This window comes from Acinetobacter kyonggiensis, assembly GCF_900107285.1.
Taxonomy (GTDB): domain Bacteria; phylum Pseudomonadota; class Gammaproteobacteria; order Pseudomonadales; family Moraxellaceae; genus Acinetobacter; species Acinetobacter kyonggiensis.
This window is the reverse complement of record NZ_FNPK01000006.1, coordinates 115343-173013: the sequence shown is the minus strand read 5'-3', so window position 1 is coordinate 173013 and position 57671 is coordinate 115343. Positions and strand designations below refer to the sequence as shown.

The window sequence follows — 57671 nt, the reverse complement described above, 5'->3', positions numbered from 1 at the left end:
AGAAGCTACGACCATCAAGATTCAAATCAATTTCAACACCAGACTGAAGCAAGACTTTCTTTCCTACTTCAACCCATTTAAACCCATCGCGAGTACTTTGCATTTTTTTTAAAGGCACCAACGAGACAACAATTTCACTACCATTTACAGATTTTGCTACTAAATTTTCAATATTATTCAACATTTACACCAAATTTCAAACACATATAGAAATACCACCATTGGCATTTCGAAATAACAACTTTAATTTTGACAATTCAAACGAGATAAGACTTATATATCAATTTTAAAAGATAACATTTTCATGTCATTTTTATTGTTGAGGTAAGTATAACAGAAATACAAATTTAATCACCCATTACTTATCAGTCTTACTAATATTATTTGCATCAAAATATTTCAAACCTACAGATTAAAAGTGACTCTAAGTCACTCATACTTGATGTTGTGTCATTAAGTAATCTGATATCAATCGTGCTGACCATGATTGTGTATTTAAACCTTCATAAAAACCGCAATGACTGCCCTTTTTCGTGGTCACCACCATCATATTGGGCATTTTTTGAATCATTTCTTTATAAGGTTCAAAATTACGAATATCACAAACTGGGTCATCTTCGGCATTTAAAATCATTAGAGGAATTTTAATATTTTCAAAGACAAAAATTGGATTTGTGGCTTGATTATAAGCCTCAAAACTATTATAGCCTGCTAGTTCAAAATAGTGAGATTGAAATTCTTGTAAGCTTTTTGTCGCCAAAACTCGCTCTAATGATACTGTGTATTTCCATGTCTCTGCATAAGGATAAATAAAAGCCTTAAACAATTTCTTAGTCATCACCTTGGTATAAAAAGGATGTACATTTTTAAATCCAAGCTCTGTGTCATAACCTGGACATAATGCAAAAGCAGCTTTAAATGGTGTTTTCTGACCTTCTTCACCCAAATAGCGAACCAATAAACCTGTTCCAGCAGAAGAACCGACTGCATATAAAGTTGAATTTGGAAATTTATTTTGAATATGCGTAATTTGCTCACGCAAATCATCCGTTGAGCCAAAAATAGACATTTTAGGTACAGGCATCGGTAAATTAGCATGCCCACGGCGCAAACATAATGCGATACGCCAACCTGTATATGCATGTAAATCACGCACCAATTCACGCATACTTTCTGGTGAACCCGTTATGGTATGCATTAATACAATGGTGGGTGTGGTATCAGGTAAATGTAAACCATGCCATGCGATTGCGGTGACACCACCGTCAGGCATGTGTAATTGTTCAATTGCATCGTATTTTAAATGAATAGTCTGTTTCTTAATTAAATCAAAATACAGCAAATGCGCATGTTTGTTCGATAACCACGGTGTTGGTCGATACTTTTGTTTCAGTTGAGGTAGCTCATCTAATAACTGTTTAACCTGACCATTTGGATCATAATACAGCGTTGGCACTTCTGCCCCTGTCACTTGATCAAGCCATGTTTGCGTCAATTGATTAATTCTTTTAAGCACCGACCACATTGTTTCTAAACCTTCATTGAGCAAATTAAAATGCTTGCCTGTCATGACTGAATTTAAAACGTAAGTTCAGTTTAAATAACAGCAAGCACTCATTTATAGATAACCACACTTAGGCTTAGGCTATTATGCCTTTGGCATAAAGGCAGCCATACGCTGTCCCATTTGAACTGCAAGTGCGTCTAAACCACTTTTCGGACGAATCATCACTTCAAAATCAACAATTTGACCATTTTCATTAAAACGAATCATATCAATCCCCTTTAGTTTCTTTTCACCCACATTGGCAGAAAACTCAAGGACTACACTTAAACCATCTTCTGTATAAAATTCACGGTGATATGTAAAGTTTTCAAAAACTTGAATTACATTGGTCAAAATAAAGAAAACCACTTGTTTTCCTGGATAAGGATTAAATGCAACGGGTGAACGAAAAACTACATCTTCAGCCAATAATTCATTCAAAATTGACATATCTTTTGTATCTAGCATTTCATGCCAACGCTTTATTGATGCTTGTGTTTGTTGTACTGACATTTTCAAGTCCTTTTCCATTATTTTTACAACATAAAAAATAGAGGAAATATTTCTATTTCCCCCTCTCTACTTCGTTAAATGACCGCGGCTAAATCTGCACCTTGGCGAATAGCACGTTTTGCATCGAGTTCACCGGCTTCTTTAGCGCCACCTATTAAATGAACATTTTTCCCATCGGCTTTAAGTTGATCAAACATCGCCGTAAATGGCTCTTGTCCTGCACAAATCACCACATGATCAACTTCAAGCACTGTAGGCTGACCATTCACTAAAATATGTAAACCTTGATCATCAATTTTTTCATAACTCGCGCCTGAAACCATTTTCACATCACGATGTTTTAAACCTGTACGGTGAATCCAACCTGTCGTTTTACCCAAGCCCGCACCAACAGAACTTGCTTTACGCTGTAGCAAGTAAATCTCACGATTCGACTTTTCTAATTCTGCTGATTTTAGACCACCGACATTTTCATAGCTGGTATCAATGCCCCATTCATTATAAAACTTCTCAGGATTCAGACTCGCACTCTCACCTTCATGACTAAGATACTCAGCTGTATCAAAACCAATACCGCCAGCACCAATAATGGCAACACGTTGACCAACAGGCTTACGTTCTTTGAGTACTTCGATATAAGTCAGTACTTTCGGATGATCAATGCCATCTATGTCTAAATCACGCGGTGTAACACCCGTTGCAACCACAATGTCATCAAAATCAGACTGACTTAATGCTTCATATGTCGCTTTATGATTGAGTACTAATTTAATATTCGGTTGTAATTCAATTTTACGTTGGAAATAACGTAAGGTTTCATAAAATTCTTCTTTACCTGGAATGGTTTTAGCAATATTGAACTGCCCACCAATTTGATTGGAAGCTTCATAAAGCGTGACATTATGTCCACGATCTGCTGCATACGTTGCAAAGCTTAGACCTGCTGGGCCTGCGCCAATCACGGCGATATTTTTAGCCACAGCAGATTCTTTAAAAATGAGTTCTGTTTCATAACAAGCACGTGGATTGACTAAACAGGTTGCAATTTTCATTGAGAAAATATGATCTAAACACGCTTGGTTACAACCAATACAGGTATTAATTTCATCACTACGCCCTTGTTCAGCTTTTTGAACAAAGAATGCATCCGCAAGCATTGGACGTGCCATAGAAATCATATCAGCATGACCAGAAGCCAATACATGCTCTGCCATTTCAGGCGTATTAATTCGATTTGATGTAATCAGTGGCACGTTAACCAAACCTTTAAGTTTTTCGGTTACCCAGGTAAACGCAGCACGCGGTACTTTAGTGGCAATGGTCGGAATTCGTGCTTCATGCCAACCTACACCTGTGTTGATAATGGTTGCACCCGCTTTTTCAATTTCTTTAGCAAGTTGTACCACTTCATCTAAAGTTGAACCGCCTTCAACCAAATCCAGCATAGATAAACGATAAATAATAATGAAGTTTTCGCCTACTTCTTCACGAGTACGTTTCACAATTTCAATCGGGAAACGAATCCTGTTTTCATAGCTACCGCCCCACTCATCATCACGATGGTTGGTACGGGCTGCAATAAATTCATTAATAAGATAGCCTTCTGAACCCATAATTTCCACGCCATCGTAACCTGCGTATTGAGCCAATTTGGCACAGTTCGCAAAGTCTACAATGGTTTGATTAACTTCGGCTGATGTTAAAGCATGTGGTTTACTCGGATTAATAGGCGCTTGAATAGCAGAAGGTGCAACCAATTCAGGCTGATAAGAATAACGCCCAGTATGTAAAATTTGTAATGCAATCTTACCGCCAGCAGCATGTACTGCCTGAGTAATCACTTGGTGTTTATCAGCTTCTTCACGGCTGTCTAATTTAGCCCCGCCTGCAAATGTCAGACCTGCATCATTCGGTGCAATTCCCCCAGTGACAATAAGCCCCACACCACCTTGAGCACGTTCAGCATAAAAAGCAGCCATTCGATCATAACCACCCGGTGCTTCTTCTAATCCCACGTGCATAGATCCCATCAATACACGGTTTTTGAGTGTGGTAAAGCCTAAATCTAAAGGTGCTAACAGATGAGGGTAATTAGACATATGATCTCCTTGGCGTGCTTTGTAAGCTAGCTAATAATGTATTTAATGCAACTTGTTGCATAAGTTATATTCTAGATTTGATTTTTATGCAACATGTTGCATAATGATCTGGTAATTTTTTACTGACTGAGTCGTTTATGTCTTTAGCCCATGTTTTATTAACGAGCTTAATTGAAAAACCAAGTACTGGAATTGATTTAGCACGTCGCTTTGACCGTTCTATGGGTTTCTTTTGGAATGCAACACATCAGCAAATTTACCGTGAACTCAATGGTATGCAACAAAAAAACTGGATTTCAACCATTGAAGAACACAATACAAATAGTCGTAAAAAAACTTATCAGGTTGAACAATTAGGACGTGCTGAATTGGCCGATTGGATGGTCAAACAGAGTCCTCCAGCGCAATTACGTGAAGAGTTAATGGTGCGTCTACGTGCTGAAGCACAATTGGGAGGCAATAGTGTCCTTCCTGAATTAGAACGCCATCTAATTTTGCACCGAGAAAACCTAAAAATTTACCAAACTATTTTTGCAAAAGATTTTGCCAATCGTCATGATCAAGATCGAACCCAGTTTATTCATAAAATGATTCTACAACTTGGAATTGATTTAGAAATGGGTTGGATTAGCTGGTTGGAAACCATCATTCCCCAGTTAAAAGTATTTGATGAAAAATAACAAAATAAGGACATAACCATGCCACATTATCGCATGCCTGATGGTGAACAACTTTTTGTTCGTGAATTTGGTCAAGGCAAGCCTGTTTTAGTTTTATCGGGTTTAGGCATGCAAAGCTGGCAATGGCTGCCTTTCCTCTATCCCCAAGCAAGAAACAATAAATTCATTATTCCAGATTGGCGTGGTTTTGGTGGCTCTCACCATTGTGCTATTCCGGAACTAGATGCTATTTCCAGCCATTGGCGTGACATCAACAGTTTAACGGAACAACTTCAGTTCGATAAATTTTCCGTGATTGCTTATTCTATGGGCGCAACCACGGCAATGCATGGTATGCAATACGGTCATTTAAATGAACAATTAAACCGCTATTTACATATCGATCAAACACCGAAAATTTCTGTTGATGCCACGTGGCAGTATGGCTTATTGAGCCGCCAACAACCTGAATTTAAAAAGCTACTGACTGAAATATCAGACTTACTTGCATTTAATGCACCTGCACGTCTACTATCCGAGCTAAATCCAGCAGCTCGACAACACTTATTAGAACTTTGGCTGGTATTTATTCAGCTCCAATCCAGCAATAAGGTTACCCCTTTACTGTTTCAACTGGCCTTGAAGCAAGCTAAATTGCAGCCCCTTATTTTACCTATTCAGCGTTTGGATTATTTGGCATGGTATGTAAATAATTATTTACATCATAATGAAGACTATCGTCATGCCATTACACAGCTCTCTTGCCCGAGCACTTTTTTCATTGGAGAAAAATCGAGGCTTTACCCATCAACAGGGCAAAAAATCATTGCCAATAGTGTGAAAAACTCAAAACAAGTGATCTTTAAAAAGTCTGGGCATACACCACTCATCAGTGAACCGATCAAATTTGCTCATGAAATTGCTCAGTTTCTCAAAAATTCGGCATAAAGTTTTAATGTAAATTAGATCATTAAACGGATAGTTTTCACCCCTTCTAAAACAATCCAAGTTGCTTTTTTAGCTTTAACAAAGCCAGTTGAGTCCCATCAACTGCTATTCAATTTTTTAAATCTAAGCGGTATGCTGAAAAATAAGCTTTATTGTCTGAATAGTGATACAAATTTTTTAACATCTAATACAGGCTGTACGGATTGCAAAAATAAAATATATACGCATGTTTAAACAATAAAATTTATTGATTATAAACAGTACAAACCTGAAAAATTAAACAAATATAAAATTGACAAAGTGCAACGATAAACCTTTAATCTTCAATATTGTTGCATAAATGGAATTTTTAAATGCTGTCTGATCTTGATGATTTTTATTGCTTTGCATTGGTGGTTGAACATGGAGGATTTAGTGCGGCTGAACGCGCAACAGATATTCCAAAATCAAAATTAAGTCGTCGAGTTTATAATCTTGAAGAGCATTTGGGCGTTCGATTAATTCAGCGCAGTTCACGCCATTTTGCCGTGACTGAAATTGGCATGAATATTTATCGCCACGCGCAAGTGATGATGAATGCCGCTCAAGCTGCGCATGATTTAGTGGATCATTTAAGTACCCAACCTCGTGGCGTGATTAAAGTCAGTTTACCTGTATCTATCGCACAAAATGAAATTGCGAAAATTTTACCTCAATTTCTAAAAACATATCCTGAAATTAGAATCCAACTTATTGTCAGCAATCGCCGTGTCGATATCATCAATGAAGGCATTGATGTTGCCTTACGTGTACGTTCAAATTTAGATGATGACCCAAGTTTAATATTGCGCAAATTTGAAAACATTGAACAACATTTATTTGCTAGCCAAGCTTATCTGAATGAATTTGGTGATTTGAAACAACCTGAAGATTTGAGCCAACATCAAATTCTGAGTATGGCTGATGAACATTTAGATCAGCACATTGTGGTACACGATGAAAATAATCATCAGAAAAAAATCAAGGTTAACCCAATTGTCATGGGCTCTGACTTAATGATGCTCGCCCAATTGGCCAGACAAAATTGTGGGATTGCGCTACTACCTGATACCATCGTACAAGACTACGTACAAAGTGGTGAGTTAGTCCGCGTACTGCCAAATTGGAAAGCTCCGCATGGCATTTTACATGCTGTTTATCCATCACGTCGTGGACTACTCCCTGCTGTTCGTGTCTTTATTGACTACCTCGTTGCACAACTCAGTAAACAATAAATGACTAAATAAAAACCGTAATGGCTCAAGATTTGAAATGATAGATCAACTTTAGCCATTACACTTCAAACCACAACACCCCACTCATTAGATACACAAAGAAAAGAAATCAGTAAAAATTAACAAAAAAAAGCTTACCCGATGTGGGTAAGCTTATAAACTAAAAACAAGAAACTACAGCTAGAATCTCTGTGCGCATAATACAAATAAAATACAATCAAAACTAATAGTTAAAAAATATTAAACTTCTATTAAAAATAAAAAATACCTAAACAAAACAATATTTTATATTGAAAACTAATCGTTTAAATAACTTTATAAGTGTATAAAGTAGACAATACTATACTAAAGTATAAAAAAATTAATTTCTTACTTCCCATGCTAAAGCACTGGATTTTAAATTTCTGGATATGAACCTGTACCTTCTGGCCAAGGGGATAAAAGTTCAAAACCAGTATCGGTAACAACAACCATATGTTCCCATTGTGCAGTTAAAGAACGATCTGCTGTCACAACAGTCCAGCCATCTTTTAATTCTTTAACATTGGGTTTCCCTGCATTAATCATGGGTTCAATGGTAAAGACCATGCCTTTTTTAAGCTTCAGACCTTGACTGGCTTGACCATAATGCAAAACATTGGGTTGCTCATGATAAACCTGACCAATACCGTGACCACAATATTCACGGACAATGCTATACCCTTCACGATGCGCCACAGATTGAATAGCAAAACCAATGTCACCTAAAGTTGCATCTGGTTTAACCGCATGGATTCCTGCAACCATGGCTTCATACGTTGTTTCAACTAATTTTTTGGCCTCTGGTTTAACTGTACCTACGTAATACATACGACTGGTATCACCAAAATAACCATCTTTAATAATTGCAACATCAATATTAATAATATCGCCATCTTGTAAAATAGTTGTTGCAGATGGAATACCATGACAAACAACTTCATTCGGAGAAATGCAGGTGGTTTTGGTATAGCCATAATAACCAACGTTTGCTGGAATCACTTTGAGTGTATTCACAATAAAATCATTACAAATATCATCTAGGTATTCTGTACTTACACCGGGCTTGACATACTCCCCTATCATTTCCAAAACCTGAGCTGCTAAACGCCCGGAAATACGGAGTTTTTCGATATCTTGCTCAGTTTTAATGGTAATAGCGGAAGCCTTCATTGTCTCATCCTCATATATAAGGCTTTTGATTATAGACCTTTTCGTATTTTTTTGTTTAATCCCTGTATATAAAGCACTTAAACTTAGATTTTTCAGCTTTTTAATGCCTAATTTACAAACATTTAAAATGCTGTTGCAAAGAAAATAAAGCGCGGTAATTTCTTAAAAACAAAGAATATTTTTATTTTTTTATTCAATAATCAACATGATAAATCAACCTAAATTTAGCCATTTGTTCAGCTACATTAATTTTCATATAAATAAAATTCATACCTAGCATAAAATAAATTACCAAAAAACTTTCGTATCCTCTAAAATCACCCCTTTTAGTCAATCCATCTCCTTTTCATGACAAATCTCCGTACAAGAGATATTATTGCCTTAGGTTTTATGACCTTTGCACTTTTTATTGGTGCAGGCAATATTATCTTTCCACCTATTGTGGCTCAACAAGCCGGTGAACATGTATGGTTGGCCGCATTTGGTTTTTTAATCACTGCTGTTGGTCTACCTGTTATCACCATTATGGCGCTATCACGAGTAGAAGGATCTATTCAAAACTTAAGTTCTCCTTTAGGTAAAATCGCAAGTCTGGTTTTAACGATCTCGTGTTACTTAGCCGTTGGTCCTTTATTTGCGACTCCACGTACAGCAACGGTTTCATATGAAATCGGTTTTTCTTCTTATTTTGGTACATCAAGTAGCAGCTTGCTCATTTACAGTGCAATTTATTTTGCAATTGTGACTGTTGTATCTTTATATCCAAATAAACTGTTAGATACCGTGGGTCATTTCCTTGCACCGTTAAAGATTATTTCTTTAGCTGTATTAGGTATAGCCGCATTTGCAATTCCTGCTGGATTCATTCCACCAGCAATTAACAACTATGTGACGGCTCCTGTTTCTGAAGGCTTTGTGAATGGTTATTTAACCATGGACACTTTAGGCGCATTGGTCTTTGGTATTGTCATTATTCACGCGATTCATTCACGTGGCGTAACAGATAAAAAACTGGTGACCAAATATGCAGTGATCGCAAGTTTAATTTCAGGTGTCGGTTTAACCTTAGTTTATTTAAGTCTGTTCAAACTCGGTTTAGGAAGCCATGAAGTCGCTCCAAATGCAGCAAATGGTGCAGTGATCCTGCATGCATATGTACAACATGCTTTTGGCGATGTCGGTTCTCTTTTCTTAACCGGTATGATTTTCCTTGCCTGTATGGTAACAGCCATTGGTTTAACCTGTGCCTGTGCAGAATACTTCTCAGAACTCACTAAAATTCCTTATAAAATTTTAGTTTTTGTTTTAATTGGCTTCTCTTTCATTATTTCAAACTTGGGTTTAACCAAACTTATAGCCGTGTCTGTACCTGTGTTAAGTGCAATTTACCCACCAGCAATTGTGGTTATTTTACTAAGTTTCTTTTGGAAATTTTTCAATCGACCAACTCATGTTGTTGCACCAGTCACAGCAATTGCATTTTTATTCGGTATTCTTGATGGCATTAAGGTCGCAGGTTTCGAAGCTTATTTACCTGAATTTGTTCAGCATTTACCTTTAAATGCACAAAATTTAGCATGGCTGATTCCATCCTCTATTGTGCTGATTATTGCTATCGTGATTGATAAAGTTAAAAAATAACCAAAACCAATGTCATTAAAATCAAGTTTTACCCAAACCTGATTTTAGTCGTGATCAATAAAACACCATGTTTTACCCAAACAGCGTTTTATTGTTTACATTCTCAGACATTTTTTGGTTAAACCACTCTATTTCGTATGCTATACACATATGACTGTCTTAAAAGACCTATCTTTTCTCCTCAACACAGATACACATTCATATCTATCTGTAGTCACGCTCAAATCAAATTATTCTATTTGTTGGCATCAATATTGCCTATTTATTCTTCGACTATTGTTGAATATTGCCAGTAATCCAACGCTTGCTACACTAAAAGAGTAGACCTATATTTATTCAATAAATACTTGGTATTTACATTTTTAATAAAATTAGCATATGATTTTACCTGCATAGCATAGTTTTATTACAAAATAATGACATTTGCTATTGAAATAGTTGTAAATAACAAGTAAAACAATAGAAACCAATCTGACTAAAACAATAGGGTTTATGTCAAAATGACAGGAGGGGTGGAGATGTTATCATTACATTTCAATAAGGAAGTCTTCATTAACGCTCTAAAAGCAAATAAGAATATGGTCACCTATTTGAGTACCACCGTTGCTCTAATGCTGACACTCATTATGCATGGTTTAATTCAAGGCAATTTAAAACCTGAATTCTTTATGTATGCTTTTATTGTCTCAATTGCCTTTTATATTTGGGCTGTAGCCGATCAGAAGTATCGTCAGCAGAAACAAAATAATTCTAAAGAATAGAGGATGGGTGAACTTTCACCCATCTTAAAAAAGAAAAATAATCATTGATACATTTATAACTAAAATTAAAATACACTCAAACCCAAGATTGCCCCAAGTAACAACCCTGCTGTCGCGCCCAACTCCCCTACAACCAAAGCAATCATCGCACTGGTAAGCATCCATTTGGGTAACTGCCAACGTCCCATTTGATGCGGAACTTTAAATTGATTACTGGTATCCTTCAACCAACCATGCAACACATAACTTAAAATTGAAAAACTAAAAAAGAAAAGATTGATCAACACAAAAATTAAATTAACCCCTTCAGACCATACTGAAAAATAGGCTAAAACCGCAATAATCAAACTGGCTGGTGCATAAAGTAAGCTACTTCTATGTGCAATATCGACATAATAATGTGCACGAGCTTGTTCGGAGTGACGTATTTGATAATATTTCCACACCCCAGTGAGCATCCCCACCCAAAGAAAAACACCGCTAAATATAATTGCGAGCGAAACAGATTGAGTTAAATTTTCCATATTTATTGCTTTATATCCTTATTTTTAGAACGCTATTCTGACTTTAAAGTCATTCTTTATGCAAGTTTCTTTTTAGAACTTCGCTACAGTAGTCCTAAGTTAAATTTAACGTATGTTCTAAATATGAGTACATTTGAAACATTAGAAATCAGCTGTAAAGATGGATATTCCCTCAGTGGTCGGTTTTATGCAAAGCAAACTTCTCATAAAAAAAATCACCCCATTTTAGTTTGTCCTGCAACTGGAATCACGCAGCATTTCTATCAAGCTTTTGCGGAGTGGCTAAGCACACAAGGCTATGATGTTTTGAGCTTTGACTTCCGTGGTATTGGTCGCTCCCTACATGGTCCTTTAAACAAGTCTGAAGCCAGTATTGTTAATTGGGGGCAGCTTGATATTCCTGCCGCAATAGATAGTTTGTTATGTAAAACCCAAACCGATCAGGTTATTTTACTGGGTCATAGTGCGGGCGGTCAGCTTTTAGGTATTGTTCCAAATTATCAAAAAGTTGCTAAAGTTATTGCTGTTTCTGGCTCCACAGGACATGTGAAAGGCTTAAAAGGCAAAACCAAGCTTTTAGCCCCGCTTATGTTTAATGTTATTTTCCCATTAGCACGCATAACCAAAGGCTATGGGCCAACTCAAGCGATTGGCATGGGTGAAAACCTACCCAAAGATGTGGCTAAGCAGTGGGCTCAATTTTGCAGCAAACCCGGTTATGTCATAAATGCAATTGGCAAAACAGTATTTGAAGATTATCACGCTAAAATTGATTGCCCGATTACCGTGCTTTGGTCTTCAGATGATGAAATTGCAACTGCTACAAACGTGAAAGATTTACTACGTTTGTACCCAAATGCAAATACACAAATGATCGAGTTAAAGCCTAAAAGCTACGACCATAAAGCAATTGGTCATATGCTGATGTTTAAAAAATCACATCAGAACTTATGGTCAACCATCGAAAAGCAACTGCATATTTAGTCTAAACAGCTCCAACAAAAGCCACCTTTCTTTGGAAGATGGCTTTTTTATTACAACTATCCGCATTTTTTTCAGCATAAAAGCCCCAATTCATAAATTTAATTTTGTTAATTGATAAATATTTATTATATTAGTCAACTATTTTCAGCCCCGCTGTTTTTTCACTCCCCTATACCACATAAATGGATCATTTATGTCTTCGCACAAACAAAGCCAACTCAAGCATGGTTTAAGTAATCGTCACATTCAATTGATTGCTCTTGGCGGTTCAATTGGAACCGGTCTTTTCCTCGGAATTTCCCAAACCATTCAACTTGCAGGTCCAGCAGTCATTCTTGGTTATGCTATTGCAGGTTTAATCGCATTTTTTATGATGCGCCAACTCGGTGAAATGGTGGTAGAGGAACCTGTCAGTGGATCATTCAGTTTTTTTGCTTATAAATACTGGAATCCATTTGCAGGCTTTATGTCGGGCTGGAATTATTGGGTACTCAATGTTTTAGTTTGTATGGCTGAACTGAGTGCTATTGGCTTGTACGTGCAATATTGGTGGCCTGAAATTCCGACTTGGGTCTCTGCACTGGGCTTTTTTATTTTAATTAATATGATTAATTTAATGCATGTCAAAGTTTTTGGTGAAATGGAATTTCTATTTTCCATGATTAAAATTTTAGCCATTATTGGCATGATTGGCTTTGGTGCATACTTATTGGCAAGTGGTCATGCAGGTGAAACCGCATCTGTATCTAATCTTTGGGCACTCGGTGGCTTTTTCCCGCATGGAATTTCTGGTTTAGTCATGGCCATGGCAATTATTATGTTTTCCTTTGGTGGCATTGAATTGGTCGGCATTACCGCAGCTGAAGCCAAATATCCAACCAAAACAATCCCTAAAGCAGTCAACCAAATCGTATATCGGGTTTTATTATTTTATATCTGTACCATTTTTATTTTATTGTCTTTATATCCTTGGAACCAAATTGCAGAAGGTGGTAGTCCTTTTGTTTTAATTTTCGATTCTTTAGGCAGCCAATCTGTCGCAACTATTCTTAATTTTGTGGTTTTAACCGCAGCAATTTCAGTTTATAACGGCACCAGTTATGGTACGAGCCGTATGTTGTTGGGTTTATCTGAACAAGGCAATGCACCGAAATTTTTAAGCAAAATTAATCAACGTGGTATTCCCTACACTGCTATTTTAACCTCTGCTTTGGTCACTTTAATTTGTGTCATTTTAAACTACATGTTCCCTGAAAAAGCCTTTAAGTTACTCATGAGCCTAGTTGTTTCAGCTATTGTGATTAATTGGATGGTACTCTCACTAACGCATCTTAAATTTAAGCAGCGTATGCTTCAGCTTAAAAAAGTGAGTATATTTCCCAGTATTGCTTACCCGCTGACTAATTATATTTGTGTGATTTTCATGCTATGTATTTTAGTGATTATGTGGATGACACCAGATATGCGTATTGCAGTAATGCTAATTCCTGTTTGGATTACATGTTTAAGTCTGGCGTATTGGTTGAAAATAAAGAAAAAGTAAATGCTGCGGATTTGATATTAATTGAAGATGTTTAGAATTGTTTGCTGAAAAAAATCTGAATTTGTGTTTTAATACACTCAGTTTGAGATGAGCCTCTTACAGTATATAAGCTTGACTTATATACGACTAACCCCTAACCATGGGGTTTTTTATTGTCTGCTTTTTTACAACAGACATGAAAAAAATAGGTTCACGACAACGCCAACCCTTTTCTAGATGCAATGATCTTAAATGAATAATTAACTCAAAAATGCGATGGTCATTTGAATTCCAATCGCATTAATAATAGTTTTTAAAAATATATTTACTCAATAAAAAACTGCATCTATTCGATATCATAGACCCAATTTTTAGCTTGTTTGTCTGTCGTTGTTTCACAAACATAGTAATAATCATCCCACAAATCTGGATGAAAAATTTCAAGTTTTCGATAAGTCACTGTTTTAGACTTCTCAACACACTCAAAACTATCACCTTGGTCTTTAATAGCTGTACCGTTTAGAAATCCACCGATACATAAAAATCGTCTTTGCTTTGCCATTTCGTTACGTCAACTTTTAAATCATTTTTTAATGTGTGGATTAAACGATTAATTTAGATAAGTGTAAAGTAAAGCTATTTACTTTACACTTATACTAAAAACTTAATAGCATTGATTACACTATATAAAGGCCTTTACCTTATAAAAAATTGATTTATTAGGTTAATTTTCAAGATAAAACTATTCATATCTATAAAACTAGCAACTTACAGAATATTTATGCAACAAAACCAACATCAACTAAAAAATAATCAACCAATTGATTATAAATTAATTTTTACTGAAACTCTCTTTTCTATATCTTTCAAAATGGCATTAGGCGCAATATCAAATAATAACATTTCCAACAAATATGGCTGACTTCCTACTCCATATACCTCAATTGAAAGCATCTTCATCAAATCACAATATTCATGATATGCATTTTTGTGACTGCGAAAAATATGTTTCTTACCACTTAGCCTAAAAATAGTCTGCATGTCATATTTAACTAACTCACTATTACGACCTTGTGGCTGCACAAATAAATCTACCTGAGGCGCATAATTAAACAGAAGCCAGTTCAACGCGTAAATAACTCTTGAATCATAAATAACGTAATCATTTGGATTCAAAAAAGAAGCAACTTTAGAAAATGACGAAATACGCTCAAAAGAAACTTTAGTTAGGGTCTTTTTTTCAAGTTCCGTCAAAAATTTTATAATTTTGGCATCATTCACATCGTTTTTTTTAAATGACCCGATACCTCCCCACTGCTGAATAATCCAATAAAAATGATCAAGAGTGTCCGTTAGCATTAAAACATTTTTCAAATTTTCTTTTAAATAGATATTTTGTTCAAAATTAGAATCATCCAAAGTTGGAATTTCTATTGGACAATTGCTAGGAACTCCCCATTCATAACTTTCGAGACTGAATTCTTCTGATAATTTTTTTAAAACTGTAATTAATTTCTGCATTTTAGATAAAAAATAAGGGCTGATTAATCAGCCCTCATCTTATACCGCTTATTACTTAATTTTCAATCAATTAAGTTAACTGAGCAGCAGCAATTTTCTTCGTATCAACATCTTTAGCAGCGTCAGTATAGTCGCCCATTTTGTCGAAGCTTAAGTATTGATAGATGTCAGAAGACATGCTGTCAATTTGAGCTGCATATTGTTGGTATTCTTCTGGCGTTGGTAGTTTACCAAGTACAGCAGCAACAGATGCAAGTTCAGCAGAAGCTAAGTAAACGTTAGCACCTTGACCTAGACGGTTCGGGAAGTTACGCGTAGAAGTCGAAACACAAGTTGTGTTCGGAGCTACACGTGCTTGGTTACCCATACATAATGAACAACCTGGCATTTCAGTACGCGCGCCAGCTTTACCATAAATGTTATAGAAACCTTCTTCCATTAATTGACGTTCGTCCATACGCGTCGGTGGAGCAATCCACAAACGAGTTGACAATACACCGCCTGGAACTTTTTCTAACAATTTACCAGTCGCACGGAAGTGACCGATATTTGTCATACAAGAACCAACGAATACTTCGTCAATTTTAACGCCTTGAACGTCAGAAAGAAGTTTAGCGTCATCTGGATCGTTCGGGCAGCAAAGAACTGGTTCTTTAATGTCAGCAAGATCAATTTCATACACTTTAGTGTATTCAGCATCAGCATCAGCTTTAAGAAGTGATGGATTTGCTAACCATTTTTCCATGTTCTCTACACGACGTGCCATAGTACGCGCATCGCCATAACCTTCAGAGATCATCCACTTAAGCATCGTGATGTTCGAACGAAGGTATTCAGCAACTTTCTCTTCAGAAAGTGTGATAGAACAACCCGCAGCAGAACGCTCAGCAGAAGCATCAGAAAGTTCGAATGCTTGCTCAACAGTTAAGTCAGTTTCCATTTCTGTTAAGTCGATCTCAAGGATACGACCAGAGAAGATGTTTTTCTTACCTTTCTTCTCTACAGTTAAGTCACCCGCTTGAATCGCGTAGTAAGGAATTGCATGTACAAGGTCACGTAGAGTGATACCAGGCTGCATTTTACCTTTGAACTTAACAAGTACAGATTCAGGCATATCTAATGGCATAACACCAGTAGCTGCAGCGAATGCTACAAGACCAGAACCCGCTGGGAAAGAAATACCAATTGGGAAACGTGTATGTGAGTCACCGCCAGTACCAACGGTATCAGGCATTAACATACGGTTTAACCAAGAGTGAATAATACCATCACCTGGACGTAAAGATACACCACCACGGTTCATGATGAAATCAGGAAGCGTGTGTTGCATTTGAACGTCAATTGGTTTTGGATAAGCAGCTGTATGACAGAAAGATTGCATAACGAGGTCAGCAGAGAAACCTAGGCAAGCCAAGTCTTTCAATTCGTCACGAGTCATAGGACCTGTTGTATCTTGCGAACCAACAGTGGTCATCTTAGGTTCACAGTAAGTACCTGGAAGTACGCCTTGCCCCTCAGGAAGACCACAAGCGCGACCAACCATTTTCTGTGCTTGAGTAAAGCCTTTGCCAGTAGCAGCAGGTTGTACAGGAACACGGAACAATGTAGACACTGGAAGACCTAAAGCTTCACGTGCTTTAGTGGTTAAGCCACGACCAACGATTAAGTTGATACGACCACCCGCACGAACTTCGTCAAGAAGAACAGGCGTTTTCAATTCAGATTCAGCGATTTGTTCGCCAGCTTTGAATGCAGTTACTTTTGCAGCAGCATGATCAATCTTAAGAACGATTTCATCGCCCATGTTCATGTTAGCAACATCAATCTCAATCGGTAACGCACCAGCATCTTCCATAGTGTTGAAGAAAATTGGAGCGATTTTAGAACCTAAGCAGTAACCACCGTCTTTTTTGTTCGGGATGTGAGCAATGTCATCACCAAAGAACCAAAGTACAGAGTTTGTTGCAGATTTACGGCTTGAACCCGTACCAACAACATCACCTACGTAAGCAACTTGGTTGCCTTTCGCGATAAGTTCTTTAATTTGGTTGAGTGGACCAACTTCACCAGGAACTTCTGGGTTAATCCCATCACGTACGTTTTTCAACATTGCATTTGCATGCAACGGGATGTCTGGACGGCTCCAAGCGTCTTGAGCAGGAGACAAATCATCCGTATTCGTTTCGCCAGTAACTTTGAATACAGTCAGTTTAATTTCTTCTGGAACGTCTGCGCGGTTTGTGAACCATTCAGCATCAGCCCAAGATTGCATAACTGCCTGAGCATTTACATTGCCCGCTTTAGCTTTATCTGCTACGTCATGGAACGCATCAAATACTAAAAGTGTTTTTTTCAACGCTTCAGCAGCTAATTCAGAAAGTTCAGCATCATCAAGTAATGTAACTAAAGGTGCTACGTTATAACCACCAAGCATAGTACCTAGTAAGTAAACCGCACGTTCTTTAGAAATTAAAGGAGAAGTTGCGTCACCTTTTGCCAAAGCAGCCAAGAAAGCAGCTTTAACATAAGCAGCTTGGTCAACACCTGCAGGAACACGATTTTCTAGCAAATCAACTAAAAACGCCTCTTCACCAGCTGGTGGATTTTTTAATAGTTCAACCAAGTCAGCTGTTTGAGCATCATCAAGTGGCTTCGGTGGGACTCCGAGTGCGGCACGTTCTTCAACGTGTTGGCGGTAAGCTTCTAGCACGGTGTTATTCCTCTTTTTTAAAAAATTACTTATGAATTCCAGCTTCTTTCGAGCGTCACAAGTAATATGGACAACTAAATTTTACTAAAAATCTAGTTAAAAGTTAATGCAGTAGCGGTGTTTCTTCGTGATGCTCATTATTTTGTAGCTAAATGATGCCTTTTTTGATTAATTCACGACCGATTTAACTCTAATTTACACCTTTAATAGGGCAGCAATTAACTTTTGACTAGAATTTATACAGAAAAAAGGCAACCTAATGTTGCCCTTTTTCTAAAAAGAAAAACATTCAACCTTAGTGTACTGTCGTTGCGTGAATATATTCACGCAAACTCTCACGACAACCTTCAAATTTAATCTGAATTTCATCTTCATGCAGCATAGCATGCTCTGTACTGGCAAATGAAATATGAACTTGATAAAGCTTCGTTTCTTGATCAATTATATGTTGAATATAAACTTTATCGCCTAAACTAAGCACATAGTGATTTCCGCTAATAATGGCAACGCCTTGTTCATCTTCTAAGAGCAAGTCTGCATGATGTAGATACCCCACAACGTCCATTGATTACTCCTTATTTTTCGTTATTTATTTTATTATTCACTATTCAGATATGCTTTTCTATATTTATGATTAATTGAAATGTGACAATTTATTCTTAATTTACTTAGGCTATTTTAAGCCACTCAATGCTAATCAGATAAAAAAAACCGTTCTTTAGAACGGCTTGTAATTAGGTAGTTTGTCATGCGGTGTCGCAATACATTTTTCTGTAATTTTTTGCTTAAATTGATTGCGGCTTTCTTCTGGATTCTTATCAATTTCAGCAAGTGGAAATGCATAAACTTGTTCAATAATATCTAAGATAAATGTTTTTGTAGTTGCATCTTCAATTTTATCCGCATGTTCTAATGCAGCTTTCTTTTCAATTGCATTTTGACGGTCAAACATAATTGTATTTGCAGCATTACCAACACTCGTACAATACCCTTTCCACTGCTCTTCAAGTGTTAATGGCTTTTTTTCAGCACATCCAACCAAAGCAACCAATACAATTAAAGTGAATAATTTATTCATGAACATTCTCCTATTCTTCATATCATAATCAAAGTTCATAAAAATACGAAATCACTCAGCCTTTATATAAGAAAAAACGCCAGTTTAAGCTTAAAATATAGGCATAAAAAAAGCCTAATCTGTGTAGATTAGGCTATAAACTTGATATTCTTTCGTTGGTAGCGGGAGCTGGATTTGAACCAACGACCTTCGGGTTATGAGCCCGACGAGCTACCAGACTGCTCCATCCCGCATCAACGAAGTGCCTTTATACGCCCTAAACATTAACAAAGCAAACTTTATTCAACTTTAATTGAAATTTAAACTGTATTTCTAACTCACGACCCATTTCTTAATCTGTTGACTTCAACTCACCGACCTTCTACTTCAGTTAAGACAATGAGAACACCAAAATAAATTATTGATTTTTAATATTTAAATAATAAATTTAAAATATTAAGCATAAAAAACAAAAAAAGTTATAAATTAAGTTGCATATTCTTATTTATAGGTATATTATGCTCGTCAACTAGAAAAAAGTTTGTTCTGGTAAATCTTCTCTTATTTCGCAGTTTTAGTCATAATCCTTCGTTTTTTTCAGATTTAAAGTTCCATTCTTATTTTCAAGTTAACATCGGTTTTTTAGTAAACCAAAAAATATTAAAGTTTATAGGATTGTATTATGTCTAATACTGTTAAAGGTACTGTTAAGTGGTTCAACGAAACTAAAGGTTTCGGTTTTATTCAACAAGAAAACGGCCCTGACGTTTTTGCTCATTTCAGCGAAATCGCTAACTCTGGCTTCAAAACTTTGACTGAAGGTCAACAAGTTGAATTCAGCATCACTCAAGGTCAAAAAGGCCCGAATGCTGTAAACATCGTAGCACTATAATTTTAAAGCTATTCTTACATCAGTAAGGTAGTTTAAGATTAAAAAACGAGAGCTTAGCTCTCGTTTTTGCACATCTGGGTTTTATATTACAATCAACATCAATCACTCAACCAATTGACGCTTCCATCTTCTTAGATGACCTCTGCATTGACTTTTTTATATGCCCCACCTTTAAACTCATTCAAACCTACCCAATAGTTAGATACATTTGCTGAGCTAAAATATAACCTATAGCTAAATCACTCTTTTTTATTTAGCATCGCCCCAAGAAGACCATTTACAGATCCCCTTAAACTATTTTCCGCTAATATTTTCCAATATCCAAACATCAGGCTTATTCGAACCCGAAATATCGTAAACCAATAAATGCTGCTTGATTAAAAAATTCCAAATCTAATCCAATACTCTTTCCCGCTGGGTAAAAGCAATAACAATCAACGCTAAAATAATTAAACAGACATTGAGAATCACGATTCCATCCCAACCTTGTTTTTGCCAAATCAACCCACTCATTGAACCAACAATACTTGAACCTAAATAATAAAAAAGCAAATACAGCGATGCAGCATGACCTTTATTTTCACGCGCCAACTCTCCAACATTGCTGCTGGCAATAGAGTGTGAAATAAAAAAACCAGTTGTCACAATTGCTATTCCTAAAACAATATAAAATAGTGACTTACTTAGGGTAAAACAAACACCGACAAGCATTAAAATAAAGCCAAAATACAAAATTGGCTTACGACCAATCCTGTCAGCAAGGTTTCCCGCAATTGAAGATGAAACTATTCCAAAGCTGTAAGAGAGAAAAATTAAACTGATTTGAGTTTGGCTTAAATGATATGGAGCTGATGAAAAGCGAAATGTCACATAATTAAATAATGTCACGAACACACTTGTCATCAAAAAGCCAATACTGTAAATCCGGACCAATTGAATATTTTTTAGATGTTCCAGCCAAGCATTTAAATGAAAAGATAAACTCATGGCTTTGCGCTGCGTAAAATTTTTTGAATCAGGCAGTAGTTTAATAAAACCCAATGCGCAAAATAGACATATCAAACCGAGCACCGCCATAGAAACTCGCCAAGAAAAAATTTCTGTAAGTAATCCCATTCCTACACGCCCCATCATCCCGCCAAATGCTGTGCCGGCAATATACAATCCCATCGTCCTACTCAGGTCCTTAGGATTTATTTCTTCTGCAATCCATGCCATAGCCACCGCTGGCACACCACCCAACACAAAACCTTCTATGCTTCTTGAAAAGATCAGCATCTGCCAGTTAGGCGAAATTGCGCAGATAATATTTAAAAGCCCAGCTAAAAACATTGAACAGAACATCAACCCTCTTCTGCCCAACACTTGGGAAAATGCACTGGATAGCATTATCGAAAATGCCAAAAATCCCGTTGTCATTGACAAAGCAAGCGCGCTGGCACTTGGCGCAATATGAAAACTCGAGGTAAATTCTGGCAATAATGGCTGTACACAATATATTAGAGAAAAACTTGCAAACCCCAATAAAAAAAGCGCAAAGCCAGCTTTTTTGAATTCACTCATTCCAGAATTTATAGCTAAGACAGCATGCACTTTCATGACAGTATTTAAAACTTCTTTGTAGGAATGCCTAATTTTAAATACTGCTCGACTATATGTATAATATATATCAATCAATAGTGGTATATATAAAACATATGGACATACGTCATATTCAATATTTTATAGCTGTCGCGGAAGAGCAAAATTTTTCGAAAGCTGCTTTACGATTAGGTATTAGCCAACCTCCTTTAAGTATGCAAATTAAAAAGTTAGAAGAAGAAATAGGTGTAGAGTTATTTCATCGCTATTCTCAAGGGGCTACGCTTACTCCTGCTGGGCAAACATTCCTAAAAGCAGTATCCCCTATCCAAAATCAACTTAAAAATGCTGTGAGGTTAACAAGAAATACTGCCAATGGTGAAACTGGAGAATTGCGTCTTGGGTTTACAGGTACATCTATTTTAAATCCTTTAATTCCCACTGCGATTCAGACTTTTCAGCATACTTACCCAGATGTTAAGCTGATCCTTAAAGAAGCTAACTCACTGATTTTAATTGAAAGCATATTAAACAATGAATTAGATATAGCAATCATAAGACCACCAGAGAACTATCCTAAAACAATCACAATTAAGAATTTCATTAATGAAAAATTAATTGCTGCTTTACCCATTGATTATCCAAATAATGAAGATAGCATTGATTTAGATCAATTTAAGAATGAGAGTTTTATTGTTTCCCCGCAAAATATAAGTGCTGGACTATATTCAGCAATCATTAATGCCTGCCAACAGCACGGGTTTACTCCTAAGATAGGTCAACAGGCTCCGCAGATTATCTCCATCTTGTCTCTTGTTGCCGCTAATTTAGGAATTTCATTGGTTCCTGAATCGACTAAACAGTTAAAAATTGAAGGTATTAAATATAAATATTTAAACAATCAAACCTCAACCATTGGTCTTGGAATTGCTTTTAAGACTGACTTTGATTGTCAACCTGCGATTAATTTTTCAAGTATTATTAACAGTTTGCTTAGAGATAAATACTGATTTATGACCTAAGCACATGAATTTTTTCCAGACAGAATTATTTTACGACTATAGCGAATAGTGAGTTCTAGGCTTGAAATCACTCAACAGTCCATACCTCCAAATTCAACACAGATAAATACAGTTAAAATGTATTTTAAAACAACATATTAACTATATTTATATTTTTGTATGACTAAAAGCGCCAGTTATAGAAAACGTCAATTGCACGTTCCACAGATTGACTCGCCTCTAAATATAAACGTTTATTCATTTGATAACGTAAGGTCAATTTATTGACTGGGGTAAATACACCTACACCGTAGCGGATAAAGAGATCTGGCGTAAGATAACCCGTCACACTAACCTGTGTATCATCGCCTGTTCCCTGTGCATCAAGTGCTAAACCACTCAAGCCAAAAGTACGACCAATTTGATTGGTTAAGGCACGCGTCCCCCCCAACCCCATACTAATCCCAGCAGCAGCAATCGTATTATTTACATCGGATTTAAAACCCTCTGTTTGACTAATACCGCTGGTGCCTTCATTAATACGCCCCGTAATTAAAGCATTTAAAGCTTCTTGCTCAGATAAACCCGCATCGTTATAGACCTGAATATTCGGACTTGTTGCAGTTCCTGTAACACGAACACCAACTGTACTGCCTTGCACACTCTTATTGGCATCAATATCTAAAGTTGGGTTGTACAAAGGTCCATTGAAACGTGCAATCGCTCGGTTCAAATCTAAGCTTTGTCCATACGCCTCAATTTTCACCCGCTGGCTTACACCAATGGCCCCATTAGCACGCATCGCAGTTTCAAATCCACGTTGCGATAAATACAAACGTCCAATTAATGGAATCCGGCTATCAAAACCTTGGAAAATGACTTGATTACCTAAATTAACCATAAGATCTGCACGAATATCCCATGGTCGAGCCGACTTCAATATCGCAAGCTGGTCTTGTCCTTCATGAACAATACGTACATCTGATGAAACATTGACTACAGGAGCTGAAGCTTCAGGCATTGAAATTAAGGCACGCGGAACTTCAACCTTACCATTTAAGGTTAATTTTTTACTCAATGGTAAGACATCTAACGTTAAATCAGGTGTAACAACTGCCGTGATCAATGGTGCTTGACGAAGAAGTAAGTTCTGACCTTTTAAGTGCAATTGAATACGTGGATCATTTTTCCAATCCACATTCCCTGTTAACAAGCCGACACCTCGACCGCTATTAAATGCTCCATTAATACTGGCATGATCTTCTCGAATCGAAGAATACACTTGAATATTACTTAGGTTCACAGGCAATGAAATCATGCTGATTGCACCATCTTTAAGGCGCATTTCACCATTGAATAACGGCTGAGTTAAGGTGCCTGAAATTTTTCCTGCAAAAGATAAAACTCCAGCAAGTGAGCGGATATCTTGAATAAAGGGTTTAAAAACTTTGAGTTGTACTTGATCGAAGGCAACTTCACCGCGCATTGGTTTGCTGTCTTTATAAGGGTCGATAATAACATTGGCATAACCTGTCCCAATTTCAGGTGTTTTAACATCTAAACGAAGCTGCAAACCATCTGATACACTTTTCGCAATTAAAGCAATTTCGTTATAACTTAGTGTAGAACCAATATCTTGCGGGTCTTCTGCTGCCAAGCCAATAACGCCATTTCGTGTCACCAATCTTGCATCAATTTTTGGTTTAGCACCTTGAGTCCATGCTGCTTTTGCATAACCATTCACTTTGCCTGTAATGGCCAAACCTTCTGGCATAAATGCAGCAAAATCATTTAAATCGACATTTTGGGTAATAAAAGACACATTACCTTTGGTTTTATCAACACGAATCGGTTGATCGAAACACAACTGGCTTTGCTGGCTTGACCAACAATGCGCACCGACAAACAATTCTGCTTTCGATGAGTTGTAAACCACTGAAGCATTTTGACGCTGCACTAACCGTGCACGGAACGAGTCAAAATCACCTTTTTGAACTTGTCCCAGCCAATCATTTTGCGCATTAAAACCACCAGCCAATTGCACATAAAATTTAGAAATTCTATTTTCTGCTTGAACTTTTAATATATGCGCTTTGCGTGTACCTGCAAGTGAAATTTCACCTTGTTGAATTTCACGTGAACCACTACGTAAACTTTCCATTCTTGCAGTCAGTAACGTAGGGGTGAGTTCTGAAGTCGGTAATTGACCTTGTATGCGTAATTTTTTAATACTGACTAAATTATTAAAACCAAAATTATCTACAGCGAAATTGGCACTGGCTTGTAATTTTGGTTGTGATTGCACATTTAAATAACCATATGCACGACCACGAAGTCCGCTATACAGTTCATACAAAGCTGGCGCATTGACTTTTACTCTTAAATTTTGTGCATTACCTGTCGCTTGAATTTGATTTTTTGCATAAGCCAAATACAAATTATTCGCTTCAAATTGTTGCGGCAAGAAACCCTTCTGGTTGGAATTTAACACAACCGCCAAATTTCCTGTGCCGCGAACAGGTTTATTATTAATCATACCTGCTAAATTTAATTTTTCGATATTAATCCGCTTTAATGTGTCTGACCAAACACCTTGCGTTTTGACATTACCAGATAATTCACCGCGCACAGATGACACAAAATAATGTGGTTTAAAACGCACCAAGGATGCATTTACATTCCAACCAATGCCATTTTTAAGATTGACCAAACCACTGGCAAAAATTTTCCCTGCAACACCTGAATGCTGTAATTCAGCAATTTTAATCAACTCTGGAGTGCCAGAAACTTTTAATTTCAGCACACCCTGACTGACTGGAATATGACTGGCATTGAGTGCACCATCATAATTCACAGCAAAGCTTTTAAAAGCCTCCCCTGATTTTTGATCATGAAATAAAATCGCGGCGGTACTACGTCCAGTTAAACGAACCGTTTCACTCTTATTTTGCTGTGCTAAACGACCGGTTAAATTAATTGAATTTAACTGAATAATCTGTTGATTTGGCTTGGCAAAACCATTGGCTTTGATTTGTCCATTAATTAAGTTTACAGGTGCAGCATCCACCACTATTTGTGGGTTAAAATCTTTTGCATTTAAAATGGCATTCCACTTCAATTGACGCTTGTCCGAAGGCAACTCTACTTTTGCACTTCCATTTAAACTGCCTTTACCTGCGACATAACTAAAACTGGGGACATTTAAATTATTATTTTTAAGGTTTAACTGTGCTTTATATGAACCTTCAGGCAATACACCTTTATCATGTTTAGCAATCGACGTTGTTATTTGAATATCTTGTTTGCCATCATTCAAAGCCAATTTAACATCGCCTGATTTACTGCTTAACCAACCAACATAAGGTACGGCGCGATCAATATTTTTCCAAGCAACATCCAAGAGCATTGGATTTGGCTTTTTGCCTTTTTGCTCAGCTTGATCCAGTTTTAAATTCCATGTTTCATAACGATCAAAATCAACCAAGGCAGTTAAATGCATACCTTTTTCTAAACGACCTTTAGACGCGATTTTTGCATCCAGACTTGGCGGTAGAAAATCTTGAATCAGCAGCGGAATCAGTTTGTCCTTTGGATTAATCTTGTCCAGACGACCTGTCATATCCCAAGTGACATGGTCTTTCCAGCTGACTACTCCAGCAACATTCGCAGCACCTTTCATCAATTGACCGTTTAAATGCGTAATATCCAATTGATGCACTAAATCGGTATGCATAGATGCATTGTATTGACCTTGTGGAATATTTTTACCACTTAAGTCCGTTACAATATCTAAATTTAAACGCTGAATATCGCCATTAAATTTAGCTACTCCATCTTTACTAAACAGCTTTTGCTCAGTCATTAACGGCCAATGATATTTTTTAAACTGCAACTCACCAAACATGGGAACATGTTTACGTACAGGATGCACCACCGCCCAGCCTGTTAATAAATCAGGCGTATTTGTCGCAACACCCGCCTGTATGGTATCTAAAGTCCCCTTAGCGACAACGCTAATATCATGAATATTGAGCGTCTTATTCAATGACGGAATATTCAAATCAGCAACAGCATTTAAAGGATATTTTCCTTCAAACTTCATCTCTCCTGTTGCATTTTTAACTGCCAAATATCCCATATCCATACGGGAATTTTCAAACTTAAGTTCTGTACCTGACCAAAGTGCATTATTTAAATGAATATCATTAAATTTCACGCTGGCAGATGACATTTTAATCAGTAGATGATCAACATCAGCAGTATCTAAGCGCAAAACAAAAGGTAAACGGATTTCACTAAATTTAAAGGGTTCATCACTCGGTGGATTTTTGGTGATAATTTGTAGATTACGCACATCGGCACGATTTAGATGAATTTCTTTTTTTAAAATCGCGCGCCAACCTAAGCTCACATCGGCACGATCAATTTTAACGTCAACAGGTTTTAATGTGACTAAGATATTTTTGAGAATAATACCGTGTAAAAGATTACCGCCCTCATATTCATAATGAATAATTTTTTGGCTTTGTAAAACACGATCAAGTAAAAATTTACTGCCTTTATCGGTCGTGAACATGACAGCGAAGGAAGCAACAAGCAAAACCAACACTATGAGCAATGTGAATAGCACACTTCTCAGAATACGACGTTTTTTAGGTCGAGGTAATTCTATTTCTGGTTGCTGTTCTACTTCAGCCATAATGCTCTCTAAAACCTAAAATCTATAGTTGTGGACCAATAAAGAAATGGATACGTATTGGGTGACTATCATCGGAAATACCTGAAGCCACATCAATACGAATTGGGCCAATTGACGATGCCCAACGAACCCCTAAACCAACACTATATGCTGTTGGCGTACTAAAATCTTGATCATAGGCATTTCCCACATCACTAAATATAGCTGCGCGCCAACCTTCTTTGAATTGATAGTTATATTCCAAAGATCCGACAGCTAAAGCTTGTCCACCAATTTTAAATCCATCTTGCTCAGCGGCTAAACTTTTATAATCAAAACCACGAATACTTTGATCACCACCCGCAAAATAACGCAAATTGTAAGGAACTTTACTAAAGTCTTGTGCAAAGATATAACCTAAATCACCGCGCCCTACAAACTGATGGTTATCATTTTCACCCAATGAATAGATAAAACGCCAACCCGCATTTACAATGGCCATATCAGCATCGGACAGTAACGTTTCACTGCCAATTTCTGCTTTATAGGTTTGCTTAAAGCCTTTACTTGGATTAACCCGTTTATCACTGGTGGTACGTGACACTTCATAACCAAACAATAATGATTGTTGTTGTTCATTTTTATTCACCAAAAATGCTTCTGGAATTTTATCAAAATCAACCAAACCATTTTGAGTAATACGGTCTAAACGATAACGCAGACCAAAGGCTTGTTGCCAACTTCCACGTGGGTTTTTAATCACCCGATCCACACCCGCAACGGCAGACTCAATCATCAAGCCCATGCCTTGTGCAACACCTTCACGCTCTTCACGTTCATACCCACCGACTAAACTAATATAGTCATCTAAAGGATGGTTATATGGAATATTATAACGACCATCCAGAGACTGACGAATTTGGGATAATTCCAAGTTGGCATCAAATGAATGACCACGGCGATTCACAATAGATCGGCGATACTGACCACGCAAACGCACCCCTGTATCTGAGCCATAACCCGCACCCATTTCGGCACTATTTAGACGATCAGCATTCAATGTCACAATGACAGGAACTTTCTTTTCTTCACGTGCTTGGGCTTTTAAGCGATCTTCTTCAGTTTCTTTGTTTTCTTGTTCTACACGTAATTGACGTAAATTCTGTTCGTTTTGAGCATCGGTCGTGCCTGCAAAGTCACGTTCATTCACCACAGACTGAGTAACTTCTTGGGACGAAGCAACCTTCTTTTTATCCTGAATACTGGCATCACTTTCTGATATTTTTTGCTGATCGACCAAAGCTTGAATATCAGGTGCTAATTCTAACGGTTTTTCGATTGGATCAGGTCGTACTGCATCGACCAAGGTGTAATTAAAATAACGTGAGTTGGTTAAATTATTTGCCAAACCATTGACACGCCAAAAAGCATAATCTGCACCATCTTGCCAAGACACCATACTTTGCAAGACATCTAAATCAATTGGAAAGGGTTTCGATGGATCACTCATACGAAATTCAACCGCGCCTAATTTATAGCGCTCACCCGTTTCATAACGTAAATTGATCTCTGCAGTATCTTGCGGTTGAGCAATTTTTACATCGTGTAATCGCCAATAACTATCAAAGAAACCGTTATTGCTTGCTGCATCTGTAATACGTGTTTTGGTCTGTTCATATAAACCATGGTTAAAAACATCACCCACTTCTTGATCGGGTAAAACACGAATGACTTGGAACTGTGATTGATTTTCACCCGCGCCACTAAATTCCACATTCTGTTGTTTAATTTGCACGGGTGCATTCGGCGTTACTCTAACTCGAACACGATTTTCACTGAGTTTTTCAAATTTAAATGTCGCATTATAAAAGCCAACAGCCTGTGCTGCTTGATTGGACAATGTTCGAAGCTGTGGCAATGCTGAAGGAAAATCACTAAATGATTCTTGGGTAAAACTGGAAAGCTTACCCTTCATATTGGCTTTTAAATTCTCTACAGCTTGAGTATAGGCTTGATTTGAAACATCACTATTATTTTCTGTCGAGCTAATAACAATATCCGCACTAATACGCTGCACTTTTGTCGCACTTAATTGACTTGATGGTCGTATTTTATAGAACCAGCGCTTGAAAAAATTGGACTCTTCTGTTTCATCAGTATCAGTTGCGGCTAATTCAGGTAACGTTGTTCCAGATTCATTGGCTTCAACAACAATTTGGCTGTCTGCTTGAATACTTGTTATTAATTGATCAACATTCACAGGAGCATGATTAATTTCAACTAACTCTTGTTGAGTTGCATCAGAAACCACGACCTCAGAAACTTGCCCTGCGCGATACTTTTGTGCTTCATTTTTAGCACTCTCTGCTACACGAAAAATTTCATCTGCCATCGTTTGATTAACAGGTTCTATCGGTAGCTCTTCTAGCGCTTCAAATTCAATCGGTTTAAATTCATCCAAAGGCTGTACGGCTTGCTCTTGTTGTTGCAGCATTTGTAAGCTATCAGGCTCAGACTTTTTTGCTTGAAAATTTTCAATTTTTTCTATTTCTTCGGTACTATTCAGACCTTGTTTAACAGCTTCACTCTTGAGTTGTTGTTGAAATTCTGCTTGAGTGCTTATTGCATTTGGCTGTGTTACTTGTGCAAAGCTTTGCTGCGCAAGTAAGCTTAAAAAGAGACTTAAACAGAGTCGTGTATGTTGATCATTCCACTGTATGATGGAATGGACACTTCGTGTAAGAGTCGACTGTTTAAAATCCAGTTTTGAAAGCATAAAAAACTCTAAACTCGTATAATATTTATAATGAAAATGCCCAATGAAAGCCTGCTAACAAGCTCAAATCTATTGGAATTTTCACTAAAGTATAGGTTAAAAACATCATACATGATTTTTATCGCGTTTTACCAAATGCTCACATTTCTTAATAAAACTTAATGAAGTCCAGAAACCATGGAAAAAAATGAACATCTTTTAGGCACGCGTCGATTTTTACCGATGTTTGTTACTCAATTTTTCGGTGCACTCAATGACAATGTCTATAAACAAGCGCTGTTATTGGTCATTACCTATGGTTGGATTAATCAACAAAGCGCGGATGTCAGTACACTCAATAATCTCGCAGCCTTATTGTTTATTTTACCCTATTTTATTTTCTCTGCGACAGCTGGACAAATTGCAGATAAGTACGAACGTTCACAACTTGTACGCGGTATTAAAATTCTTGAAATTGTGATCATGTTGATTGGTTCCGCTGGCTTTATTTTAGGTCATTTATGGCTATTATTATTGGCTTTATTTTTAATGGGGACGCACTCTACCTTCTTTGGGCCAATTAAATATGCCATTTTGCCTGAAATTTTAAAACCGAATGAATTGATGTCTGGAAATGCATTATTTCAATCGGGTACATCCATGGCAATTTTAATCGGGATGATCTTAGGTGGTGCAGTGATTTCCATGTCACAAGGCAATCTAATTTGGATTAGTTTAACTGTAGTGACCATTGCCATTTTGGGTTATTTGTCGAGTCGCTTTGTATTAAAGCAAAATGTCACATCACCTGATCTCAAAATCGACTGGAATTTTTTTAGAACCAGTTTTCAAACCTTGAAATATGCCAAAAGCTTGCCGATTGTCTTTCTAATTTTACTGGGCAATTCTTGGTATTGGTTTTATGGTGCAACGTATCTAACCCAAATTCCACAACTGACACAGCAAAATTTACATGCCTCTGAAAATGTTGTCAGTTTACTTTTAACCTTTTTCTCTGTCGGCATTGGTGTTGGTTCATTATTGTGTCGCAGAATTGGCGGTTCAGAAGTGAATTTGAAGATGGTGCCTCTTGGTGCAACTGGTCTAACTGTTTTTGCTTTTTATTTGGCGGCAAGTTTGGCTTTTGTTCCCGAACGTACAGGTGAAATGCGGGGTTTAAAAGATATCTTTACCCAAGGCTTAAGTTATTACCATGTCATGCTTGCTGTGACATTACTGGGAATTAGTGGTGGTTTTTATATCGTACCGCTATACGCCATGATGCAAGCCTTTTCTCCACGTTCACATCGTGCGCGAGTGGTGGCGGCAAATAACATCTTAAATGCGGTATTCATGGTATCCTCTGCTGTATTTTCCATTATCATCTTAAGTATATTCAAGATTGATATTAAAATACTTTTTAGTATTACCGCTATTTTAAGTGCCATTTTCACAACATGGCTTTTGTTTAAACTCAAGCCTATGCTTGCTGCACATCACCAAAATGCTTTAGAGGATTAATTTTATGCGTCAATATACTGGTATCGACAAATTTATTCATTCATTTGACCAAGCGCTACGCAGCCTCGTTCCAGGAACAACCACTGCTCATCGTGAAAATCCAAGCAGTGATGTTGAAACAAAACTCGCAGTGAGTGAAGCACGTCATGTTGCGGGCTTAATGCGCGTCAATCATAGCGGTGAAGTATGCGCACAAGCACTTTATCATGGTCAGGCACTGACTGCGAAATTGCCCAATGTACGCCATGAAATGGAACAAGCTGCCGTTGAAGAACAAGATCATTTGGCTTGGTGTGAAGACCGCTTAAAAGAACTCGATAGCCATACCAGCTTATTCAATCCTGTTTGGTATGGACTTTCATTTGGTATGGGCGCACTTGCAGGCATTGCAGGTGATAAATACAGCTTAGGTTTTGTGGCTGAAACTGAACGTCAAGTGAGTTTGCATTTAGAAGACCATATTAAACAGCTACCTGCGCAAGATGATCGTTCACGTAAAATTCTAGTGCAAATGAATGCAGATGAATTACAGCATCGAGATACCGCGCTGAATGCTGGCGGTGTAGATTTACCCGCGCCTGTACGTATTACCATGACTGCAATTTCTAAGCTAATGACCAAGACCAGTTATTATATTTAAGTGTTTTTTGCATGATAAAAGCCCATATGATTGTGTAATGCCAGTCAGTTAAGAAATTGACTGGCATTTTATTTTTTAAGTTCATGATGTTATTCGATACACGGAAACGTCATCCGCAACTGTTCGAGGCAAGACTACTTTGAAAAAGTAAGGTTTCTGCGATGAATTGATCAATAAAAGGGATTTGACGAGTTTTGCGGATAACAGATGCTTTTGGTTCTTTTGGCTAAACAAAAGAACAAACGAGCTCCAAAAATTTGATTTAAAACGATAAGACTCCGTCGTGAATAACTAAAAAGCTAAGGAGTTAATTGTAACCCCCTTAACTGATCAGTATTACTTATTTTATTTTAGTGGGCTTTTTAATGAATCATAAAAATAAGATTTACAGCCTATTTTGGCGTTTAAAACGTTCTAATTTACGATCAGCTTCATAATAATTAAATTCAACTCTGTCTTGTTTAATTCTTAATTCTTGAATTAATTTACGATATTTGTCCCGATTTTCGGGGCTAGTTTTATCATCAAGTAGCGCTGTACGATAACGCTCTAAATTATCCAACAAATCATCTTGCTGTTTTTTAGCATCATAAAAATCATGTGCCACATCATAATACGACTTTAATTGACTACGTTTTTCTAAAGGACACACACTGTACGACCCTGAGCCTTTTAATGCCTGATCAAATATATTTTCTGCCGTACAATAATAACTTAAACCACGTTGATAGCCCTGCTGATAAAGCTGTTGATTAGGTTGAATTCCCGCTTTTTGACAGGCCTTAAAATATCGATCAATACGGCTCACTTGACCTGAACTGCCGTCAATTTCGCCAACAGAAAACCATTGTGCCGTATGACATTGTTCTACACTCATACTGCTACACCCTGTCAAAAACATGACCATGATGCCTAAAAGTTTTATCTTTGCCATCTTGCTGTTCTTTATATCCATAAGTACACTTTTTTAAATAACTTAAAAACAAAAAACAACCAACAGATTGCGCCATTTTTGCATTTATCTCAATAAAATCACGCTATATAGAAATGTGATTTGACTGATTCAGAAAACTAAAAATCAAAGCCTATAGTCAAGCAAAGCAGTTTGCGCCACTACGAACTAAGATTAAATTGAGTTAAATGCACAATCGGATAATCAATAGCAGTATCGTATATAAATATCACATGCTTCCACACATCTTGCATTGGAATTTTTACGTCTAAAGCCAAGGGGAATTTTTTCGGATTAAATTGCATGTGTTTTAAATCCATGCCCCAAGCAATCAAATCTACATCTAAGGAAATAAAATGGGAAGGACGTACACGACCTGAATCCGCTTCCATTTTTTTCAGCAAATGAAGAATTTCATCAACATGCAAATGAGACTTAAGCAAACAAGCAGCGTTCCAATAGTCTGCCCCAATCGCATCGCGGCATGGAATTAAATAAATTTCAGAGAATTGAACCTGCCCCATTTCAGCAATCTGGGAAAATGCCTGCTTAAAATGTTGTTCAGGATTGCAATTACTCGCCAGAGCTAAGGCGAATATCGTTTCGGTGGCGTTCAAGACGAATTCCTACAGAATTTGCTTGCGCGATAATGGCAGGCTTCCTGATCGTAATCATAATAGATTCGACTGCGGGAAAGGTAGTAAAAAGTGCATTTAGCACCAGTTTTGCTGCGTGTTCGATCAATTCTGGCTGTGCTTTTTGAATCACGGTGGCTGAAATTTCGCAAATTTCCGCATAATTGAGCGTATCTTCCAATTTATCCGAATTTGATGCTTGCTCTAAATTGGTCTGAATAGTCATATCCAGCATTAAAGGTTGAATAATTTGACGTTCCCAATTGAAACAACCAACCACTGTTTCAACTTTCAAACCTTCAATGATAATTGCGTCCACATTTTTACCCTTAACAAATTTTGACTTTTTTAATCCCTCCCAACCTCCCTTTAAAAAAGGGAGGAGCTTTTAAGTCCCTCTTTGAAAAAGGGGGATTTAGGGGGATTTTCTTAAAACAACTTAGTTTTTTAACAACACATTCGGGTCAAGCGTTTGCACCATTTGCAAACGTTGGTCTGCATAAATATCGGTATACGGTGCCAGAATGCGCATAAAGCGATCAAAATACAACATTTGCTTAAATAACAAGGCAAAATCACGTGGGAAGCGAATACCATGACGCTCACCTACACCCACCATATCCATCATAATATCGTTTAAATCGGCAGGATTTGAACTTAATATTTGCTGAGGATCTGCCATTAATACGCCGCTAAATAACCGCTCTAAATCAGCTGCTAAAACTTGAGTATCAATTTTTTTGTCAGTCATGCCCATTTTCAGCATGTTTTCTGCCATCAAGTTGTAATCCGTTCTTTGCAGTGCATCCATAAATGCAATCGATGCCGTCCACACTGTTGGATTTAACTGCCCAACGATACCGAAATCGATAAAACCGACACGACCATCTTCAAGTAACATCAGATTTCCTGCATGTAAATCAGCATGGAAACTATTACACATCATCAGGCTACCAAACCATGTATTCATGGCTGTAATTAAAACCTGAGATGGATCTTTAGAGACTCTTTTGACCACATCAAAATCAGTCAAAGGTACACCATACAAACGCTGCATCGTCAGCACACGGCGCGTTGAATATTGATGATAGACTTTTGGTGCAGTTGCTTTATTGTTTTGAGTGACATTCAAATAATTGACAAAATCATCTAAATTTTGTGCTTCTTCAATAAAATCAACTTCACGCACCATACGGGTTTTAATTTCATCGACAATATCTGCAAGTGATGCAAATTTTACTTTCGGTACAGCTTTTTCTAAGACTTTGGTTGCCCAATGCAAGACATTTAAGTCGGTATAGAGAATAGTTTCTACGCCCGGCTTTTGCACTTTAATCACGACATCTTCACCAGTGACTAATTTAGCTGCGTGAACTTGTGCAATCGATGCTGAAGCTAAAGGTTTTTCTTCAATCGAAGCAAAAATTTCATCTAAATTTCTGCCTGCAAATTCAGAGGCTAAAACACCTTGTACATAACTAAATGGTAATGATGGTGTTTGATCTAAACAACCTTGAAATTCTTCCACATATTCACGTGGGAATAACGATGGTGTACTGGCAATAAACTGCCCAAGTTTAATATAGGTTGAACCTAAAGATTCAAAAGTTTCGCGCATCAATTTTGCGTTACTTGGCTTTTCAGTGGCGTATTTAATGCCTGCTTTGGCTGCAATGACAGCTGTTTCCCCAACTCGGGCAACTGAACGCAGTCCATCTAACCAGATATTGTTTTTCATAATGTCTAAGTAGAATTAAATTGTAGTGAGTGTAGCAAAAAATATTCTTTTGCAGGACTATCTTGCCTGACAAACTGAACAATCTGGATCTTTTTCAAAAGCCAGTAAGCGTTGTTTCATGCTTAAGCCGTCCCAAAGCAACAGTTTTTGCTTCAATGGGGTTTGAGCTAAACCTAAATAAAGCAAGGCATGATGTGCTTGTAAACTTGCCATGACATTCGGTGTTGTTGCAAGTACGCCTGAATCTGCACAACGCAAACTTTCGTTTGCATGTTCTTCTTTTGGAAATAAACATTCATAGCAAGCAGAATCGCCTTCTACCATAAACAATTGACCTTGAAAACCAATGGCTGATGCACTAATTAAAGCGACATTTAATTGTGTACACATTTGATTAACCAGATAGCGAGTAGTGAAATTATCGCAGCCATCCAAAACTAAGTCTTGAGTAGAAATGAGTTGTTCTGCATTGTTTTGATCAAGTTTAGAGGTATAACTTTCTATGCGAATATGTGGATTAATTTGCTTTAAGCGTTTTGCGAGTATTTCCGATTTGTAAAAGCCAATATTTTCTTCTACATAGGCTATTTGACGTTGTAAATTGCTTATTTCAATGGTGTCGGCATCAATCAAGGTGATTTTCCCCACACCTGCGCGTGCTAATAGTTCCGCACTTGTACAGCCTATGCCACCACAACCCACTATAAGGACATTGGCAAGTTTGAGTTTTTCTTGTGCTTCTATATCCCAACCATCAAGAAGAATTTGGCGTGAATAAAGGTGCATTTCATCATCATTTAACTCTAAGTCCATGTCGAGTAGATTAGTCACTAAGTTGTCCCACTTGCATTTGCTGATTTATAACCTGCGTAGATTATAAAGGATATCCTCTTTCTGTTCTGTAGAAGTCTTTGACAAGAACTCATTTTTACCCCAATATTTCAAGCACTCTTTAATAGCCCTATAAAATCAATAAGTTACAATTCTTTAAAAAACTTTGGGTATTTTGCATTTTTTAGCATTAACTCCTTGTTATTTTAAAGCTTTGTCCTTTATATTTACGGTTCACTGCCATATAGGCAGCTTAGAAATCGGAAAGTTGTACTTCCTAACTTATCGACGAGTTCACTGCCATATAGGCAGCTTAGAAAAGTGCAAGTTCTCCATTTAGGCTTAAAGCTTCGTTCACTGCCATATAGGCAGCTTAGAAACTTGGATGCGCTCTACTACGGTAATAACTACAGTTCACTGCCATATAGGCAGCTTAGAAATATATAAGTTTTACCAATAATACAAGAAATGAGTTCACTGCCATATAGGCAGCTTAGAAATTTCGTTGTAGCTTAGATATACATTTCTAGTCGTTCACTGCCATATAGGCAGCTTAGAAATACATTTGTCTCTTGTAAATTTTACAATAACCGTTCACTGCCATATAGGCAGCTTAGAAAATCTGGATTAGGTTTACAAACTTGAGTTGGTGGTTCACTGCCATATAGGCAGCTTAGAAAATCTGCAAATGTCAGATCGTATTGCAAAGATTGTTCACTGCCATATAGGCAGCTTAGAAAATATAAACATTTTTCACAAATGATCATGTTGAGTTCACTGCCATATAGGCAGCTTAGAAAGTTGCAGTTTGAGAATTAGCTTCAAGTTGATTAGTTCACTGCCATATAGGCAGCTTAGAAAATCTACAGTCACACCAAATATTTCATCAGGCTGTTCACTGCCATATAGGCAGCTTAGAAATGACAAACAGTAGGTGCCCATCCGCAAAATACGTTCACTGCCATATAGGCAGCTTAGAAATTGCTAATTCAAGATTGATCATGAGTTGGCTGTTCACTGCCATATAGGCAGCTTAGAAAAATAATGAGGTTTCAATTGATTTCATTGAAGTGTTCACTGCCATATAGGCAGCTTAGAAATATTCGGAATTGTGGCACTGGCGCATAACGTGGTTCACTGCCATATAGGCAGCTTAGAAATTATCGCATAAGGAGATACGGCCCAAAAACATGTTCACTGCCATATAGGCAGCTTAGAAAGTAGTGAACCAATACCTATTGGATCAATGCTCGTTCACTGCCATATAGGCAGCTTAGAAAGCTACAACATCGAAAGATTCCTCCACGGTTAGGTTCACTGCCATATAGGCAGCTTAGAAAAATACCCCATTTAATCGCCCATTGCTCTAGTGGTTCACTGCCATATAGGCAGCTTAGAAATTGCGCGATATCGTCGATAAATACTGTTTCGATGTTCACTGCCATATAGGCAGCTTAGAAATTATACACATCTTTCTGCATGCAAGTATTAAAGTTCACTGCCATATAGGCAGCTTAGAAAGCGAGAAAACATGCGCTCTTTATCGTACTCGAGTTCACTGCCATATAGGCAGCTTAGAAAAAATTCGCAATACCGGAAGCAAGTTTGACGTCGTTCACTGCCATATAGGCAGCTTAGAAATCCTGTTTTAATCACAGTTGCTGTATCGGAGGGTTCACTGCCATATAGGCAGCTTAGAAATTCTTGAAAAAGAAATCGTCGGTGAGTGGCATGTTCACTGCCATATAGGCAGCTTAGAAAATCCGAAGTGCCGCCGTTTGTGGCCTTTTCTTGTTCACTGCCATATAGGCAGCTTAGAAATATTACCATTAACTCCCCTTTTTTTGTAATACGTTCACTGCCATATAGGCAGCTTAGAAATCCAGTAGTTACGGCAGATGTTGTTGGGGGTTGTTCACTGCCATATAGGCAGCTTAGAAAGCCTTGCTGATTATTCTTATACGCCTCACTGTGTTCACTGCCATATAGGCAGCTTAGAAAGATACTTTCAGCGGAATTTCTGACGCGGTCATGTTCACTGCCATATAGGCAGCTTAGAAAGCAACAGGTGATGCAACAAAACCGAATACTGCGTTCACTGCCATATAGGCAGCTTAGAAAGATGATAAATCCAGTCGCAACTTATCAGCAGTGTTCACTGCCATATAGGCAGCTTAGAAAAGCATAAATAGTTGATGAAACAAAAAGTGATGGTTCACTGCCATATAGGCAGCTTAGAAAATACACGGGATCAACAATATATTCATCTATAGGTTCACTGCCATATAGGCAGCTTAGAAAATCACGAATATGCATGGACGGAACAAAGACTAGTTCACTGCCATATAGGCAGCTTAGAAAAACCTGTTCAATGAATTGGGCAGTTTTGGTTTGTTCACTGCCATATAGGCAGCTTAGAAATAGAAGAACAGCAAGACATGTTCGCAGGTGTTGTTCACTGCCATATAGGCAGCTTAGAAAAAACCTCACATATGAGGTTTGGGAATAAAGCAGTTCACTGCCATATAGGCAGCTTAGAAAAAACCTCACATATGAGGTTTGGGAATAAAGCAGTTCACTGCCATATAGGCAGCTTAGAAACAAAATGAAAATGGCTGGACGCACAGCACGTAAGTTCACTGCCATATAGGCAGCTTAGAAAAGACAGTCTCAAAAAATTATCTGAAATTAGATGTTCACTGCCATATAGGCAGCTTAGAAATTTTGATATGTATGTGGTGGATTATGATTATGGTTCACTGCCATATAGGCAGCTTAGAAAACAATTTCCCTTTAAAAAACCGCCCTAAAGAACGGTTTTTAATTTAACAATAATAAAATGCTCTTAAAAAAGGCAAAATCTAATTAACCGACTTTTTGAATCCCTTGTATTTTGGCAATTTCCTGTTGTTTAAGTAAATTTCGCTGAATTTTTCCACTTGAGGTTTTAGGCAAACTTTCTACAAATTCAATCTCTTTTGGATAAGCATGCTTAGATAAACGCGAACGTACATATTCTTGCAATTTATGACTTAACGCATCCGAAGCTGAAAATTGAGGTTTTAAAACCACAAACGCTTTAACGACTTCAGTCCGTTCTGGATCTGGCTTACCAATCACAGCAGATTCAAGCACTTCACTACATTCCAATAATGTACTTTCTACATCAAAAGGACCTACACGATAGCCTGACGTTGTAATGACATCGTCAGCACGACCAATAAAATCAACACCACCTAATTCATTCAATCTAACTGTGTCACCCGTTAAATAATAATGACCCACAAAGGATTTACGGTTATTTCCATCATAGCCTTTAAACCAAACCAATGGTGATTGTGAAAAATCAATTGCTAGTGTGCCTACGCCACCTTTCTCCACTTCTTCATTATTCTGATTTAAAACACAAAAGCGATGTCCTGGATTTGCAAATCCTGCTGACCCAATTTTAATTTCATGTGCTAAGGCATGATGATTGCCAATCACCATCCCTAATTCAGTCTGTCCATATTGATCATAAATATTCACATTTAAGTCATGATTAAACCAATGAATCACTTCAGGCGTTAATGGCTCACCTGCGCTACTCACCACACGCAAATGCGCTTTAATAGATGGATCAAATTTTTCTTTAAAGCCAAAGAACATACGAAATGCTGTAGGTGAACCTGTTAAATTGCTCACTCTGTATTTTTTTATAATCTGTACAGCATGATCTACACTAAAAGCACGTTCATCCATAATAATGCTATGGCCTAAACTTAACGGCCCTGTAATACCGTAATATAGTCCATATGCCCAACCTGGATCGGCTAAATTCCAAAAAGAATCCTCAGGACGCAAATCTACGGCATAAGCCATATAACCTTTAAATGCCAATACGGCCTTTAATGGGACTGGTACAGATTTAGCCAGACCCGTTGTTCCCGAGGTAAACATCATTAAAAAATCATCGGCAAATGTTTGCATGACAGGTTCAAATGCTGAAGATTGCTTAGTAAGTTCTGTCCAAAAATCACCATCTTGCTGACTTAAGGTATCAAGTTGATACACTGTTAAAATATGAGGTACATCAACACTATTAAGTTTTTGACGTTGTTCTTCATTGGTTACAATCAATCGAGTTTTAGCGGTATTAATACGATGTTCTATCGCTTTAGACTCAAATGCAGTAAACAAAGGTTGATATATTGCCCCCATTCGCCAAGTTGCTAAAATGGTAATGAGCAATTCAGGTGTACGTGGTAATAAACCCGCAATACAATCACCTGCTTTTAAGCCCAGCGAAGTAAAATAATGGGCTAATTTCCCTGATGCATCTGCCAGTTGCTCAAATGTCCACTCAGCCGATTCACCATTTTTACCTTCCCAAATTAAGGCGGTTTTATTTGAACCAAGATGGCGCTCACAACATTCAACATAGGCGTTGATTGCTTGAGGTGTACCCACCAATTGCTCGGCAAGAAATTGATCAAAATTAAACTCTTGATATGCTTGTTCTAGCGTCTTCATAGCGACAACCTCTTATCCATTTTTATAACAAAATAATTACTTTGTGCAGTTACTTTGTTTGTCCATTTTCATTGTTGTTTTCATTTTCAAATGCCAAAATAAATTCAGCATTTTAACCATTTTTACTTCACTCATGACTTAGATAAACATGATTGGCGAAATCCTACAATTTCCGAATCCATCAAAAAACATGCAGGATTTGAACACCTACTAAAGTCTTAAATTTGGCCTATTTAGAGCTTAGTCACTTCACGTGCAATCACTAGACGCTGAATGTCCGATGCACCTTCATAAATTTGGCTCACGCGCACATCGCGGTAAATTCGTTCGACTGGAAAATCAGAAACATAGCCATAACCACCATGGATTTGAATCGCATCTGAGCAAACTCTTTCCGCCATTTCAGATGCAAATAATTTCGCCATTGAGGCTTCTTTTAAACACGCGAAGCCTGCATCTTTTAAAGTGGCCGCATGAAAAATCAATTGACGTGCCGCTTCAATTTGGGTTGCCATGTCGGCAAGGCGAAATGCCACTGCCTGATGCTGAACAATTTCCACCCCAAAAGCTGTACGTTGATTGGCATATTCCACTGCCGCATCCAATGCCGCACGTGCCATTCCAACAGATTGAGCTGCAATGCCAATACGACCAGATTCCAAGTTAGATAACGCAATTTTGTAGCCTTCACCTTCCTGACCCAATAAATTTTCGGCAGGAATTCGGCAATGATCAAAAATGATGGTTGCCGTATCTGAACAATGTTGTCCCATTTTTTCTTCAAGACGAGAAACAATATAGCCTTCAGTTTCGGTTGGAACTAAAAAACAGGAAATACCTTTTTTCCCTGCGGCTTTGTCTGTCACCGCAAATACAATTGCAACTTGAGCATGTTTACCTGTGGTAATAAATTGCTTCGTACCATTTAATACCCAAAAGTCGCCATCACGTTCGGCCTTGCATTCAAGTGCACCTGCATCTGATCCAGCCTGAGGCTCTGTTAAACAAAAACAACCCAACCATTCACCTGTTGCTAATTTGGTTAAATATTTTTGTTTCTGATCTTCTGTACCATAACGCTGAGTAATGCCACATGGAAGTGAGTTTTGAACGCTAACAATAGTGGAAATAGCGCCATCACCTGCGGCAATTTCTTCTAGTGCCACAACAAGGGAAATATAGTCTAGTCCCGCACCACCCCATTGTTCAGACACAGTCATGCCTAAAGCACCCAACTCACCCAGTTCTTTTAGCTCTTGTGCGGGAAATTTTGCGGTTTTATCGCGTTCTGCCGCAGTTGGTTTGAGTTTAGCTTGCGAATAATTTCGCAGCATGTCCTGAACCATTTTTTGTTCTTCATTTAAAAGCATTGAATATCCCTTTTATGTTCAGGTCTTTATTTACTTTGCAAAGTCACATAAAAATCTGAATATCTATTTTTTAGCGGCCATTTTTTAAAAATTTGATACGCGAAAAAGTCATTTGCAACTGTCCGAGACAGGACTACATCATTCTGTAATGTTTCTGCGAGTTATTGATCACAAGACGCAATTCAACGAGTTTTGCAAATGACAATGGTTTTCTTGCGTACCTTCGGCACTCATTTTGCCGAAACAAAAGTAACTAAATGAGCTACTGCAAAAGAATTTATAAGGGTAAGACTCCGTAGTGGAAATACCCAAAAATCATTTTGGTTGCATACGAATCGCACCATCTAAGCGAATCACTTCACCATTCAAATAACTATTTTCAAAAATATGACCCACCAAATGTGCAAACTCTTCTGGTTTTGCTAAACGTGGTGGAAATGGCACCATTTGCCCCAAAGCATCCTGCACATTTTGCGGCATTGCTTTCAGCATTGGTGTTTCCATAATCCCCGGTGCAATCGTCATCACACGAATAGCTTCACGTGCAAACTCACGTGCTAAAGGCAAAGTCATGGCAACCACGGCACCCTTAGAAGCAGCATAAGCAGTTTGCCCAATTTGACCATCAAATGCGGCCACTGAAGCCGTATTTACAATCACACCGCGTTCTTCTTCACCGACTTTCAACTCATATTTAGCCATCAAATTTGCAGCGAAACGAATCATATTAAAAGTTCCACTGACATTAATATTCAGTACTTTTTGGAACATAGCAAAATCATGCATGCCATCGCGACCCAGCACTTTGGCTGATGGTGCAATCCCTGCGCAGTTGACCAAACCATTCAATTGCCCATATTGCTGCTCAACATTTTCAAAGAATATTTTTACCGCATGTTCATCGATCACATCCAATTTCACAAAAACAGAGTGCTCGCCTAAACGCTGTTGCATTTCCATACCCAGTTCATCATTCATATCCACCATGATGACTTTAGCTCCCTGCCCGACCAAATGTGTGGCAGTTGCAGCACCTAAACCCGATGCACCGCCCGTGACTACAAATACCTTCCCTTGAATTTTCATTTTATTTTCCTATCAATTCTTTGAATAAACACTCGACTTAAGATGCAGAGTAAATGTAGTCAGGCTTGAGTACAATTTCCAAATATTGCATCATCTATGATGGATTTGGACAATTCAAACTATCGGACAAATGAACTAAACATGGATATCAGCACATGAATGAACAAGATTTAAACTATAGCAAAGGTACAATCTCGATCAATCTTGTGCATGAAGCATTATGTTCTGCGCAGCATCAAGGCTTAAACACACAAAGCATCTTACTCAAATCGGGCATTCCTCTTGAGTTAATGCAGTCCAGTAAAGCCCGTGTTTCAGTTTCTCAATACGCACAACTCTGGATTGAACTTGCGGATGCCATGAACGATGAATTTTTTGGTATGGACAGCCATCCAATGCGTCGTGGAAGTTTTAAACTGTTATCACAATCCGTTATGTATGCTGAAACACTGAAACATGCAGTTCAACATATTTTGCAATTTTTAAATCTGGTCTTAGATGATTTTATCAGTCAATTATTTGTACAAGAAAACTATGCTTACATTGTGATTTATGAACAAAAACAAACTAAAAGAATGTTCAGTTACGCCACTTATTTAATGCTCATTCATGGTTTGATGTGTTGGTTAAGCGGGCAACGGGTTTTACTGAACCAGATTCAACTTAAATGTGATTCACCCTTAGATGATCAAGACTATAAAGTTCGTTTTTGTGAAAATATTCAATACAATAGCAATGAAAATTACATTCAATTTGACGCCAATTATTTAAACATTCAGATCAAGCAAGACCAACAATCGTGGGCTCAATTCATTCAACAAACGCCACAAAACCTCTTGGTTCGCTTTAAAAACCCACATGCAATCAGCTCTCAAATACGTAAACATTTAATGCAAGTTCCACCAGCGCAATGGTTAGAACTCAATGAAATTGCGCATCGTTTAAATATGTCGGATGCAACCATCCAACGACGCTTAAAAAGTGAAGGCGTGAGTTACCAACAGCTCAAAAATGATATCCGACGTGACACAGCCATTGAATTTCTGACTAAAACAGACAAAACCCTACAAGATATTAGTGATGAATTAAGCTTTCATGACCCAAGCGCATTTCATCGCGCCTTTAAAAAATGGACAGGTGTCAGTCCAGGTGCTTATCGTCAAAATAAGGAACAGTAATCTGTTTCTATTGATATGAACCAAAATTAAGGTCTATTGATATTTTTCGTGCAAAAAATAGCGAGTAATAAAATTCAACCGCCAAAGTGACACTATAAAAGTTCTATTGCTCTAGCTGGTAGCTTTATCTAGTTGCCATGATGAAATGTCAACAGCCCCTTAAATTTAAATCATTTTTTTGACCTTCATTCGTCGGAAAGTCATTGTGCTGTCGTACATTGTCACTGACTTGAAAAAATTTCGTGCCATAGTAATCCCGTCATATTGTTTACAAAATATTTAATAAAAACATCATGGAGGGGACTAATGAGCACCCAATTTAATAAAAATCTAATGACAAATATTGCATGGCTATCATTGTTACTATGCAGTCAGCAAGCGATTGCCGACACATACATTTATGTGACTAATACTACTCCTGAAACGGTATCCGTCAATATTAATCATCACGGTACACGCACCTTAGTTCAAGGGAGCGAATGGGCACAAGAAGCCACCCAAATTACCCCTTACGAGACCAAACGTGTCCTGCGTTATAATCGTTATACGGGGGTAAAGTCGGGTCAAACTTACAATTTTGATACCGTGATTACTGGCGGTGGCTCAAGTGTAACGCTGAAACAATCGATGACAGGTACGTGGTCTGGCAGTGATATTAAACATTCGGCTTCTGGCAGTGATTTTTCTGCACCGTGGTTCAACAATCGTAATATTCAGCGCTTCAACACCAACTATGCAGGTAAAGCAGCCCAGACTGCATTTAAAGCTGAACTCACGGGCGGCTATGATGACTTCCACTACACCATTCATCAAAACACGATGCCAGAACCTATTGTAGCCAGTGCCAATGAATTTAAAGTTTTAACCTATAATATTTATGCACTTCCTGTGGTTGCGAGTAAAATTGATGAGCGTTTAGATCAACTGCCACAAAACTTAAAAGGCTACGATGCAATTTTATTTCAAGAAGCTTTTGCTTCTGGGCGTACCGCAATGTTGGCCAAATTAGCACAGGAATATCCTTATCAAACTTATATTCCAGTGGGCTCAGGCTTTAATATTTATGACAGCGGCATACTGGTTGCGAGTCGCTATCCTATCGTGAAGACAGATCACTTAATTTATCCTAACTGTACAGGCACTGACTGTTTTGCAGATAAAGGGGTGGTCTATGCTGAAATTCTGAAAAATGGTAAGGCTTACCATGTGACATCAACGCATACAGCATCGTTCGATACCGCTGCGGCACGTGACTTACGCCAACAACAATTTAAACAAATCCGTGCTTTGGTCGATAAACAAAATATTCCATCATTTGATGCGGTATTGATGGGAGGTGACTTTAACGTCAACAAACTACTGTGGCCACAAGATTATGCCCAGATGTTGAATAACCTGAATGGGACTGCTCCAGTCAGCACAGGATATACAGAATCAACATTTGATCCACGTGTGAATAAACTATCGGGTGCTGGCCTAAGCGGTGGTTCTACAGTGGAATACTTAGACTATGTGGTGTCATCGAATAATCATCGTCAGCCCATGCAAGCACGCAACGATGTACGCATTATTCGCTCAGCTGCCGACCCATTATTTATGACTTGGGATTTATCTGACCACTTCCCTGTCATGGGTCAATTCCAATACAACCCATAAGGAATATCAATGAAGCACTTTGGGCTTATCGCTTTGGTGCTGAGTTTATTGGTGATTGGTGTTGGTATATGGTTGGGCATTGGCCCATCATATGCCACATCGGATCAAACTCAGACTTCATCATCGTCCCTCACAAAAACGGGTCAACCAATGGGTTCGCAAGATAAGTTTGCAGCTGCAAACAATGACGAGTCAAAAATGCAGCAACAGCAGCAACAAGAATCAATCAAACAAATGATTCAATTTTTTCAAAAAAATCCGGGCAATATCACACAATTATTGACCCAGTTACAGCAAAACTGCCCTGATGCAAACTGTCAGGCATTATTAAAACAGGTATTAGCCGAATATCCTGATCAACAATTTGCCCAGACTTTAGAGCAACTAATTGAACGCCTACCGCTCTATGAAAAAGAAATGCAAGCTAAAATAATGTCCACACAAATGACACCACAGCAGCGTTATCAGGAAATTTGGAAATTACGTGAGCAGACTTTAGGTCAAAAAGAAGCACAGCTCGGCTTTGGTGAAGAAAAAGAATTTGCCAGCTATCAGTTTGCCTATGGCGAACTCCTGAATCGAGCACCGCAGATGACGCAACAGCAACGTCTGAGTGAACTTGCACAACTGCAACAACAATATAAAAATTCAAGCAAAAATATTGATGGTCAAAATGGCAGTTATGATAAAGCACTTAAATTGGCTTTAATTGGTATCACCGACCCTGTACAACAACAAAAGATTACCCAACAGTTGCTTAGCAGTTACTTCTCACCTAAAGAAGCCGCACAATTGGCTGCACGTGAACAACAAGTCGCTCAACAACAGCAACAAGTGGCAAGTTATCAATCGGAGCTTGCGACTTTAAACCAAGAAATGAACCAACGAAAACAAAGCTTGCCTGAAAGTACCTGGCAGCAGCAATATCAACTACGGCTGGCAGCAGCAATATCAACTACGGCTGGAACAACTACGACAAAAGCACTTTAATTAGTGGCTTAAGCATTCATCATTTCAACCCAAAAAAAAGCACAGCTAAAGCAAAGTTATGGAAATAATGTTGCTTTAGCTTGTCATCACGCCTTGCAATTTCACGATATTTTCTAGTTTGAATCAGCTATGGCCAAATAAAAACCATGCCGCCAAATTATTAAAATAAGTATATTTATTTCATATCTTTAGAGTTAATTTAAAGGTAGCTTAAAACCAAAATCTAGCTATATTCTCAACTAAGTACTTAATTTTATATAAGCACCAATCCATGTACATACCTCATCTAATTACCCTGATGAAGTATCAACAGACCCTATTATTAAATAATTTCAAGGTTTTCATACGCTTAAAAACTCAATTTTTCATTCATCGGAAGATGTTTGCATAAAGCCCCAAAATAGGTTGTTTTTCACTCAATTTAAAAGCATATTTTATGCTTAACCTGCTGTTCTTCTCCTGTAAAACCACCTTAAATCAAAGGTTCTGTCATGCTTAAAATGATTGATGTTCTCGATCAACGTCTCGTGCAAAACTTCACCCAAGCTTTGCAGTCTCCTACTCCACAATTTGAAGAGCAACTGAATCAAGGCATTCTAAATGCATCAGACCTTGACTTAAATCATGCTGTAACTGCATTTTTTAATGAAGTCGATGCCATTGAAGTAGTACAAGCACTTGATATTAGTGCTGACCATATTCAAGCCTTTCAGTTAGGTGCATCCTTTAAAGATGAACAATATTTAGCTGATCTGAAGAAAATTGTGACGCTTTGCCTTGCACTCGAAACAGATGCTTTAGAGCAAGTTGAAGTATCCGATTGCCTACAAGATTATCCAATGTAATGTTGTAAATGGCTTTAAAAAGCGACTCTTTTGAGTCGCTTTTTTATGGGTAAATCATTATTGAATAAGTTATTTTGATCGAAATTTATAGTAAAGCTCTTTATGCTCTATATTGTACGCTAGGCGATTTATGCTGATCACTTTACTTAAACTAATGCTGATTGCAATAACTTATTCTTTGTCTTACCTGAAGATAATTGCAAACACTTAAAACACACAACGTAATTACAAAAAAATTACATTTAAAAGAAAGTTCGGCTACTCCTTTTTTAATCAAAAATCGAAAATCGATGATTAAACTCTGAATAAATAAGCAAAAAAAAAGCGCATAATGCGCTTTTTTAAATCTCTTTCTTTGTCAGCTATTTTGAACAACCGATTGTTACGCGATTATTACCGCTGTAATCTTTAATGGTTTGAATATCTTTATAACCATATTTCTTAAACAGTTGATAGACCACACCACCTTGATTATAACCATGCTCAAGCGCAATCCAACCGTTAGCAGTCAACCATTTTTTACCATTTTGAATGATAAATTCAATATCAGCTAGACCATTATTCGCTGCGACTAAAGCTCGTTTTGGCTCAGTTGCTAAATCCTTCATGTGCTTATCATTCGGATCAATATAAGGCGGATTCGATACAATTACATCAAAGAATTGATTACGCTCTAAAGCTTTAAACCAACTGCCTAAAGCAAATTTAACTTGAGGTAAATCATGTTTATCTGCATTAAACTGCGCAACGTCTAACGTTGGCTGATAAATATCAGTTGCTGTGATAGCCCAATCTGGACGTTCACTGGCAAGCGATAAAGCAATTGCACCTGTACCTGTGCCTAAATCTACAATTCGAGCATCTTCAGGTAAGTCTAAATGCAAAACTGTTTCCACCAAAACTTCAGTGTCTGGTCTTGGCACCAAAGTATCTTTGGTTACTTTTAAATCTAAAGTCCAAAATGGTTGTGAACCCGTCACATAAGCCAAAGGTTCGCCAGCTTCAATTCGTGCCAATGCCGCAACATAGGCTTGCTCTTGCTCTGCCGTTAATGCTTGGGCTTTTTTCATAACCAAATCAAAAGAATCGATTTTGGTAATGTGTTCAAGCAACCATGCATTTTCTTGGCGTTCGTAACTTTCCGATTCACCACGTAAGGCTAATGCCTGTGCAATATTCATTAACCACCATTCTGCTGTGCAAGCATTGCTAACTGATCTGCTTGATATTCACGATGTAAACTATCCAATAACTCTGTTAAATCACCTTCCATCACCGCATCTAACTTATATAAAGTTAAATTAATACGGTGATCAGTCATGCGACCTTGCGGATAGTTATAAGTACGAATACGTTCTGAGCGGTCGCCTGAACCTACTAAATCACGGCGCATTTCAGACGTTGCCGCATCAGCTGCCGCACGTTTAGCATTTTCTAAACGTGACACCAAAAGTGCCATCGCTTTGGCTTTGTTCTTATGCTGCGAACGCTCATCCTGACATTCTACTACCGTACCCGTTGGTAAGTGAGTAATACGAACAGCAGAGTCGGTTTTGTTAATATGCTGACCACCCGCACCCGAAGCACGGTAAGTATCAATACGTAATTCAGATGAATTGATTTCCACCGAAGTATCGACATCAACTTCAGGTAAAATTGCCACGGTACATGCAGAAGTATGAACACGTCCTTGCGATTCAGTCGCAGGTACACGCTGTACACGATGTGCACCACTTTCAAATTTCAAACGACCGTAAACACCATCGCCATTAATCAGGCAAATGACTTCTTTATAGCCGCCATGCTCACCTTCATTTTCAGACAGTACTTCAAGACGCCAACCTTGAGTTTCAGCGTATTTACTGTACATACGATACAAATCGCCAGAGAAGATCGCTGCTTCATCACCACCGGTTCCAGCACGAATCTCTAAATAAGCAGAATTCGCATCATTTGGATCTTTTGGAATCATTAAGATGTTTAAATCGGCTTCAAGCTGAGCAATAATGGCTTTATTGTCCTTAATCTCTTCTTGCGCCATTTCTTTGAAATCAGGATCAGAGAGCATCGCTTCAGCAGTTTCAATATCTTTTTCTGCTTGGGTATACTTTTTCCAAACTTCGGTGATTTCTGTTAAGTCATTATGCTCACGCGAAAGTTGACGAAAACGCTTGTTGTCAGAAATGACTTCTATATCCGCAAGCAATGCGTTTAATTCTTCATGACGGTCAGAAAGTTGATCTAATCGTAAACGTAACGACTCTTTCATTGTGTAAAATATCTCAAGACAATGGCTATCTCTATGCCTTACATGACATAAATCAGCTCAAAAAAATTGTGCTTAGTGTAACGATTCTAGGGTGTAAATGACATAGATATTGTTGCGACAAATCCTCTTATTAAAAAAGAACATTTTTGAAAATGTGATTTAAATCACTCCTAGGTTTATTCATATTTCAATTGCAAATGTATCTTTGGCGGGCTTTTCTACACATTTTTAATAAAACTAATACAAAGCAGACACTAAACCACATAACTCTGCTTCGTCATCTCCATATTTCACCAAATATTTTTGTTACATTTACCGCCATCGAAAGCAATTACAATGGTCCGCTTTTTGGACATGGAGTTAACTATGAAACTTAATGCATTATTATTAAGCGCAACATTAGCAGCAACCTCAATAATGGCAGTGAATGCTCATGCTGATAATACAACTCGCGTAGCAGCAACGTCTGCATTAGGTAGTGTAGCAGGTACGGCTATTGGTAAAAGCATGGGTGGCAACACTGGCGCGATGATTGGTTCTGCTATTGGTGGTGCGGGTGGTGCTGCTGTATCAGCAAACAAACGCGACCGTACTGGCGCTGCTATCGGTGGTGGTTTAGGTGGTGTGGGCGGTTATACTGTCGGTAAAAGCGTAGGTGGTACAACTGGTGGCTATGTGGGTTCAGCTTTAGGTGCTGCGGGTGGCTCTGTACTCGGTAAAAAAGTATCACAAGACCGTCATGCTGACCAACGCTCTTATAAAAAGAAATCTAAAAAATACCGTCGTAACCATCACTAAGTTATCATTAGCTAACTGAATAATAAAATTCCTTATTTAAAAAATGCCAGTCAGTTAAAAAACTGACTGGCATTTTTTTAACTGCTATTCAATGTGTTTTCACCAAACTTTCACCCATCACAACTCTCCATAAAATTACTTGGAAAAATAAAATTTCTGCCACTAAAACTGCAATAAAAATCTTTTGATAAATTCTGTGCTGGATACGATACCCCCTTTCGGCTAAAGCAAAGAATCTAACCCGTTCCAAATCTTGATTTAAAAGTCATCTGCGGTCATAAATCAAAAAAGTGAATATATTTGTTTTTACCCCCCAATTTCCCCGCACGACCTTGAATTGATGTTTTTTACAGCATAAACAGCCTATTCCCCTCTATCTCGCCCCAATCATGAATGAATTGAGTAGATAAAGAATACAAACGATTAACACGCTATTCATCTTCATTTCCAAATCTTTGACTACATTAGACTCAAGATATAACGAAAGCTTCAAAAAGGAGTTTGCCATGAAATTTAATTCAATAATTCTTGCCGCTGTAGTTGCAACATCAGCAGTAACAGCAACAACAACCTATGCTGATAGTTCTACACGTGTAGCAGCGACGTCTGCTTTAGGCAGTGTGGTCGGTACTGCGCTTGGTAAACAAATGGGTGGCAACACTGGGGCAATGATTGGTTCTGCAATTGGTGGGGCTGGTGGCGCTGCGATCTCAAGTGATCGTCGTAACCGTACGGGTGCTGCAATCGGTGGTGGTTTAGGTGGTGTGGGTGGTTATACTGTCGGTAAAAATGTTGCTGGTACAACTGGCGGCTATGTTGGTTCAGCGCTAGGTGCTGCGGGTGGTTCTGTACTGGGTAAAAAAGTCAGTGAAGACCGCCGCTATGATGAAGATCGTAATGACCGCGACCGTTATAACAACAATGGCTATCGCAACAACAAATACAGCTACAATGATCGTAATTACAGACACGATAATGGTCGCCATCGCGGACACTATAAAAACCATCGTTAATGGCTAAAGATTCAATTTAAAGCACCTTCGGGTGCTTTTTTTATAGCTGCTAAAAAACCATCTATAAAGCAGATCAAGATACAGAATATATTGAAAAAACATATATCGAAAAAAAACGATATACAAGTTCAATCAGGCATCGTATGCTCTACTCAGATTCCATATTTGAGAAAACAGATGCGCTCATTAAAAGACACCCCTTTTTCAATCCTTGAACTTGCTCCCGTTCGTGATGATAAAAGCATTCAGTTTTCACTTCATCATGCTTTGGCACTTGCACAAAAAGCGGAAGAATTAGGCTACAAACGCCTATGGCTTGCAGAACATCATAATATGGATGGTATTGCCAGCTCTGCAACTGCCGTTTTATTGGGTTACATCTTAGCGAATACTCAAACTTTAAAAGTGGGTTCAGGCGGCATTATGTTGCCGAATCATGCACCACTGGTTGTTGCAGAACAATTTGGTACTTTAGCAACCCTCTACCCTGACCGTGTTGAACTAGGTCTTGGACGTGCACCCGGAACAGACCAAGTGACCATGCGTGCCTTACGTCGTGGTCGTCAAAAAACTGAAGATCAATTTCCACAAGATATTTTGGAAATACTACAATATTTTAAAGCACCTGCTCCACAGCAACGTATTATTGCCACACCGGGACAAAATACTCATGTGCCAGTTTGGTTATTAGGTTCAAGCTTATTTAGTGCCCAATTGGCGGCAAAACTAGGACTGCCCTATTCGTTTGCTTCACACTTTGCACCACGCATGTTGGATCAAGCCATCAAACTATATAGAGAAAACTTTGAACCTTCTGAATATTTAGACAAACCCTATATTTCTATGGGCGTTCCAACGGTAGTCGCCCAAACAGATGCAGAAGCTGAATATTTAGCCACTAGCGCATACCAACGTGTACTTGGCTTAATGCGTGGACAAAGTTTAAAACTTAAAGCCCCTGTTGCAACGATGGATGGACTATGGTCATCCGCAGAAAAAATGTCTGTCGATAATTTCTATGCCATGGCTCAAGTTGGTTCACCCGACACGGTCAAAGCTGGTTTAGAAATGCTGTTAGAAAAATACGATGTCGATGAGTTTATTTTCACTTGTGATATTTATGACACAGACAAGCGCATTGAAAACTTTGAATTATTAATGAATATCAAAAACGCTTAATCACTTTAATACGGCCAAAATAGCACCTATCTAAGATAATGCCAGTCAGTTAAGAAATTGACTGGCATTTTATTTTTTAAATTCATAATGTTATTCGATACGCGGAAACGTCATCCGCAACTTGAGCAATAAATAAAGCACAGCTTTATTTTGCAGCGCAAGGCATGAGGTGTATACACCGCAAGATTGGAAAAGTACAGTTTCTTCGATTTATTAATTAATAAAAGATATTTGGCGAGTTTTGCGGTGAGGCGCACTGCGCCGCAAGATGCCTTTCTTGCGAACTCAAAATATATTTTGAGGCTTCTCATTTGGGCTTATCCAAAGTAATAGATGAGCTCCAAATATTTGATTTAAAAAATATAAGACTCCGTCGTAAAGAATTAAAAAGTTAAGGAGTCTATTACCAAACTCCTTAACTGACTGGTACTACTTATCTAAGGTGCTATTTTTTTATTGCAAATCACCATAACGCTCCTTACATCATTATTAACTTTACTCTATTCAGATTAAACAACATTTGCGATCCTGTTCAGCTTCTGCATAATAGTGATATAAAAAACAATCCAATACAAAAATGGAAAATAGAATGAATCAATATATTAATAAACCAACATCTGCATTTATTGCTGCAAGTTGGGTTGCTCTAATTGCAGGTGCAGCAGCATATATGATCGGTTTGTGGAATGCAGACATGCTGCTCAACGAAAAAGGTTATTATTTAATTCTCATTTTGTATGGTTTATTCGCAGCAGTATCCTTGCAAAAAATTATCCGAGATAAGCTAGAAGGCGTTCATGTCACCGCTATTTATTTTGGGCTATGTTGGGCTTCCATCGTGATCTGCATTGCACTGCTGAGCATTGGTTTATGGAATGCTTCACTTGAATTGAGTGAAAAAGGCTTTTATATCATGGCTTTTTTACTGAGCTTATTTGGTGCAGTTGCCGTACAAAAAAATATTCGCGATTTAGACTATCTTAGAATGCATACACAGCCACCCAGTGTGCCGCATTATTCACAAACACCCTTTGAGAATATAGAACATGATGATGAAAAAAATTAAGCTGTGTTAAAGCATAATCTTTTTTGCAACGTCTGATCCCAGTCAAATCCTCTATGACATTTAAAAATAAGGCTTACTGTCTCAGAACAAGCCTTATTTTTATGATCAGCTCATCCAGTTTCACACGCAAGATCATCAATTTTAAGCAAAAATAGTTTCATATTTCCATCCACACCATGATGACGATGACTGACCAGATTCCAGAAAAATCTTTACCAAAAGTTCTATCTTGGATATACCAATGAATTGCAGAACCAACTGCAATGAAGTAAAAACAAGAAAGGATATGAAAATGGTTAACAAGAAAAAGAATCCATTGGATGGTTTCTTTCAAAACTCACTCGATTTTTTTCAGAATTTTAAAGGGAAAATCGTTGCCGCTGAAGATATCAAACGATTTGATTTTTCAGGTTTAAATGTGGCTATTATTGGTGCAGACCAAATGACTGTGACGTATCTTGCGCAAATTTGTAATGATGCTAAATTGGTTAAAGTATTTCAAATCACGCCACATTTTTTATTACCTCAGACAGAAAAAGGAATACATAAACTCCTTTCACACCCTTTGATTATTAAAAATCGTCGTTTATTTAACAACCGAATCAAAGCATTATTGGCTATTCGTTATCTTGAATCACAAGTTCAAGATAATTGGTTAAAACGACAGCTAATGCCGAATTCGGCTTCTGAACACAAGCTCTTTCTAAAATCAGATACTTATTATTCAGCTTTACAACGTGAAAATTGTAAACTCATTACTTGGCCCATCGTTAAAATCACCGATCAAGCAATACAAAGTATGGATGGTACTGAACATAAAGTAGATGTCATTATTAGCACTTACTAAAATTTTAAAGATAAAAAAGAGGTCAATTCATCTTGACCTCTTTTTTACATCAACTTATTTCACCGTACCGATATATTGATAATTGTTGTTATTTTTTTGATAGCGTAAGTATTTACCCGTTGGCTTGGTATTTTGATCTAATAATTTAATATCAATAAACTTCAAATCCTTCGAAACACGAATATAATCCCCTTTACGTTCGGCATCATATTGACAGTTATAATCCACACTAATCGTATCTAATTTTTTGTTTTTGGTTTGGAAAATTGGTACTGGATTCAACTGATTTTTCTGCTGTTTATAAGCTTGTATTTGATAAGCACCAACACAACTATCACCTTTATAGTAACTTTGAATTAAATAAATTGGCTGTCCAGACATCGTGATTTGATCAACACTTCGAATAAAACCAGTTTCAATCGCTTGAAGTTTCTTTTTGGGCGCATTTTTAAACTGTGCATAAGATGAATATGTCCCCATAGTGCCACCACCGCCAACATCAAAAGTATAGGTTTTAAGCAATTGATCAGGCGTGTAGCGAATACTTAAGCCAAAGTTTTCGGTAAGTTTGGGAAAGCGATAAGTATAACTATCTGCATTTTTTTCAATCAACTTCACTACATCACTTTCGAATTTTTGATTGACTGTATAAAAGTCTTGCACAGCATATTGTGTATAAATCTGTTGTTCTAAAACACTTAAAGTCGTGGTATTGGCATAGCTATGGTTTAAAAAACCAACAGACAAAACACTAAAACCAGCTATTTTTAATATCTTTTTCATATTAACTCATCCATTATCTTTGTTATTTATGGCATGAAATAAGAGCCTACACAAAGACTCTTATTTCTATAGAATAATGTAATGACAATTAACCTATACGACGTTTCAAACCCGTCATTTGTAGAACACGTGTTGAAATTTCCTCAATCGACATTTCAGAAACATTCAAATATTTAATCCCCTCAGAAATATAAATCCCCTCAACGGCACGAAGCTCCATCTGACACTGACTGAAACTTGCATAACGGCTATTGGCTTTACGTTCAGAACGAATCGCTACAAGCCTTTCTGCATCAATCATTAAGCCAAATAACTTATGTTTATGTGCTTTTAATACAGCAGGCAAACGATTGTCATCCAAGTCTTCTTCAGTCAGTGGGTAGTTTGCTACACGAATACCAAACTGTAATGACAAATAAATTGAAGTTGGTGTTTTGCCTGAACGCGACACACCAATTAAAATTAAATCTGCTTTATCATAATGACGTGTACGCGCACCATCATCATTGTCTAGCGCAAAATGAACCGCATCAATACGGGCTTTATATGACTCTGAGTCGGTCACTGCATGGGTTTGCCCGACTAAAGTTGTAGGAGGAGTACCTAAAACCTCAGACAACTTACCAATAAGACCTTCAAAAACATCAAGATTTACCGCATTTGCAGTATTAATAATATCGCGTACATACGGGTCTACAAGAGTATCAAATACCAAAGGTTGCTGCCCATCACGATCAGCGCGTTGATTAATTTCTGCAACCACATTCATGGCTGCTTCTTCAGAGCTAATATAAGGAATAATATGAATGTCAAAATTAACATGAGGAAATTGCGCTAACAGTGAGTGTCCAAGGGTTTCAGCAGTAATTGCTGTACCATCAGATACAAAAAATACACTACGCTTAATTTGTTTACCTTCTGACATTAAAATTCTCCTTAAATATTTGTCTAAGTGCTATAAAATCTTTATAGTAAACTGATCTTATATAACTTTCGCTTAGTAAAATCAAAATGCTAAGTAGATTTGTTATAATTTCATGCAAGATAGTGATTAATACTGCAAAAGTGGAGTAACAACATTGGAAGCGCGCGTAATTGGTCTAGAAAAATTAGGGAAACACGACGTTGAACTTGTAGGTGGGAAAAACTCATCTTTAGGTGAAATGATCAGCCACTTATCCAATGCTGGTGTATCAGTGCCAGGTGGCTTCGCAACGACTGCTGCTGCTTATCGTGAATTTCTCGAGCAAAGTGGCCTAAACGCTAAAATTCAGGCAGAGCTATCAACTTTAAATGTTGATGATGTCAATGCTCTTGCAGAATCTGGCGCAAAAATTCGCCAATGGATCGTCGATACTCCGCTTACAGCCGAACTTGAAAAAGAAGTTCACAACGCTTTCGCAGACCTTTCTAACGGCAACCCTGAAATCGCGGTTGCCGTTCGTTCATCTGCAACTGCAGAAGACTTACCAGATGCTTCTTTTGCGGGTCAACAAGAAACTTTCTTAAATATTCGCGGCATCGATAATGTATTGATCGCAATTAAAGAAGTTTTTGCTTCACTTTATAATGACCGTGCAATTGCATATCGCGTACATCAAAATTTTAAACATGAAGTTGTAGCCTTATCTGCTGGTATTCAACGAATGGTACGTTCTGAGACAGGTGCTGCGGGTGTAATGTTTACACTAGATACAGAGTCTGGTTTCCGTGATGTTGTATTTATCACTGCATCTTATGGTTTGGGTGAAATGGTTGTTCAGGGCGCGGTAAACCCTGACGAATTCTACCTTTCTAAACCATTATTAAACGCAGGGAAACATTCAATCCTACGTCGTAATCTTGGCTCTAAACACCAAAAAATGATTTATGGTGAAGAAGGCTCTACAGGTAAATCAGTTGTTGTTGTAGACGTTGAAAAACAAG

47 protein-coding genes, 1 tRNA gene and 1 CRISPR repeat array (2 of these 49 running past the window's edge) are annotated in these 57671 nt (G+C 37.8%); of the genes, 21 read left to right on the top strand and 27 right to left on the bottom strand.

Features of this window, described 5'->3' with window-relative positions; all coding sequences use genetic code 11:
• From BLV99_RS07075 to BLV99_RS07060, 4 genes are all read right to left on the bottom strand, one after another.
• Nucleotides 1-184 carry the 5' portion of a hypothetical protein gene (locus BLV99_RS07075; RefSeq protein ID WP_004648892.1) on the bottom strand. Its footprint begins 47 nt before the window's first position, so the window shows 184 of its 231 coding nt (coding positions 1-184); its start codon is at nt 182-184; its stop codon lies beyond the left edge, outside the window.
• A gap of 249 nt (nt 185-433) precedes the next feature.
• Complete coding sequence (locus BLV99_RS07070) at nt 434-1525, bottom strand: YheT family hydrolase (protein WP_092689179.1); 1092 nt, start codon at nt 1523-1525, stop codon at nt 434-436.
• Between the two features lie 123 nt (nt 1526-1648).
• Nucleotides 1649-2059: a nuclear transport factor 2 family protein gene (locus BLV99_RS07065; protein ID WP_092689118.1), complete on the bottom strand. Its 411-nt coding sequence runs from the start codon at nt 2057-2059 to the stop codon at nt 1649-1651.
• A gap of 74 nt (nt 2060-2133) precedes the next feature.
• The gene (locus tag BLV99_RS07060) at nt 2134-4158 is read right to left on the bottom strand and encodes an oxidoreductase (RefSeq protein WP_092689115.1); all 2025 of its coding nucleotides are present in this window, start codon (nt 4156-4158) and stop codon (nt 2134-2136) included.
• Nucleotides 4159-4295: 137 nt separating this feature from the next.
• On the opposite strand from BLV99_RS07060, the gene BLV99_RS07055 reads away from it, so the two are divergent.
• The 3 genes from BLV99_RS07055 (at nt 4296) to BLV99_RS07045 (ending at nt 7018) form a co-directional block, all read left to right on the top strand.
• Nucleotides 4296-4838: a PadR family transcriptional regulator gene (locus BLV99_RS07055; protein ID WP_086184407.1), complete on the top strand. Its 543-nt coding sequence runs from the start codon at nt 4296-4298 to the stop codon at nt 4836-4838.
• Nucleotides 4839-4856: 18 nt separating this feature from the next.
• Complete coding sequence (locus BLV99_RS07050) at nt 4857-5765, top strand: alpha/beta fold hydrolase (RefSeq protein WP_092689111.1); 909 nt, start codon at nt 4857-4859, stop codon at nt 5763-5765.
• Nucleotides 5766-6118: 353 nt separating this feature from the next.
• Nucleotides 6119-7018, top strand: coding sequence for a LysR family transcriptional regulator (locus BLV99_RS07045; protein WP_092689108.1), 900 nt, complete (start codon nt 6119-6121; stop codon nt 7016-7018).
• 396 nt (nt 7019-7414) lie between these two features.
• Here BLV99_RS07045 and map read toward each other — a convergent pair whose 3' ends face one another.
• Nucleotides 7415-8209, bottom strand: coding sequence for a type I methionyl aminopeptidase (gene map / locus BLV99_RS07040; RefSeq protein ID WP_092689105.1), 795 nt, complete (start codon nt 8207-8209; stop codon nt 7415-7417).
• 348 nt (nt 8210-8557) lie between these two features.
• Between map and brnQ the strand changes: the two genes are divergently transcribed.
• Together brnQ and BLV99_RS07030 are read left to right on the top strand one after the other, a co-directional pair.
• A complete protein-coding gene (gene brnQ / locus BLV99_RS07035) occupies nt 8558-9850 on the top strand; it encodes a branched-chain amino acid transport system II carrier protein (protein ID WP_092689102.1) in 1293 nt (430 codons plus the stop codon).
• Nucleotides 9851-10368: 518 nt separating this feature from the next.
• Complete coding sequence (locus BLV99_RS07030; RefSeq protein WP_086184412.1) at nt 10369-10611, top strand: hypothetical protein; 243 nt, start codon at nt 10369-10371, stop codon at nt 10609-10611.
• A gap of 65 nt (nt 10612-10676) precedes the next feature.
• On the opposite strand, the gene BLV99_RS07025 is transcribed toward BLV99_RS07030, so the two are convergent.
• A complete protein-coding gene (locus BLV99_RS07025) occupies nt 10677-11135 on the bottom strand; it encodes a hypothetical protein (protein WP_092689099.1) in 459 nt (152 codons plus the stop codon).
• 123 nt (nt 11136-11258) lie between these two features.
• Here BLV99_RS07025 and BLV99_RS07020 point away from each other — a divergent pair, with 123 nt between their 5' ends.
• Both BLV99_RS07020 and BLV99_RS07015 read left to right on the top strand, forming a co-directional pair.
• A complete protein-coding gene (locus BLV99_RS07020) occupies nt 11259-12119 on the top strand; it encodes an alpha/beta hydrolase family protein (protein ID WP_092689096.1) in 861 nt (286 codons plus the stop codon).
• A gap of 193 nt (nt 12120-12312) precedes the next feature.
• On the top strand, nt 12313-13662 hold the full coding sequence (locus tag BLV99_RS07015; protein WP_092689093.1) for an amino acid permease: 1350 nt from the start codon (nt 12313-12315) through the stop codon (nt 13660-13662).
• A 325-nt stretch (nt 13663-13987) separates the two neighbouring features.
• Here the strand turns inward: BLV99_RS07015 and BLV99_RS07010 are convergent, their stop codons facing one another.
• From BLV99_RS07010 to BLV99_RS06985, 6 genes are all read right to left on the bottom strand, one after another.
• Nucleotides 13988-14203, bottom strand: coding sequence for a hypothetical protein (locus tag BLV99_RS07010; RefSeq protein ID WP_092689090.1), 216 nt, complete (start codon nt 14201-14203; stop codon nt 13988-13990).
• A gap of 263 nt (nt 14204-14466) precedes the next feature.
• Complete coding sequence (locus BLV99_RS18315) at nt 14467-15162, bottom strand: hypothetical protein (protein WP_171259160.1); 696 nt, start codon at nt 15160-15162, stop codon at nt 14467-14469.
• Nucleotides 15163-15232: 70 nt separating this feature from the next.
• Entirely contained in the window at nt 15233-17872 is a 2640-nt protein-coding gene (locus BLV99_RS07000; RefSeq protein ID WP_092689087.1) for a bifunctional aconitate hydratase 2/2-methylisocitrate dehydratase, read from the bottom strand.
• A 295-nt stretch (nt 17873-18167) separates the two neighbouring features.
• Nucleotides 18168-18437 (bottom strand): hypothetical protein, encoded by a 270-nt coding sequence (locus BLV99_RS06995; protein WP_086185715.1) that lies wholly within the window; start codon nt 18435-18437, stop codon nt 18168-18170.
• Nucleotides 18438-18590: 153 nt separating this feature from the next.
• Complete coding sequence (locus tag BLV99_RS06990) at nt 18591-18950, bottom strand: hypothetical protein (protein ID WP_086185716.1); 360 nt, start codon at nt 18948-18950, stop codon at nt 18591-18593.
• Nucleotides 18951-19106: 156 nt separating this feature from the next.
• A tRNA-Met gene (locus BLV99_RS06985) sits at nt 19107-19183 on the bottom strand.
• A gap of 428 nt (nt 19184-19611) precedes the next feature.
• Between BLV99_RS06985 and BLV99_RS06980 the strand changes: the two genes are divergently transcribed.
• On the top strand, nt 19612-19821 hold the full coding sequence (locus BLV99_RS06980) for a cold-shock protein (RefSeq protein ID WP_004648869.1): 210 nt from the start codon (nt 19612-19614) through the stop codon (nt 19819-19821).
• A 393-nt stretch (nt 19822-20214) separates the two neighbouring features.
• On the opposite strand, the gene BLV99_RS06975 is transcribed toward BLV99_RS06980, so the two are convergent.
• Nucleotides 20215-21420: an MFS transporter gene (locus BLV99_RS06975; protein WP_092689084.1), complete on the bottom strand. Its 1206-nt coding sequence runs from the start codon at nt 21418-21420 to the stop codon at nt 20215-20217.
• A 98-nt stretch (nt 21421-21518) separates the two neighbouring features.
• Here BLV99_RS06975 and BLV99_RS06970 point away from each other — a divergent pair, with 98 nt between their 5' ends.
• A complete protein-coding gene (locus tag BLV99_RS06970; RefSeq protein WP_092689172.1) occupies nt 21519-22412 on the top strand; it encodes a LysR family transcriptional regulator in 894 nt (297 codons plus the stop codon).
• A 175-nt stretch (nt 22413-22587) separates the two neighbouring features.
• On the opposite strand, the gene BLV99_RS06965 is transcribed toward BLV99_RS06970, so the two are convergent.
• A complete protein-coding gene (locus tag BLV99_RS06965; RefSeq protein ID WP_092689081.1) occupies nt 22588-27102 on the bottom strand; it encodes a translocation/assembly module TamB domain-containing protein in 4515 nt (1504 codons plus the stop codon).
• A gap of 22 nt (nt 27103-27124) precedes the next feature.
• On the bottom strand, nt 27125-29857 hold the full coding sequence (locus BLV99_RS06960) for an autotransporter assembly complex protein TamA (protein WP_092689076.1): 2733 nt from the start codon (nt 29855-29857) through the stop codon (nt 27125-27127).
• Between the two features lie 177 nt (nt 29858-30034).
• On the opposite strand from BLV99_RS06960, the gene BLV99_RS06955 reads away from it, so the two are divergent.
• Both BLV99_RS06955 and coq7 read left to right on the top strand, forming a co-directional pair.
• Nucleotides 30035-31357 (top strand): MFS transporter, encoded by a 1323-nt coding sequence (locus BLV99_RS06955; protein ID WP_092689073.1) that lies wholly within the window; start codon nt 30035-30037, stop codon nt 31355-31357.
• Nucleotides 31358-31361: 4 nt separating this feature from the next.
• Nucleotides 31362-31997 (top strand): 2-polyprenyl-3-methyl-6-methoxy-1,4-benzoquinone monooxygenase, encoded by a 636-nt coding sequence (gene coq7 / locus BLV99_RS06950; protein WP_086184422.1) that lies wholly within the window; start codon nt 31362-31364, stop codon nt 31995-31997.
• A 385-nt stretch (nt 31998-32382) separates the two neighbouring features.
• Here coq7 and BLV99_RS06945 read toward each other — a convergent pair whose 3' ends face one another.
• From BLV99_RS06945 to BLV99_RS06910, 8 genes are all read right to left on the bottom strand, one after another.
• On the bottom strand, nt 32383-32931 hold the full coding sequence (locus BLV99_RS06945; protein WP_139243529.1) for a DUF2799 domain-containing protein: 549 nt from the start codon (nt 32929-32931) through the stop codon (nt 32383-32385).
• 179 nt (nt 32932-33110) lie between these two features.
• Nucleotides 33111-33566, bottom strand: a complete 456-nt coding sequence (locus BLV99_RS06940) for a 2-amino-4-hydroxy-6-hydroxymethyldihydropteridine diphosphokinase (protein WP_092689070.1) — start codon at nt 33564-33566, stop codon at nt 33111-33113.
• On the bottom strand, nt 33523-33903 hold the full coding sequence (gene folB, locus BLV99_RS06935) for a dihydroneopterin aldolase (protein WP_086184424.1): 381 nt from the start codon (nt 33901-33903) through the stop codon (nt 33523-33525). Before folB ends, BLV99_RS06940 begins: the two co-directional genes overlap by 44 nt.
• A gap of 120 nt (nt 33904-34023) precedes the next feature.
• Complete coding sequence (locus tag BLV99_RS06930; protein WP_086165877.1) at nt 34024-35322, bottom strand: ABC1 kinase family protein; 1299 nt, start codon at nt 35320-35322, stop codon at nt 34024-34026.
• A 57-nt stretch (nt 35323-35379) separates the two neighbouring features.
• Nucleotides 35380-36153 carry a HesA/MoeB/ThiF family protein gene (locus BLV99_RS06925; protein ID WP_167356309.1) on the bottom strand — a complete coding sequence of 258 codons (774 nt, stop codon included), beginning with the start codon at nt 36151-36153 and terminating at the stop codon, nt 35380-35382.
• Nucleotides 36154-36385: 232 nt separating this feature from the next.
• A CRISPR array of direct repeats spans nt 36386-38935; the repeat unit is 28 nt; unit sequence GTTCACTGCCATATAGGCAGCTTAGAAA.
• Between the two features lie 83 nt (nt 38936-39018).
• Nucleotides 39019-40665 (bottom strand): AMP-binding protein, encoded by a 1647-nt coding sequence (locus tag BLV99_RS06920; protein ID WP_092689064.1) that lies wholly within the window; start codon nt 40663-40665, stop codon nt 39019-39021.
• 233 nt (nt 40666-40898) lie between these two features.
• The gene (locus tag BLV99_RS06915) at nt 40899-42035 is read right to left on the bottom strand and encodes an acyl-CoA dehydrogenase family protein (protein ID WP_092689061.1); all 1137 of its coding nucleotides are present in this window, start codon (nt 42033-42035) and stop codon (nt 40899-40901) included.
• A gap of 315 nt (nt 42036-42350) precedes the next feature.
• Nucleotides 42351-43121, bottom strand: coding sequence for a 3-hydroxyacyl-CoA dehydrogenase (locus tag BLV99_RS06910; protein WP_092689058.1), 771 nt, complete (start codon nt 43119-43121; stop codon nt 42351-42353).
• A 155-nt stretch (nt 43122-43276) separates the two neighbouring features.
• On the opposite strand from BLV99_RS06910, the gene BLV99_RS06905 reads away from it, so the two are divergent.
• The 4 genes from BLV99_RS06905 (at nt 43277) to BLV99_RS06890 (ending at nt 47790) form a co-directional block, all read left to right on the top strand.
• The gene (locus tag BLV99_RS06905; RefSeq protein ID WP_092689055.1) at nt 43277-44299 is read left to right on the top strand and encodes an AraC family transcriptional regulator; all 1023 of its coding nucleotides are present in this window, start codon (nt 43277-43279) and stop codon (nt 44297-44299) included.
• Nucleotides 44300-44632: 333 nt separating this feature from the next.
• On the top strand, nt 44633-45955 hold the full coding sequence (locus tag BLV99_RS06900) for a sphingomyelin phosphodiesterase (RefSeq protein WP_171259162.1): 1323 nt from the start codon (nt 44633-44635) through the stop codon (nt 45953-45955).
• Between the two features lie 9 nt (nt 45956-45964).
• Nucleotides 45965-46945, top strand: a complete 981-nt coding sequence (locus BLV99_RS06895; protein WP_244516291.1) for a lipase secretion chaperone — start codon at nt 45965-45967, stop codon at nt 46943-46945.
• A 491-nt stretch (nt 46946-47436) separates the two neighbouring features.
• Nucleotides 47437-47790 carry a hypothetical protein gene (locus BLV99_RS06890; protein WP_086184432.1) on the top strand — a complete coding sequence of 118 codons (354 nt, stop codon included), beginning with the start codon at nt 47437-47439 and terminating at the stop codon, nt 47788-47790.
• 362 nt (nt 47791-48152) lie between these two features.
• Here the strand turns inward: BLV99_RS06890 and prmC are convergent, their stop codons facing one another.
• Together prmC and prfA are read right to left on the bottom strand one after the other, a co-directional pair.
• Nucleotides 48153-48971: a peptide chain release factor N(5)-glutamine methyltransferase gene (prmC, locus tag BLV99_RS06885; RefSeq protein WP_092689049.1), complete on the bottom strand. Its 819-nt coding sequence runs from the start codon at nt 48969-48971 to the stop codon at nt 48153-48155.
• Entirely contained in the window at nt 48971-50059 is a 1089-nt protein-coding gene (prfA, locus tag BLV99_RS06880) for a peptide chain release factor 1 (RefSeq protein WP_074947502.1), read from the bottom strand. The genes prmC and prfA overlap by 1 nt, the downstream gene beginning before the upstream one ends.
• A 366-nt stretch (nt 50060-50425) precedes the next feature.
• Between prfA and BLV99_RS06875 the strand changes: the two genes are divergently transcribed.
• From BLV99_RS06875 to BLV99_RS06855, 5 genes are all read left to right on the top strand, one after another.
• Complete coding sequence (locus BLV99_RS06875; protein WP_092689046.1) at nt 50426-50857, top strand: glycine zipper domain-containing protein; 432 nt, start codon at nt 50426-50428, stop codon at nt 50855-50857.
• A 506-nt stretch (nt 50858-51363) separates the two neighbouring features.
• Nucleotides 51364-51870, top strand: a complete 507-nt coding sequence (locus BLV99_RS06870) for a glycine zipper domain-containing protein (protein ID WP_092689043.1) — start codon at nt 51364-51366, stop codon at nt 51868-51870.
• Between the two features lie 177 nt (nt 51871-52047).
• Nucleotides 52048-53049 (top strand): LLM class flavin-dependent oxidoreductase, encoded by a 1002-nt coding sequence (locus BLV99_RS06865; RefSeq protein ID WP_092689040.1) that lies wholly within the window; start codon nt 52048-52050, stop codon nt 53047-53049.
• 589 nt (nt 53050-53638) lie between these two features.
• Nucleotides 53639-54115 carry an inner membrane protein YiaA gene (gene yiaA, locus BLV99_RS06860; protein WP_074945843.1) on the top strand — a complete coding sequence of 159 codons (477 nt, stop codon included), beginning with the start codon at nt 53639-53641 and terminating at the stop codon, nt 54113-54115.
• Between the two features lie 292 nt (nt 54116-54407).
• On the top strand, nt 54408-54962 hold the full coding sequence (locus BLV99_RS06855) for an NAD(P)/FAD-dependent oxidoreductase (protein WP_092689037.1): 555 nt from the start codon (nt 54408-54410) through the stop codon (nt 54960-54962).
• Nucleotides 54963-55016: 54 nt separating this feature from the next.
• Here the strand turns inward: BLV99_RS06855 and BLV99_RS06850 are convergent, their stop codons facing one another.
• Together BLV99_RS06850 and ppsR are read right to left on the bottom strand one after the other, a co-directional pair.
• On the bottom strand, nt 55017-55745 hold the full coding sequence (locus BLV99_RS06850; protein WP_092689034.1) for a hypothetical protein: 729 nt from the start codon (nt 55743-55745) through the stop codon (nt 55017-55019).
• Nucleotides 55746-55833: 88 nt separating this feature from the next.
• A complete protein-coding gene (ppsR, locus tag BLV99_RS06845; RefSeq protein WP_004648838.1) occupies nt 55834-56670 on the bottom strand; it encodes a posphoenolpyruvate synthetase regulatory kinase/phosphorylase PpsR in 837 nt (278 codons plus the stop codon).
• Between the two features lie 154 nt (nt 56671-56824).
• On the opposite strand from ppsR, the gene ppsA reads away from it, so the two are divergent.
• Nucleotides 56825-57671 carry the beginning of a phosphoenolpyruvate synthase gene (gene ppsA, locus BLV99_RS06840; RefSeq protein ID WP_092689031.1) on the top strand. It continues 1532 nt past the right edge of the window, so the window shows 847 of its 2379 coding nt (coding positions 1-847); the start codon lies at nt 56825-56827; its stop codon lies off the right edge, out of view.

Excerpts from the sequence above, each read along its gene's own strand:
- BLV99_RS07070 (WP_092689179.1), bottom strand. The coding sequence starts at position 1,525 with ATGTGGTCGGTGCTTAAAAGAATTAATCAATTGACGCAAACATGGCTT.
- BLV99_RS07065 (WP_092689118.1), bottom strand. The coding sequence starts at position 2,059 with ATGTCAGTACAACAAACACAAGCATCAATAAAGCGTTGGCATGAAATG.
- BLV99_RS07060 (WP_092689115.1), bottom strand. The coding sequence starts at position 4,158 with ATGTCTAATTACCCTCATCTGTTAGCACCTTTAGATTTAGGCTTTACC.
- BLV99_RS07055 (WP_086184407.1), top strand. The coding sequence starts at position 4,296 with ATGTCTTTAGCCCATGTTTTATTAACGAGCTTAATTGAAAAACCAAGT.
- BLV99_RS07050 (WP_092689111.1), top strand. The coding sequence starts at position 4,857 with ATGCCACATTATCGCATGCCTGATGGTGAACAACTTTTTGTTCGTGAA.
- BLV99_RS07045 (WP_092689108.1), top strand. The coding sequence starts at position 6,119 with ATGCTGTCTGATCTTGATGATTTTTATTGCTTTGCATTGGTGGTTGAA.
- map (WP_092689105.1), bottom strand. The coding sequence starts at position 8,209 with ATGAAGGCTTCCGCTATTACCATTAAAACTGAGCAAGATATCGAAAAA.
- brnQ (WP_092689102.1), top strand. The coding sequence starts at position 8,558 with ATGACAAATCTCCGTACAAGAGATATTATTGCCTTAGGTTTTATGACC.
- BLV99_RS07030 (WP_086184412.1), top strand. The coding sequence starts at position 10,369 with ATGTTATCATTACATTTCAATAAGGAAGTCTTCATTAACGCTCTAAAA.
- BLV99_RS07025 (WP_092689099.1), bottom strand. The coding sequence starts at position 11,135 with ATGGAAAATTTAACTCAATCTGTTTCGCTCGCAATTATATTTAGCGGT.
- BLV99_RS07020 (WP_092689096.1), top strand. The coding sequence starts at position 11,259 with ATGAGTACATTTGAAACATTAGAAATCAGCTGTAAAGATGGATATTCC.
- BLV99_RS07015 (WP_092689093.1), top strand. The coding sequence starts at position 12,313 with ATGTCTTCGCACAAACAAAGCCAACTCAAGCATGGTTTAAGTAATCGT.
- BLV99_RS07010 (WP_092689090.1), bottom strand. The coding sequence starts at position 14,203 with ATGGCAAAGCAAAGACGATTTTTATGTATCGGTGGATTTCTAAACGGT.
- BLV99_RS18315 (WP_171259160.1), bottom strand. The coding sequence starts at position 15,162 with ATGCAGAAATTAATTACAGTTTTAAAAAAATTATCAGAAGAATTCAGT.
- BLV99_RS06995 (WP_086185715.1), bottom strand. The coding sequence starts at position 18,437 with ATGGACGTTGTGGGGTATCTACATCATGCAGACTTGCTCTTAGAAGAT.
- BLV99_RS06990 (WP_086185716.1), bottom strand. The coding sequence starts at position 18,950 with ATGAATAAATTATTCACTTTAATTGTATTGGTTGCTTTGGTTGGATGT.
- BLV99_RS06980 (WP_004648869.1), top strand. The coding sequence starts at position 19,612 with ATGTCTAATACTGTTAAAGGTACTGTTAAGTGGTTCAACGAAACTAAA.
- BLV99_RS06975 (WP_092689084.1), bottom strand. The coding sequence starts at position 21,420 with ATGAAAGTGCATGCTGTCTTAGCTATAAATTCTGGAATGAGTGAATTC.
- BLV99_RS06970 (WP_092689172.1), top strand. The coding sequence starts at position 21,519 with ATGGACATACGTCATATTCAATATTTTATAGCTGTCGCGGAAGAGCAA.
- BLV99_RS06965 (WP_092689081.1), bottom strand. The coding sequence starts at position 27,102 with ATGGCTGAAGTAGAACAGCAACCAGAAATAGAATTACCTCGACCTAAA.
- BLV99_RS06960 (WP_092689076.1), bottom strand. The coding sequence starts at position 29,857 with ATGCTTTCAAAACTGGATTTTAAACAGTCGACTCTTACACGAAGTGTC.
- BLV99_RS06955 (WP_092689073.1), top strand. The coding sequence starts at position 30,035 with ATGGAAAAAAATGAACATCTTTTAGGCACGCGTCGATTTTTACCGATG.
- coq7 (WP_086184422.1), top strand. The coding sequence starts at position 31,362 with ATGCGTCAATATACTGGTATCGACAAATTTATTCATTCATTTGACCAA.
- BLV99_RS06945 (WP_139243529.1), bottom strand. The coding sequence starts at position 32,931 with ATGGCAAAGATAAAACTTTTAGGCATCATGGTCATGTTTTTGACAGGG.
- BLV99_RS06930 (WP_086165877.1), bottom strand. The coding sequence starts at position 35,322 with ATGAAAAACAATATCTGGTTAGATGGACTGCGTTCAGTTGCCCGAGTT.
- BLV99_RS06920 (WP_092689064.1), bottom strand. The coding sequence starts at position 40,665 with ATGAAGACGCTAGAACAAGCATATCAAGAGTTTAATTTTGATCAATTT.
- BLV99_RS06915 (WP_092689061.1), bottom strand. The coding sequence starts at position 42,035 with ATGCTTTTAAATGAAGAACAAAAAATGGTTCAGGACATGCTGCGAAAT.
- BLV99_RS06910 (WP_092689058.1), bottom strand. The coding sequence starts at position 43,121 with ATGAAAATTCAAGGGAAGGTATTTGTAGTCACGGGCGGTGCATCGGGT.
- BLV99_RS06905 (WP_092689055.1), top strand. The coding sequence starts at position 43,277 with ATGAATGAACAAGATTTAAACTATAGCAAAGGTACAATCTCGATCAAT.
- BLV99_RS06900 (WP_171259162.1), top strand. The coding sequence starts at position 44,633 with ATGACAAATATTGCATGGCTATCATTGTTACTATGCAGTCAGCAAGCG.
- BLV99_RS06895 (WP_244516291.1), top strand. The coding sequence starts at position 45,965 with ATGAAGCACTTTGGGCTTATCGCTTTGGTGCTGAGTTTATTGGTGATT.
- BLV99_RS06890 (WP_086184432.1), top strand. The coding sequence starts at position 47,437 with ATGCTTAAAATGATTGATGTTCTCGATCAACGTCTCGTGCAAAACTTC.
- prmC (WP_092689049.1), bottom strand. The coding sequence starts at position 48,971 with ATGAATATTGCACAGGCATTAGCCTTACGTGGTGAATCGGAAAGTTAC.
- prfA (WP_074947502.1), bottom strand. The coding sequence starts at position 50,059 with ATGAAAGAGTCGTTACGTTTACGATTAGATCAACTTTCTGACCGTCAT.
- BLV99_RS06875 (WP_092689046.1), top strand. The coding sequence starts at position 50,426 with ATGAAACTTAATGCATTATTATTAAGCGCAACATTAGCAGCAACCTCA.
- BLV99_RS06870 (WP_092689043.1), top strand. The coding sequence starts at position 51,364 with ATGAAATTTAATTCAATAATTCTTGCCGCTGTAGTTGCAACATCAGCA.
- BLV99_RS06865 (WP_092689040.1), top strand. The coding sequence starts at position 52,048 with ATGCGCTCATTAAAAGACACCCCTTTTTCAATCCTTGAACTTGCTCCC.
- yiaA (WP_074945843.1), top strand. The coding sequence starts at position 53,639 with ATGAATCAATATATTAATAAACCAACATCTGCATTTATTGCTGCAAGT.
- BLV99_RS06855 (WP_092689037.1), top strand. The coding sequence starts at position 54,408 with ATGGTTAACAAGAAAAAGAATCCATTGGATGGTTTCTTTCAAAACTCA.
- BLV99_RS06850 (WP_092689034.1), bottom strand. The coding sequence starts at position 55,745 with ATGAAAAAGATATTAAAAATAGCTGGTTTTAGTGTTTTGTCTGTTGGT.
- ppsR (WP_004648838.1), bottom strand. The coding sequence starts at position 56,670 with ATGTCAGAAGGTAAACAAATTAAGCGTAGTGTATTTTTTGTATCTGAT.